The following is a 55,622-nucleotide window of genomic DNA, read 5'->3' on the forward strand; positions in this document are numbered from 1 at the left end:
CGCATTAACTCCGCAGGCTTCGCGGATAGCGGGTGCCACAATCTCCGCCCCTCCACCGACAACCATCACCCGCCCGTAACCCGAAAAAACCGCCAGCGCGCGGATCACGCGTTGTTTCAGTGTTTCTTCCTTTTCACGAATAACCGCCATCAGGCTGGCGTAATGCGCGTCATTGTGGATGTGCTGGCGCAGCCAGGCTTCATCATGGCGATGTTCGATAATGGTATTGGCGATGTGGTGACTGGTGCGCATACCGTTAGTGGCCATCACCGACAGTACGGCATCGGCCATCAGAGAAACGCCTACGTGTGGATCGCAAAACACCTGGCTGATACCTGCCAGTTGCCCCTGAACCTTTGCCACATCCAGCGTGGTTCCGCCCAAATCCACAATCAGCAGGGATTCAAACGGACTCATGTCAGCCAGTGCCTTAAAGCCAGCCGGAATGGATTCAGGCATAACCCGCACGTTACGGATAGTGAATGCTTCGCCGTTCTGGTACTCCACCGGGCGCATAACGTTCGCTTTTTTGCGGTTGATGTTGGCCATGTCCGGCTGTGCGTTTGTGTCGAAATACTCGCTCAGTGGCAGGGTGACAACCACATCCACCTCCTGTGGTGTGATGCCTGATTTGACCAGCGCGTGATGAATGGCAATGACATTCACATCGCTGTATTGGTATTGCGTGTCGGTCGTCTGGACAAAGCGATCGCTGACCGGATCAAAACCATAGCGCACGCCATCAAGCATGTAGTTCGCGGGCTGCGTGCCACCGAACGGCGCAGACCATTCCGACTTGAAGCTGTTCGGGCTGATGGCGTTGCGGCGTTCGCCGTTCTCAGTCCATGCCAGCTTGATGTTGGTGGAGCCGTCGTCGATACAAATTTTCATGTCGCTTTTCCTTATGTTGATTAATTAATCGTTTACGGGATTCTGAAATCCCGTTTTTGCCTGTTTTGTGCGCGCTTCATATATCGCTGCGCGTTTTTTGCTCATTTACGGGATTCGTGAGTCCCGTTTCTGTCTGTTTTTTGTTTCCACTGGTCAGGCCACCCCGCAGCAGGTCTGCTTTGCGGCGGGCGCGTTCAGTGGTTTCACTGATTCTCTGTGCGTGCTCTGCGTCGCGGATGGCGCGCAGCATGTCAGAAAGCACGGTAACGGGTGTTTTCATGGTGTTCTGGTCCTGCTGAAGTGTGGATGCCAGGCGTGCGGCGGCTTCGGGGTCTGATGCCCCCAGCTGTTCCAGATAGCTGGCGACAGGGTTATGGCGGATCTCCGTGCTGCTTACGCCGTGATTACGGCTCAGGCGTTGCCAGAGCTGCGTGATTCGGCTGTCCGGGCGGGTATCCGGTTTGCGTACAATTTCAAATCCCTGCGGTGCAATGATGCTGCCGTCAACGTACAGACTGCCGCCCCGTAACAGGTGCTGCATCTGTTGTTCACCGATATGCAGGCCGAGAGATTCAGCAGACTCCCGCCATTCTTTAGCGAGTAATTCGTGGTTATCAGGCAAAGGCCGCTGCTGTTTGCGGCTCTGTGTCCAGCTCTGCATTTCATCACTGCTGTTTTTTGCCTGTTTGTCACGAAGCGAACGCATCAGCGCCCGGCGTTCGTGCCGTTTCAGTGAGCGCATCCATTCGTTCACTTCAACGCCGTCAGGGAGCTGCGGCCACGGTGCTGGCCGTTCTTCCGGCTGTTCTGTCCCGTTGTTGTCCGTTTCCTGTACACGGGGACAGTTATTGCCACGAGTCCAAGGGGCGGCAGGGCCGCCCTGAAGGTCAAAACCATTTTCGCGGGCGCTGTCTTCCGCTTCCGGTTTGCGTCTTACCAGCTTCCAGTTATCCGGATGTGTACATACGCGGGAAGACTCCCCGATGAGTGGCGACCAGATCCCGTAAATCTGTACGCTCTGTTCACCGTAATCGTTCAGCTCATCTGCGAGGTCGTAGGCGGTGCGAATCAGGTAGTCTTTGCGTGGAACAAGTACGCCGCCCTGTTTCTCAATGTAGGTGGCAAAACATCCGGCATCAGCGGCAGCAAGAACCGCGTCCATTGCGTCATCCTTCAGCCGTTGCGGGCCTTCCGGGTTGCGTGCCATCTGGCTGGCAAGGCGGCGGAGTTCACGCCACACCTGACGGGAGGGAATGCCAAAGAACTGGAACTGGCGGACCCGGTGAAGGCGCGCCCAGCCGATGGCGCGCTCCACGCTCTCGGCCATTGATTTTCCTGTTTCGTGGTCAACGCGTGGCTTGCCCGTTTTCGGGTCGATGCCATCCACGGCGCGGCTGTCCAGGTTCTTTCCGATGTAGGTGGCGATGTAGCTGGTTGGCGTGCCTTTTGAGCCGTCTACATACTCCGCCTTAAAGCGCGGAGTAATATCATCGCCCAGCTCGTGACGATCTTCCTGAATGGCAATATCGCGGGTGTGGGACACAATGGTGTCGATTTCTTCCGGATGGGCAAAGACCATCATATGCCAGTGCACGGTGCCGTCATGGTGAGGCTCCACCGTGCGGATGCCATACCAGCGCAGGCCGTCGCGGTTCAGTTTCTTGCGGACCGCCGCAAAAAACGTGTTAACCAGGTAATCGCTGGAGTCGCGCATGGTGGCCCCGTTCCATTTGGGATTCGGATGACCGTTCTCCGTTGTTGCGTGGTATTTTGACGGGCAGGTGACAGTCAGAAACACCGCTTTGTCACCACGGGCTTCGGCCAGAAGTTCCAGCCCCTTCATGGTGGCCATCATTTCTGCCTTACGGTGAACCGGGTTACTTACTCCCGCGTAATACACTGTCTCGAGATCAATCGTGAACCCGTCTTCGTTTTCCAGCATGAAACTTTTCAGGAAATCGCGTGTTTTCTCGCGCTGTGCGCGAAACTCGCTTAACGCGTCCTGGCTCAGATAAGGCGATGTTTTTCTGGAAACCAGACAGGCGGCGCGGAGTTGTTCTTCTCTCCACTCGCAACGTAACAGCCACAGTTTGCGTTTCCACCAGTCCGCACAGGTCAGGCGAAGGATTGCACCCGGCAGCAGTTCCGTATCCGGTTCGCTCTTGTTCAGGGCTTCGTAATGTGGCGGCATGATGTGCAGGCGTAATGCGATACGAGCCAGCATCCGGTAAGCCTTCAACATTACATCCATGGTCAGCTCGCCATCTCTGGCACCAAAGCCATCGCAGAGTGTTTCGAAGGTGCTGCTGAACATCGCCGCGGTCATGGTGGCCAGCGTCTGTATCTGGTGCTTGTTGAGCTGCGGCAGGTAAAGCAAATCGTCCAGGCGTTCGCGCCCGGCAAGGGAGCGATAACCCGGTGTCAGCCAGCGTCCGTCAGTGCGATCCAGACGTTCGAATATTTTGCGCAGGGTTCCGCGTGCATAGCGTTCAGCCTGCCAGCTCTTTTTGCCTTTCTGGCGATCGGCTTCCTGTTTTTTGCGCAGGAAAGAGAGGTGGCGGCTCAGTGGTTCACGCAGATAAACAGGTAGTGCCTTTAGTGTGGCAAAGGCACGGGCTACTGGGTCTTGTTCTGTTGCCCGGCGCTTACTGATGATGCTCTGTGCCAGCTTTTCACGCTGTCCGGCTTCCTCAAGGGATGCCATGAGTTTTTTACCCATGGCGGATTGTGCGAAAAAGGCTTCTTCCTTCGCTTCCTGTTCTTCCTGTGCCCTTTTGTCTGCCTCAAGGTAGTAACGGATGGCGCGTTGCAGGTCGGTTTCAGTTTCCTGCCTGCGCTCCGTAAACCTGGCCGGATCAATGGCTGGCCGTGGTTCATTCCAGCTCCATGCAAACTCGCTCATGGCTGGTATCCCGTCACGCGCTGCCACTCCTGCGAGAAGATGGCGGAAAGGCGGTTAAATTCAGCGGTGTATTCACTCAGCGAGGCACACCCGCCAGCAGTGCGATGCGCCAGCATTGCCGCGAATACGGAGGCCGGGGAGTCGTAATACGCCAGCAGTGATTCGCCGTGTGGTGTCAGGCAGTGCAACGCCAGCCCGTGTGGTGTGAAGTCCACGCGGTAGCAGTCGTCTACTGTGAAATAAAGGGTGTCCGCATTCTCCGGTTTTGTAGTGCGTGCTCTGTTGTCACGACCACGGATGTAAAGATCAAATAATCCCTGAAGAACGGGAGCCAGACGGGTGTCCTGTGTGCGCACCCATCTTGTGAAGTCATGAGCGTCAATCATGCTGCAATTCTCTTTACTACAGATGTGCGAAGGCCTCCCGCCGCAAGGTGCAGGAAAGGCCCGGAACAGGAATTAATGGAGTTTGTTTTGCTGCTGGATGAGCTGCTGAAGCTCGCGCAGATCATCCGCCAGATAGCTGAAAACAGCGGATGAGTAGAGGTTTGAAAGTTCGCAGCTACGCTCATGCAGCATATTGATGTGCATGATTTTAGCGACGCGGAATGCGCGGGAAAGTCTGCGGTTGATTTCAGTCTGGATGTGACGACGCTCCGCGATAGCGCGGTGCTGTTTGCGGTTTGCCATGATATGTGGCCTCTTGTAGTAAGTTGTGAAAACTCACCATCCAGAGGTTCCAAGCTCGGGGTGGTGAGACGTACAGGGTTGGAACTACCGGCTACAAGAGATCCCGGCCCGACCGAAATCGGCCCCGTACGCCCCACCATAATTCGTGTGCGAAAAAGACGTGGCAATACAGTACGCACAAAAAAACCGCTGGCGCGGTTGTGCGCTCTTGTAGTCTGCGGGGTTCCAATCCCGGCACCCGTTTTATGAGGTGCAGCGGAAATGTAACCTGACTGATTGCGGCATGGCAAGCGGTTTTTTTGTGAGAACGGCATACTAAAAAATCCTGATGCTGCTCCGGCCAGCGGTTTCCACTGGCCGGGTTTAATTACTTCACCGGAACAAACGGAACAGCGGTATTACTGGTCATGTATTGCGGCAGCGTGCCGTTCCATTTGTTGATAGCTTCCAGCTCCATAACGCCGGGGTTCTGGCGCAGAGCTTCACCGCGCAAACGAATGGCGTCGGCTTCAGCCTGGGCTTTTGTGCGAATGGCATCAGCCTGTCCGGCTGCTTCTGCGCGTAGCATGTTGGCTTCTGCTTCGCGCTGCTTGACTTCCTGTTCGCGTTGCAGAGTTTTCTGGTTTGCCGTGACTTTGGCATTAATGCTGTCGATAACGGTTGGTGGGTATTCCGGTTTACCGACATAAGAGAGGCTCATTACCTGAATGCCGATAGGTGTCATTTCTGCCTGAATGTCTTTAAGTGCTGAATCCAGCAGTTCAGACTTGCCACCGTCGATAAATTTATCGGTGGTCATTTTGCTGGCCAGTCGGTTGAGTGCGTCGGCGATCTTCTGGCGCAGGTCAGTGTCGGTAATGTCATCCACGCCTTTGCGGTAGGTCTGAAACACTGTAGTAACTTTGGATGGATCAACCTTGTAGGCCACACCGATGTGATAGCCGATGGTTGTGCCGTCACTCATCTGAAAGCTGAACGGCTCATCGTAGGTCTTCATTTGTTTGAAGGTTGGGAAGATGTAAACCTCTGTATTCCAGCCTGTCCAGTAGCGGCCAACGCCAACCACTTCACCGACGCCTTTGTCGTCGCCCAGTTTGTTGACTTTGATGCCCACATTACCTGGCTCAACGCGATCGCAACCAACCAGCAGGATGGCAGCAAAAAGCGGGAGAATCTGAAAGAGTTTGAATTTCTTCATTGTTTGATTTCCTTGATGTACTTACTGAAAAGGCGAACAACGCCTGCCGGGTACAGCATGGCAATGAAAATGCCCAGCAATACCAGGAAGGAGCTGTCTGATGAAATCATTCGGGGGAGTAGTCCTGCATACAGAATGAGAGAAACGAGGACGCATACCAGCGCCCACATGTATGCGCGAAACCAGGTCTTTTTGTTCATATCGAGGTCCTTTACTGGTTAAGGAAGAAATCAAAAACCTTGTCGATGCGTTGCAGTAGCTCTCGTTGCATTGCTTCCGGCGTTTCTGGTTCACCGGGCGAACCCAGTGGTGCGCAGAAATCAGCGATTTCATGATGGAGCGCCAGGCGAATGGCTGGAGACATGGTTCTGGCGTGCTCCAGCTCATCCAGCAGTGCCAGCACGGCAGACGGCGAGAGCATTGCACGAAACGCCAGTAATTTTTGATGCGTTGCCATTCGTTGCAGGTCAATCGCCAGTTCGCGTAATTCCTGGTGGTTGATGGCGCTCATGCTCTGGCTTCCTTCAGTAGCTGGTTAAACATGTTGGTAAGTGGATTGCCGCACCCGAACGGCATCGGGTTTATCTGGTAAGAAAAGCGACCGCCTGTTTTGCGTTCTTTTCTTATGACTGAACCGCTGCGCCAGAGTCGGCGTAACTCCGCATTAATGGCTGTGGTTGGGGTATTCAGTGCTGCGGCGATTTCTCCACCGCTACACCCCGGATTGGCGGCGATATAGTCCAGAATGGTCATCTGCGTGACTCCTGTACCTGTCGGATAAGGTTCACCCGCACCACATTCGTGGCGCAGAAGTAAGTGCCGTCAGTGAGATAGATGTGATGTGCATCCTTTTCTGAACGGTGTTTGTCGATTGTGGTAATCAGGCGTTCGTCGACTTCGTATTCACGTCCTCTGGAGGTAAAACGAACGACAGGAAAATGCTTAATTGCCATTACGCCTCCTTGGCGTGTGCGAATACCTCCGCGAATGCGGATTGTTTTTACATTTTCTTATTTAACCTGTGGTTTTATTTGCTCTGTTATTCGCCAGTGAAAAAGCGTTCAATCTTTTTTACTGAATGAATAATTCGCATAATCCCAATGGCGCAGGCCACCGAAATAATCAGAACAAGCCATGAGATAAATATACTCATGCAATATTCCCCAGCTTATACGGTTCAATATGTTCCCCGCATTCTGCGGCACAGATCAGCTCGGAAAGTTCGTTAAGTGCATCCAGATCATCAGCGTAAAAAGCCACGTCATACAGACTCCGGATTGCCCTGGTCAATGAGTCACGGGCTGCACGTTCAGCATGAGCGCCTGATGCGCTTAAGCGAAAATAAAAACGCTCAAGTGCTTTGTTAATGAGAGTTTTATATTCTTTGCCCATCACAACGCCCTTTAATCTGCTTTTTTAATTTCAGCTTCTGAATCCATACAAATAATTTCGATATAGGGTTCATCGCTATTAGCCTGGCGCGCTTTTTCAGCTTCGTTAATGGCTTCGCGAACGGTCTGGTACGGAAGCTCCACGATCAGTTGTGCGTTGTTCGCATAAACGTGAGTAACTGCTTTTTTTTCTGCCTGGGCTACAGCATCAATAGCTGATGCACGTAATAACAGTTCACCGCGAAAATCAATAAAACGGATAAATACACCTTGTGCATACTCTTTGGTCATAAATCACCTGTTATAAATCAACCTGTTTAATAAAACTTTGTCCGCGAAGCAGACGATCAACCGTGCGAAGTGCTTCGTATAATGTGAAATCCTGCCCGAACTGATTGTCGCCGCTGCTCAGTGCAAAAATGCGGTTTCCGGTAAACGGATTGCGTGGGCATTTGTGGACCACGATTCCAGCTTTCTCAATCAACCAGGCGTGCTCGCCGATTTGTTTTACTGGGTAGCCATCCGGCGTTGCGTGTGTTTCGCTCAGGCTGTAGCGGATGTTGCTGCGTGATGCACTGGTAGCGAAACGATTAGCGTGGCGTTCAGCACCATTACGAAAGCGTGAATTACGTTGCTGTTTCATATCAAAACTCCCTGCATCTCATGCAGCAAAATTAAGAAAGCCTAATCCCAAATCTTCCGCCAGCTTCTTGGCTTTCTTAAGCCAGTGATTGCGCCAATCTTTACGCTCAGGAGGAAGCTGTTTCGTTGCGTCATAGACCATTTCGAGCCACTCATTCCAAAGGATGAGAAGACGGCGCGAACTCCCTTCCTCGCCTAAAACCTCGCGCTCAGTAGTTAGAGGGATGAGTCGACGCTCTACCAACTTTCTTACGGCTGATTCGGTCTTACCTGTGCGGCGGGAAAACTCATCGACGGTGATGGGGTCTGGGATCTTAAACAATGCCCTCAATAGTTCTTCATTCATGTGATAATCTCCCTGTTTGGGGTATTTCTTGCGACGGATGCCCCAAATCAAACTCATTTGTATAAACATTAATACAGACGTTGGAGAATTGCAACATGCGTATGACTATTGGAGAGCGCATAAAAATCATGCGTGAAAGCGAGAGACTTACTAGCCTCCCGGATACAGCAAAAATGCTTGGTTTAAACCGTGATGCTCTGTGGAGATATGAAAGCGGTAAAACTATCCCTAATGCTGAAGTAATTGAGCAAATACTAAACAACCCCAGATTTGAGAAATATGCGTTGTGGTTTATGACTGGAAAAATTGCGCCTGAATCCGGGCAGATAGCTCCGGCTCTCGCACACTATGGGCAAGAACCAACGGATTTACCCCCATCCGAAAGGAAAATTGGTTAACCCTTTATTATTCTTACGTTTTACAAACTGGAAATGTCTTTCCTCGTTTCACCGGAGGGCTTGCCAATGGCAATTAAAGCACTCGATGGTGGACGGTATAAAGTGGATGTTAGACCGCGTGGCCGAAGTGGACGTCGGATTCAGCGGATTTTTAAGAAAAAGGCAGATGCAGTGGCCTTTGAGCGCTATGTTCTCAGCCACATGCACGATAAGGAATGGCTTGAAAAGCCAACAGAGCAACGTCATCTCTCAGATCTGCTTCCGTTATGGTGGGAATTGGGTGGACGCAATAAGCCATATGCTAACGGCGTTCTAACCAGATTGAAAAAAATCATCAAAGAAATGAATGATCCAAGGGTTAGCCAGATTAATGCTCGTTTCATGGCAGCTTATCGAAGCTCCCGTTTATCCTTGGGAGTAAAAGAGTCTACTGTTCGGCGTGATGAGTCGGATCTCGGAGGAATGTTTACACTCCTGGCAAATGCCGGAGAATTTCACGGAGAAAATCCACTCCGCGCCCTCCCCTCTTTGAAACGAAAATCACCCGAAATGACGTACCTCACTACGGAAGAAATCGCCAAATTGCTGGATGCAGTAAGCGGTGATGCTCGGCGGATTACGCTACTTTGTCTCAGTACTGGGGCGAGATGGGGAGAAGCGAAAAATCTGCGCGCGGAACACATCATCAATAATCGCGTGACGTTTAACAAAACTAAAAACGGAAAAGTTCGAATTATTCCTGTCTCTGATGAAGTTGTTAGTGAGATCAAAACAAAGAAATCCGGCCTTTTGTTTGACGTCAATTATGAGGAATATCGCAAGGTGCTTCGCAGTGTTAAGCCAGACCTACCAAAAGGACAGGCTGTACATGTTCTACGCCATACCTTTGCTGCTCACTTTATGATTAATGGAGGAAATATACTTACGCTCCAGCGAATTATGGGGCACGCCACGATCCAGCAAACTATGACCTATGCGCACCTCGCTCCTGATTTCCTCCAGGATGCAATTTCACTTAATCCGTTAAAAGGAGGCATCCACATTTCATCCACATAAGTGGGTTTTATAGGGTAATCAGTAACCCCCACCAATAACAAAACCCACTGAAAACAAAGGGAAAACATTGAATTCAGTGGGTTTTACAACGCACCTTCGGGCGCGTTTTTTGTTGACAGCGTGAAAACAGTACGGGTACTGTACTGAAGTCACTTAAGGAAACAAACATGAAACACACACCGTTTTTCTTCGCATTCTTTTTTACCTTCCCCTGAATGGGAGGCGTTTCGTCGTGTGAAACAGAATGCGAAGACGAACAATAAGGCCTCCCAAACCGGGGGGCCTTTTTTATTGATAACAAAAAGGCAACACTATGACATCGGAAAACCCGTTACTGGCGCTGCGAGAGAAAATCAGCGCGCTGGATGAAAAATTATTAGCATTACTGGCAGAGCGGCGCGAACTGGCCGTCGAGGTGGGAAAAGCCAAACTGCTCTCTCATCGCCCGGTACGTGATATTGATCGCGAACGCGATTTGCTGGAAAGATTAATTACGCTCGGTAAAGCGCACCATCTGGACGCCCATTACATTACTCGCCTGTTCCAGCTCATCATTGAAGATTCCGTATTAACTCAGCAGGCACTGCTCCAGCAACATCTCAATCAAATTAATCCGCACTCAGCACGCATCGCTTTTCTCGGCCCCAAAGGCTCCTATTCACATCTTGCCGCTCGTCAGTACGCTGCGCGTCACTTTGAGCAATTCATTGAAAGTGGCTGCGCCAAATTTGCCGATATTTTTAATCAGGTGGAAACCGGCCAGGCCGACTATGCCGTCGTACCGATTGAAAATACCAGCTCCGGTGCCATAAACGACGTTTACGATCTGCTGCAACATACCAGTTTGTCGATTGTTGGCGAGATGACGTTAACTATCGATCATTGTTTGTTGGTCTCCGGCACTACTGATTTATCCGCCATCAATACGGTCTACAGCCATCCGCAGCCATTCCAGCAATGCAGCAAATTCCTTAATCGTTATCCGCACTGGAAGATTGAATATACCGAAAGTACGTCTGCGGCAATGGAAAAGGTTGCACAGGCAAAATCACCGCATGTTGCTGCGTTGGGAAGCGAAGCTGGCGGCACTTTGTACGGTTTGCAGGTACTGGAGCGTATTGAAGCGAATCAGCGACAAAACTTCACCCGATTTGTGGTGTTGGCACGTAAAGCCATTAACGTTTCTGACCAGGTTCCGGCGAAAACGACGTTGTTAATGGCGACCGGACAACATGCTGGTGCACTGGTTGAAGCGTTGCTGGTACTGCGCAATCACAGTCTGATTATGACCCGTCTGGAATCACGCCCGATTCACGGAAACCCGTGGGAAGAGATGTTTTATCTGGATATTCAGGCCAATCTGGAATCAGCGGAAATGCAACAGGCGTTGAAAGAGCTAGGTGAAATCACTCGCTCGATGAAAGTCCTGGGCTGTTACCCAAGCGAGAATGTGGTACCAGTCGATCCGGCATAATGAAATCGTGCCGGGTGAAACACGCCACCCGGCACTGGATTATTACTGGCGACTGTCATTCGCCTGACGCAATAACACGCGGCTTTCACTCTGAAAACGCTGTGCGTAATCGCCGAACCAGTGCTCCACCTTGCGGAAACTGTCAATAAACGCCTGCTTATCGCCCTGCTCCAGCAACTCAATCGCCTCGCCGAAACGCTTATAGTAACGTTTGATTAACGCCAGATTACGCTCTGACGACATAATAATGTCGGCATACAGTTGCGGATCCTGGGCAAACAGTCGCCCAACCATCGCCAGCTCAAGGCGGTAAATCGGCGAAGAAAGCGCCAGAAGTTGCTCAAGCTGAACATTTTCTTCTGCCAGGTGCAGCCCATAAGCAAAAGTAGCAAAGTGGCGCAGTGCCTGAATAAACGCCATATTCTGATCGTGCTCGACAGCGCTAATACGATGCAGCCGAGCGCCCCAGACCTGAATTTGCTCCAGAAACCATTGGTATGCTTCCGGCTTACGTCCATCACACCAGACCACAACTTGCTTTGCCAGGCTACCGCTGTCCGGGCCGAACATCGGGTGTAACCCCAGCACCGGACCATCATGCGCCGCCAGCATGGCCTGTAATGGTCCATTTTTCACCGATGCCAGATCGACCAGAATACAATCTTTCGGTAAAGGCGGTAATTTGCCAATAACTTGTTCAGTAACGTGAATGGGCACACTAACAATCACCATTCCGGCATCGGCAACAATATCAGCCGCTCGATCCCAGTCATGTTGCTCCAGAATCCGCACCTGATAACCCGAGAGCGTCAGCATCTTCTCGAACAGACGTCCCATCTGACCGCCACCACCGACGATAACCACCGGACGCAGAGACGGACAAAGCGTTTTAAATCCTTTGTCGTTTTCACTGGAGTAAGATTCACGCATCACCCGACGCAAAACATCCTCAATCAGATCTGGCGGTACACCCAGAGCTTCCGCCTCTGCACGCCGCGAGGCCAGCATAGATGCCTCGCGCTCCGGAACATAAATAGGCAGTCCAAAGCGGCTTTTCACCTCGCCAACTTCAGCAACCAGTTCCAGACGCTTCGCTAATAAATTCAGTAGCGCTTTATCGACTTCATCAATTTGATCGCGTAATGCGGTCAATTCAGCAACCATAATAAACCTCTTAAGCCACGCGAGCCGTCAGCTGCCCGTTCAGATCCTGATGAATTTCACGCAGCAAGGCATCGGTCATTTCCCAACTAATGCAGGCATCGGTTACGGATACACCGTATTTCATTTCACTGCGCGGTTGCTCGGAAGACTGATTGCCCTCGTGGATATTACTTTCGATCATCAGACCAATAATTGAGCGATTGCCATCTTTGATTTGAGCAACCACGGATTCTGCCACCGCAGGCTGACGGCGATAATCTTTATTGGAATTACCGTGGCTGCAATCTACCATCAGAGACGGGCGCAGTCCCGCCTGTTCCATCTCTTTTTCACATTGCGCAACATCCGCAGGGCTATAGTTTGGCGCTTTACCACCGCGCAGGATCACATGCCCGTCCGGATTCCCCTGAGTTTGTAGCAACGCAACCTGCCCTGCCTGGTTAATGCCAACAAAACGGTGCGGCTGGGCGGCGGCGCGCATAGCGTTAATAGCCGTTGCAAGGCTGCCGTCGGTGCCGTTTTTAAAACCAACCGGCATGGAAAGCCCGGAGGCCATTTCACGGTGTGTTTGCGATTCCGTTGTACGAGCACCAATTGCTGACCAGCTAAACAGATCGCCCAGGTATTGCGGGCTATTTGGATCTAACGCTTCCGTCGCCAGTGGCAGTCCCATATTCACCAGCTCAAGCAGCAATTTACGCGCGATCTGCAGCCCGGCTTCTACATCAAAAGAGCCATCCATATGGGGATCGTTAATTAACCCTTTCCAGCCGACAGTGGTACGGGGTTTTTCAAAATAGACGCGCATTACCAGATAGAGGCTATCGCTGACCTCTGCGGCAAGGGCTTTAAATCGACGAGCATATTCCAGAGCAGTTTCCGGATCATGAATGGAACAAGGACCACATACTACCAACAGACGAGGATCGCGCCCGGCGATAATATCTGAAATGGTTTTACGCGAGTCAGCAATCTGGGCTTCCTGTTGCAGGCTTAATGGAAAAGCGGCCTTCAGTTGTTCCGGAGTCATTAAAACTTGTTCGTCGGTAATATGTACGTTATTCAGCGCGTCTTTTTGCATGATGGCGATCCTGTTTATGCTCGTTTGCGATAGTTGATCCTCAGCGAGGATGACGTAACGATAACACATAAAGTAAAGTTTTCAATCCATATATCGTACATTTTTCTTTACACAGGCAATTTATTCGCGCTTTTAACCCTTGTTTATGTATAAATAAATTTACACCTCCTTTGAAAACAATCCGCTATGCTTTGAAAAAGGAGAAAGAAATGATGAAAAAGTTTATCGCCCCCTTGTTGGCTTTACTGGTTAGCGGATGTCAGATTGATCCTTATACTCACGCGCCAACCTTGACCAGCACCGACTGGTATGATGTTGGTATGGAAGATGCGATATCGGGCAACGCCATAAAAGATGACGATGCATTTAGCGATTCACAGGCGGATCGCGGTCTATACCTTAAAGGATATGCCGAAGGACAAAAGAAAACTTGCCAGACCGATTTTACTTATGCCCGAGGACTTTCCGGTAAAAGCTTTCCTGCCAGCTGCAACAATGTTGAAAATGCCAGCCAACTGCATGAAGTATGGCAAAAAGGGGCTGATGAGAATGCCAGCACAATACGATTAAATTAATTAACCCCCCCAACAATAAATTAAACATGAGATTTTACTTATTATTTTTTATTTCCCACTCTGATGACGACTGCATAAAAAAATGATATTTTAATGAGCATTCTGAAAAATTATCGATGCATTGCAAGCGAAGATGGTGAGGATCCCTGAATGCGTTTTTCTCATCGTCTGTTCTTACTGCTGATTCTCCTCCTGACGGGAGCACCAATACTCGCTCAGGAACCTTCAGACGTTGCGAAAAACGTGCGTACGATGGTTTCCGGTATTGTCAGTTACACTCGCTGGCCTGCGCTATCAGGCCTACCAAAGTTATGTATCTTTTCATCTTCACGTTTTAGTACCGCCCTACAAGAGAATGGCGCGACATCTTTGCCTTATCTGCCTGTCATCATTCACTCTCAACAAGAGGCGATGATATCAGGCTGCAATGGTTTTTATTTTGGCAACGAGTCACCAACATTCCAGATGGAATTAACCGAACAATATCCGTCAAAGGCGTTATTATTAATTGCCGAACAAAATGCCGAGTGCATTATTGGCAGCGCCTTTTGTCTGATCATCCACAATAATGACGTCAGATTTGCCGTAAACCTGGATGCCTTATCGCGTAGCGGTGTAAAGGTGAACCCAGATGTCTTAATGCTCGCACGGAAGAAAAATGATGGATAACGATAATTCTCTTAATAAGCGCCCCACGTTTAAAAGAGCATTACGCAACATCAGTATGACCAGCATATTTATCACTATGATGCTGATCTGGTTGCTGCTTTCCGTGACCTCGGTGCTGACCCTGAAACAGTACGCGCAAAAAAACCTGGCACTGACAGCAGCAACAATGACTTACAGTCTGGAAGCAGCGGTCGTTTTTGCCGATGGCCCTGCAGCAACTCAAACACTGGCAGCGCTGGGGAAGCAAGGGCAATTTTCAACTGCAGAAGTGCGTGATAAGCAGCAAAATATTCTGGCATCCTGGCATTACACCCGTAAGGATCCAGGCGATACTTTCAGCAATTTCATAAGCCACTGGCTCTTCCCTGCCCCCATCACTCAGCCGATTCGTCACAATGGTGAAACCATTGGCGAAGTACGCTTAACCGCTCGCGACAGTTCAATCAGCCATTTTATCTGGTTTTCGCTCGCTGTCCTGACCGGTTGTATTCTGCTGGCATCAGGCATCGCAATTACCCTCACCCGCCATTTGCACAATGGCCTGGTGGAAGCGCTGAAAAATATCACCGATGTCGTACATGATGTGCGTTCCAACCGCAATTTTTCCCGACGAGTTTCGGAAGAACGTATCGCTGAGTTTCACCGCTTCGCTCTCGACTTCAACAGTCTGCTGGATGAAATGGAAGAGTGGCAGCTTCGCTTACAGGCTAAAAATGCGCAGCTGCTACGTACCGCGCTACATGACCCATTAACCGGGCTGGCGAACCGGGCTGCGTTTCGTAGCGGCATCAACACGTTGATGAGCAGTTCCGACGCCAGAAAAACGTCGGCGTTACTGTTTCTTGATGGCGATAATTTTAAATATATCAACGATACCTGGGGTCATGCGACGGGCGATCGGGTCTTGATTGAGGTAGCAAAACGGTTAGCAGAATTTGGCGGGCTGCAACATAAAGCATACCGCATAGGCGGCGATGAATTCGCGATGGTGCTCTATGGTGTACAGTCGGAATCTGAAGTGCAGCGGATATGCTCAGCACTGACACAAATCTTTAATCGCCCGTTTGATCTTCATAATGGTCATCAGACCACCATGACATTAAGCATTGGTTACGCGATGACCATTGAGCATGCCTCTGCGGAAAAATTACAAGAGCTGGCCGATCACAATATGTATCAGGCCAAACACCAGCGTGCCGAAAAGCTGGTGAGATAACAAGGATATATCGATATGATAAAGCACCTGGTAGCACCCCTGATTTTCACCTCGCTAGTACTGACTGGCTGCCAGTCCCCTCAGGGAAAGTTTACTCCTGAGCAAGTTGCCGCTATGCAATCTTATGGATTTACTGAATCCGCCGGCGACTGGTCGCTGGGATTATCAGATGCCATTCTGTTCGCAAAAAATGACTACAAATTGCTCCCGGAAAGCCAGCAACAGATCCAAACCATGGCAGCCAAATTGGCCTCGACAGGGCTAACGCATGCCCGTATGGATGGACACACCGACAACTATGGTGAAGACAGTTACAACGAAGCCTTATCATTGAAACGGGCGAATGTTGTGGCCGATGCATGGGCTATAGGTGGACAAATTTCGCGCAGCAACCTCACCACACAGGGTTTAGGAAAAAAATATCCCATAGCCAGTAACAAGACCGCCCAGGGCCGCGCCGAGAACCGCCGCGTCGCAGTAGTGATTACTACCCCTTAAAACACGAGCAAACAGATAAAAAAAGGGCCAGCCAATTGGCCAGCCCTTCTTAACAGGATGTCGCTTAAGCGAAATCTTAGTTAAGACGCTCTTTGATACGAGCAGCCTTACCAGTACGCTCACGCAGGTAGTACAGTTTAGCTTTACGAACAGCACCACGACGTTTGACAGAAATGCTGTCAACTACCGGAGAGTGAGTCTGGAAGACACGCTCAACGCCTTCGCCGTTGGAAATTTTACGAACAGTGAATGCAGAGTGCAGACCGCGGTTACGAATAGCGATAACCACGCCCTCGAATGCCTGCAGACGTTTTTTGGAACCTTCAACAACCCATACTTTCACTTCCACGGTATCGCCCGGACGGAAGGAAGGTACGTCCTGCTTCATCTGCTCTTGTTCAAGTTGCTTAATAATGTTGCTCATAATTTAATCTCTTATCCTGGGTAAACTGATATCTCGGGGGCTTACGCCATCCCATCATGTTTATGTTGCTGTTGTGCGTGTTCCGTTTTGAACTCCGCCAGCAACCTTGCTTGCTCTTCAGTCAGAGCCAGGTTTTCCAGAAGTTCAGGTCTTCTAAGCCAGGTACGGCCCAGCGACTGTTTCAAACGCCAGCGACGTATCTCGGCATGGTTGCCCGACAGTAACACTGGCGGAACTTCCATCCCTTCTAACACCTCAGGCCGCGTATAGTGCGGGCAATCCAGCAATCCTTCAGCAAAGGAATCTTCCGTTGCCGAGGCTTCATGTCCCAGTACTCCCGGAATAAACCGGGAAACGGAGTCAATCAGCGTCATTGCTGGTAACTCACCACCACTGAGAACGTAATCGCCGATTGACCATTCTTCGTCAATTTCGGTTTGGATCACGCGCTCATCTATACCTTCGTAGCGACCGCACACCAGAATCAATTTTTGATTCGTTGCCAGTTCGCTGACGCCTGCTTGATCAAGCTTGCGCCCCTGCGGTGACAGATAAATCACCTTTGCGCCTTCACCCGCCGCGGCTTTTGCTGCATGAATGGCGTCCCGTAAAGGTTGCACCATCATTAACATCCCCGGTCCGCCGCCGTAAGGACGATCGTCCACGGTACGGTGCCGGTCATGCGTGAAGTCACGAGGACTCCAGCTCTGGATGCTCAGCAGGCCATTTTTAACTGCCCGGCCAGTTACCCCGTAATCGGTAATTGCGCGGAACATTTCAGGAAACAGGCTAATTATGCCAATCCACATAGCGCCGTCTTTTACCGTTTATCCGGTGGTTTAAAAACCAGGATCCCAATCTACTTCGATTGAACGAGTAGTGAGATCGACTTTCTTGATAACCTGCCCATCGAGGAACGGTACGAGACGTTCCTTGATACCAAACGCATCTTTCAGGTTTGCCTTAATGACGAGAACGTCATTAGATCCGGTTTCCATCATATCGACGACTTTACCGAGATCGTAGCCTTCAGTGGTTACTACCTGGCAGCCCATCAGGTCTTTCCAGTAGTAGTCACCCTCTTCAAGCTGAGGCAACTGCGATGAATCCACGACAATTTCACAATTCGTCAGCAGGTTCGCCGCATCACGATCGTCAACGCCTTTCAGCTTGATGATCATGTCCTGATTGTGGTGCTTCCAGCTTTCCAGCTGGACTTGCTGCCACTGACCCGCCTTCTGGATAAACCAGGGCTGATAGTCAAAAATGCTTTCGGCGTCTTCGGTGGAAGAAAACACTCTGAGCCACCCACGAATACCGTAAGACGAACCCATTTTTCCCAAAACGATGGGATCAACAGGTGCTTGCGCGGTGAGTTGTTTGCTCATCATGACCACCGTGACAGATTAAGCTGCTTTGTTTACTTCTTTGATCAGCGCAGCAACGCGATCAGAAATAGTTGCGCCCTGGCCAACCCAGTGAGCGATGCGATCCAGATCCAGGCGAGTGCCTTCTTCTTTTTCGCTAGCGATTGGGTTGAAGAAACCAACGCGCTCGATGAAGCGACCGTTGCGTGCATTACGGCTGTCAGCGACAACAACCTGGTAGAACGGACGCTTTTTAGCGCCGTGACGTGCTAAACGAATAGTTACCATAACATCCTCTTGTGTGAATAAAACAACCGGACCCCATCGAGGAACGGAGTCCGGTGTCATATTAAAAGCCCGAAAATTTTACTGATTTCTGGAGAAAATGCAATCAGCAGTTAATAACTCTGTCGCATAAGGTCATTTAGCGACCAGGAAATCCCGGCGGCATCATCCCCTTCATACTTCTCATCATCTTCGCCATCCCGCCCTTCTTCATTTTCTTCATCATGCGCTGCATGTCGTCGAACTGTTTCAGAAGACGGTTAACGTCCTGCACCTGCATACCGCAACCGGCAGAGATACGGCGTTTACGCGAACCTTTGATGATTTCTGGCTTAGCGCGCTCTTTCATCGTCATCGAGTTGATGATGGCTTCCATACGCACCAGCACTTTATCGTCCATCTGCGACTTGACGTTATCCGGGATCTGCCCCATGCCCGGCAGTTTGCCCATCAGGCTAGCCATGCCGCCCATATTTTTCATCTGGCGCAGTTGCTCAAGGAAGTCGTTGAGATCGAAGCCGTCACCTTTTTTCAGCTTGCTGGCTAATTTCTCTGCCTGCGCGCGGTCAACTTTGCTTTCGATATCTTCGATCAGCGACAGTACGTCGCCCATGCCGAGAATACGGGAAGCGATGCGGTCCGGATGGAACGGCTCCAGCGCCTCGGTTTTCTCGCCAACACCGAGGAATTTGATCGGTTTGCCAGTGATGTGACGAATCGAGAGCGCCGCACCGCCACGAGCATCGCCGTCGACTTTAGTCAGTACCACACCGGTCAGCGGTAACGCTTCATTGAATGCTTTTGCCGTATTGGCCGCATCCTGACCAGTCATGGCATCAACCACAAACAGGGTTTCAACCGGATTAATCGATGCATGGACCTGTTTGATCTCGTCCATCATCGCTTCGTCAACGTGCAGACGACCGGCGGTATCCACCAGCAGCACGTCGTAGAATTTCAGTTTGGCTTCTTTCAGCGCCGCGTTAACGATATCAACCGGCTTCTGACCAACATCAGAAGGGAAGAAATCAACGCCCACCTGCTCTGCCAGCGTCTCCAGCTGTTTGATTGCCGCCGGACGATAAACGTCGGCAGAAACCACCAGCACTTTTTTCTTGTGCTTCTCACGCAGGAACTTACCGAGCTTGCCCACGCTGGTTGTTTTACCGGCACCTTGCAGGCCCGCCATCAGTACCACCGCTGGCGGTTGCGCAGCCAGATTCAGGGTCTGGTTCTCTTCGCCCATCGCCGCAACCAGTTCGTTACGGACGATTTTGACGAACTCCTGCCCCGGCGTCAGGCTCTTATTAACTTCATGACCAACCGCTTTCTCTTTTACGCGATTGATAAACTCACGCACTACCGGCAGGGCGACGTCCGCCTCCAGCAGCGCCATGCGCACTTCGCGCAGCGTATCTTTTACGTTGTCTTCAGTGAGGCGTCCACGGCCACTGATATTGCGCAGCGTGCGCGACAAACGATCGGTTAAATTATCAAACATTGTCTCTCGCCTGGGGTGGAAACGGTTGGCCGCAATCGCGACACATCATCAGTATTTTGCCGCAGTATAACATGAAGGCGTCTTTGTTGTTATGCAACGGTTGGAGCAGCGTTCACCTGACGCTATACTGCTTCTCTTTCTTATTGCTCAAACTGTCGACATTACTATGCCCGTTTTTGCTCTGCTCGCGCTTGTCGCCTACTCCGTCAGTCTTGCGCTGATTGTTCCCGGTCTGCTGCAAAAAAACGGCGGCTGGCGGCGCATGGCTATTATTTCTGCGGTCATCGCGCTGGTCTGCCACGCAATCGCTCTGGAAGCCCGTATCTTGCCCGACGGTGATAACGGACAAAACCTCAGCTTACTGAACGTTGGTTCGCTGGTCAGTTTGATGATCTGTACGGTAATGACCATCGTGGCTTCCCGCAATCGTGGCTGGTTACTGCTACCCATTGTCTATGCCTTTGCGCTTATCAACCTGGCGCTGGCCACCTTTATGCCCAATGAATACATCACCCATCTGGAAGCAACGCCTGGGATGCTGGTTCACATTGGCTTATCGCTCTTTTCCTATGCCACGCTGATTATCGCCGCTCTGTATGCATTACAACTGGCGTGGATTGATTACCAACTGAAGAACAAGAAGCTGGCGTTTAACCAAGAAATGCCGCCGTTGATGAGTATCGAGCGTAAAATGTTCCACATCACGCAGATTGGCGTGGTGCTGTTAACGCTCACTCTTTGCACTGGTCTCTTCTACATGCACAACTTATTTAGCATGGAAAATATCGACAAGGCCGTGCTCTCTATCGTGGCGTGGTTTGTCTATATTGTGCTGCTGTGGGGACATTATCATGAAGGATGGCGTGGACGCCGCGTCGTCTGGTTTAACGTTGCGGGAGCGGTCATTCTGACACTGGCCTACTTCGGTAGCCGAATTGTCCAGCAGTTAATCAGCTAACCCCAGAAAAGGAGTTTCCCCTGGAACACATATCTACTACCACGTTGATCATTATTCTGATCATCATGGTGGTCATTTCAGCCTATTTTTCCGGGTCCGAAACCGGAATGATGACCCTCAACCGCTATCGTCTGCGGCATATGGCGAAACAGGGTAATCGCTCGGCCAAACGTGTCGAAAAATTGCTGCGTAAGCCAGACCGCCTGATAAGCCTGGTGTTAATCGGCAATAACCTGGTCAATATTCTTGCCTCCGCGCTCGGCACTATTGTGGGGATGCGTTTGTACGGGGATGCGGGCGTGGCAATTGCGACTGGTGTGCTTACTTTTGTCGTACTGGTTTTTGCTGAAGTATTGCCGAAAACCATTGCCGCGCTGTACCCGGAAAAAGTCGCCTATCCAAGTAGTTTTCTGCTGGCACCGCTGCAAATTTTGATGATGCCGCTGGTCTGGTTGCTAAACGCTATTACCCGCATGTTAATGCGCATGATGGGCATCAAAACCGATATCGTGGTCAGTGGCTCTTTAAGCAAAGAAGAATTACGCACCATTGTGCACGAATCGCGGTCACAAATTTCCCGTCGCAATCAGGATATGCTGTTGTCGGTACTCGATCTGGAAAAAATGACCGTCGATGACATCATGGTGCCACGTAGTGAAATTATCGGTATTGATATCAACGATGACTGGAAATCGATTCTCCGCCAACTCTCCCACTCACCTCACGGACGCATCGTGCTCTACCGTGACTCGCTGGACGACGCCATCAGTATGCTGCGTGTGCGTGAAGCCTGGCGACTCATGTCGGAGAAAAAAGAGTTCACCAAAGAAACCATGCTACGCGCCGCGGACGAGATCTATTTTGTCCCGGAGGGTACGCCGCTCAGCACACAGTTGGTGAAGTTTCAGCGTAACAAAAAGAAAGTCGGCCTGGTCGTCAACGAGTATGGAGACATTCAGGGGCTGGTGACGGTCGAAGATATTCTCGAAGAGATTGTTGGTGATTTCACCACGTCGATGTCGCCAACGCTCGCCGAAGAGGTCACGCCGCAAAACGACGGTTCGGTGATTATCGATGGCACTGCCAACGTGCGGGAAATCAACAAAGCCTTTAACTGGCATCTACCGGAAGATGATGCCCGCACGGTTAATGGCGTCATTCTTGAAGTACTGGAAGAAATTCCTGTCGCAGGAACTCGCGTGCGTATTGGCGAGTACGATATCGATATTCTCGATGTACAGGACAATATGATTAAGCAGGTAAAAGTTTTTCCTGTGAAACCGCTGCGTGAGAGTGTGGCGGAGTAACGAAAACGGCCCGGCATTCGCATGCTGGGCCGTGATTTATTACGAAAGCAGAAATTAAGCTTTTGCTTTCGCTACAGTAACCATCGCAGCACGAATCGTACGACCATTCAGCGTATAACCCTTCTGCATAATACCCAGTACGTTACCTGGCGCAACGTCATCAGATTCCACCATTGCGATGGCCTGATGCACGTTCGGGTCCAGCGGCACGTTAGTTTCGGCGATCACTTCAACGCCAAACTTACGCACAACATCCAGCATCGACTTCAGCGTCAGCTCAATACCTTCAACCATCGCGGACATATCCGGGTTAGCTTTATCAGCCACTTCCAGCGCACGATCCAGGCTATCAATCACCGGCAGCAATTCGTTGATGAATTTCTCCAGCGCGAATTTATGGGCTTTTTCGATATCCAGTTCAGTGCGGCGACGCAGGTTTTCCATTTCGGCTTTTACGCGCAAAATGCCGTCACGTTCACGGGTCTGGGCTTCAGCCAGCTGAGCTTCGAGATTCGCAATTTTTTCATCGCGCGGATCCACCTGCTCAGCAGAAGCTTCTGGCTCAACTGCCTCAATCTCTTCGTGCTGATCCATGATAATTTCTTCTGGGGCTTGCCCCTCAGGCGTTTTCTGTTCTTTACTACTCATGAATTTCTCCGCGTTTTTTTTCGCATTCATCTCGCTAACTTCGCTTATTATGGGGATCAGTTTCAGGGTTTCAAGGGAAGCACTCACATTGTCATCAATCTTCGCAACAAGGACCTCGGAAAAATGAATAATCATTTCAAGTGTATTGGCATTGTGGGACACCCACGGCACCCTACTGCACTGACAACACATGAAATGCTCTACCGCTGGCTGTGCACAAAAGGTTACGAGGTCATCGTCGAGCAACAAATCGCTCACGAACTGCAACTGAAGAATGTGAAAACTGGCACGCTCGCGGAGATTGGGCAACTGGCTGATCTCGCGGTAGTCGTTGGTGGCGACGGTAATATGCTGGGCGCGGCGCGCACGCTCGCCCGTTACGATATTAAAGTTATTGGAATCAACCGTGGCAACCTGGGTTTCCTGACCGACCTTGATCCCGATAACGCTCAGCAACAATTAGCCGATGTGCTGGAAGGTCACTACATCAGCGAGAAACGTTTTTTGCTGGAAGCGCAAGTCTGTCAGCAAGATTGCCAAAAGCGCATCAGCACCGCGATAAATGAAGTGGTGCTTCACCCAGGAAAAGTGGCGCATATGATTGAATTCGAAGTATATATCGACGAGATCTTTGCGTTTTCGCAGCGTTCCGATGGACTGATTATTTCGACGCCAACAGGCTCCACCGCATATTCCCTCTCGGCAGGCGGTCCAATCCTGACGCCTTCTCTGGATGCAATTACCTTGGTGCCCATGTTCCCGCATACGTTGTCAGCACGACCACTGGTCATAAACAGCAGCAGCACGATCCGTCTGCGTTTTTCACATCGCCGTAACGACCTGGAAATCAGTTGCGACAGCCAGATAGCACTGCCGATTCAGGAAGGAGAAGATGTCCTGATTCGTCGCTGTGATTACCATCTGAATCTGATTCATCCGAAAGATTACAGCTATTTCAATACATTAAGCACCAAGCTCGGCTGGTCAAAAAAATTATTCTAATTTTACGCCAGCCTCTTTACTGTATATAAAACCAGTTTATACTGTACACAATAACAGTAATGGTTTTTCATACAGGAAAACAACTATGTTGGCACAACTGACCATCAGCAACTTTGCTATCGTTCGTGAGCTTGAGATTGATTTTCACAGCGGCATGACCGTAATCACCGGCGAGACTGGCGCGGGTAAATCTATTGCAATAGATGCCCTGGGCCTTTGTCTCGGCGGTCGCGCTGAAGCCGACATGGTGCGTACCGGAGCTGCTCGCGCAGATCTGTGCGCCCGTTTTTCTCTGAAAGATACACCCGCAGCACTGCGCTGGCTGGAAGAAAACCAACTGGAAGATGGCCGTGAATGCCTGCTTCGTCGCGTAATCAGTAGCGATGGTCGCTCTCGTGGTTTTATCAACGGTACAGCTGTTCCACTGTCACAACTGCGCGAACTGGGCCAGTTGCTCATTCAGATCCATGGTCAGCACGCCCATCAATTACTCACCAAACCCGAGCACCAAAAATTCCTGCTTGATGGCTATGCTAATGAAACCTCTCTGCTTCAGGAAATGACCGCACGTTATCAGTTGTGGCATCAAAGCTGCCGCGACCTCGCTCATCATCAACAGTTAAGTCAGGAACGCGCCGCTCGTGCGGAGCTGCTGCAATACCAATTAAAAGAACTTAACGAATTTAATCCGCAGCCCGGAGAGTTTGAGCAAATCGACGAAGAGTACAAACGTCTGGCGAACAGCGGTCAATTACTGACCACCAGCCAGAATGCATTGGCATTAATGGCCGACGGCGAAGACGCAAACCTGCAAAGCCAGCTTTACACGGCTAAACAACTGGTGAGCGAATTGATTGGCATGGACAGCAAACTGTCCGGCGTACTTGATATGCTGGAAGAAGCTACCATCCAGATTGTTGAAGCCAGCGACGAACTGCGCCACTACTGCGATCGTCTGGATCTCGATCCCAACCGACTGTTTGAACTTGAACAGCGCATCTCAAAACAGATTTCGCTGGCACGTAAACATCACGTCAGCCCTGAGGTATTGCCACAGTATTACCAGTCGCTACTGGAAGAGCAGCAGCAACTGGACGATCAGGCCGACTCACAAGAAACGCTCGCGCTGGCGGTAACGAAACATCATCAGCAGGCACTGGAAACGGCGCGCGCGTTACACCAGCAACGCCAGCATTATGCAAATGAGTTGGCACAGCTGATCACCGACAGTATGCATGCACTCTCTATGCCGCATGGGCAGTTTACGATTGATGTTAAATTTGACGAGCATCACCTGGGCGCTGACGGCGCTGATCGTATTGAGTTTCGGGTAACCACCAACCCAGGTCAGCCAATGCAGCCTATTGCCAAAGTCGCATCTGGTGGTGAATTGTCCCGCATCGCATTGGCAATTCAGGTCATCACAGCGCGTAAAATGGAAACCCCGGCACTGATTTTTGATGAAGTGGATGTAGGGATTAGCGGTCCAACAGCGGCAGTTGTCGGCAAACTGCTGCGTCAACTCGGCGAATCAACTCAGGTGATGTGTGTTACCCACCTGCCACAAGTCGCGGGATGTGGTCATCAACACTATTTTGTCAGCAAAGAAACCGATGGTGCGATGACAGAAACGCATATGGAGTCGCTGGACAAAAAAGCGCGGTTACAAGAGCTGGCGCGCCTGCTTGGTGGCAGTGAAGTCACACGTAACACACTGGCGAATGCGAAAGAACTGCTTGCGGCGTAAACTTTTTTCCTGCTTCACGGTCAGAGTAAACAGCAAAACGCCGTAAGACCGGAAAGCAAAAGGTTTTAAAGTGATGAAAGGTCTATTATCATCGGCATATTACAGATGAGCCACGTACTGCTCGGGCCCGAAAAGGAATCAAATCACTATGCGCTGTAAAACGCTGACTGCTGCAGCAGCAGTACTATTGATGTTGACCGCAGGCTGTTCCACTCTGGAGCGAGTGGTTTACCGTCCTGACATCAACCAGGGGAACTATCTGACCGCTAACGACGTATCCAAAATACGTGTTGGCATGACGCAACAACAAGTTGCGTACGCATTGGGTACACCGCTGATGTCCGATCCATTTGGTACGAATACCTGGTTCTATGTCTTCCGCCAGCAACCAGGTCATGAAGGTGTAACGCAGCAAACGCTGACGCTGACCTTTAACAGTAGCGGGGTGTTGACCAACATTGATAACAAACCTGCGCTGAGTGGTAACTAATAATAAAGTTGCTCTCAAAGACGTTAAAAAAGGTGCTCAATGAGCACCTTTTTTCTGTCTGTTATTTATTCGCTGATTTTTCTGCTCGTTGCCTGCGAAGCTCTTTCGGATCGGCAATGAGAGGACGATAAATCTCCACCCGATCGCCATCATGCACGGTATCGCTCAGTTTTGCCGGACGGCTGTAAATGCCGACTTTGTTTTTAGTTAAATCGATATCGGTACGCAATTCCAGCAAGCCACTGGTGCGAATAGCTTCTTCAACCGTCGCGCCCTCCTGCAGCGTCACGCGCTGCAGGTACTGCTTCTCAGGTAGAGCATAAGCCACCTCAACGGCAATTTTACCTGGCACTGTAAACCTCTTTCGCACGAACCGTAAAAGCCTGGACCATATTAGCCGCCAGCTCTTTAAACACGCGGCCAAAGGCGAGTTCAATCAACTTATTGGTAAACTCAAAGTCGAGATGAAACTCGATACGACACGCCTCCTGGCTCAGCGGCGTAAACTTCCATCCACCGATCAATTTCTTGAACGGCCCATCCACCAGATTCATAAGAATACTTTGGTTACTGGTCAACTGGTTGCGGGTAGTAAACGTTTTGCTGATCCCAGCCTTAGAGACATCTACCGCCGCGGTCATCTGCCCAGGAGTGGACTCCAGAATCCGACTTCCGGTACAACCCGGCAAAAACTGAGGATAAGACTGAACGTCATTCACTAACTGATACATTTGCTCCGCGCTGTAGGGTACCAGTGCGGTCCGGCTAATCTGAGGCATAACAATTTCCATCAACAAAAATCCAACAAATAATATCATTTATCCTGCTGTAAAAAAAACGCTATCCCGGCGCTGGGTAACATCGGGTTCATGCTAAGATAGAGCCTTGTCCCCCGCAGGATTGATATGGGGTGTTTTCGATTTCAGATTACCGATGATTCACGACGCTTATGACGAAGAAAAAAGCACATAAACCTGGTTCAGCGACCATCGCGCTTAACAAGCGCGCCCGTCACGAATACTTTATCGAAGAAGAGTTCGAAGCGGGACTTGCCCTGCAAGGCTGGGAGGTTAAATCCCTGCGCGCAGGAAAAGCCAATATCAGCGACAGCTACGTCCTTCTACGTGATGGAGAAGCATTTCTGTTTGGCGCTAACATCACGCCAATGGCTGTGGCATCCACGCATGTGGTGTGCGATCCTACCCGTACCCGCAAGTTACTTCTCAACCAGCGCGAACTGGACTCATTGTACGGTCGCGTCAATCGAGAAGGCTATACCGTAGTGGCGCTCTCCCTGTACTGGAAAAATGCCTGGTGCAAAGTGAAAATCGGCGTCGCTAAAGGTAAGAAACAGCACGATAAACGTTCAGACATCAAAGAACGCGAATGGCAGGTGGATAAAGCGCGTATCATGAAAAACGCCCACCGTTAAATCTGCACTCCAATTATTGACCAGTTCCTCACCGCGCCACCCTCTCCGGCGGCGCGAATGAACATCTTATTGGCTATCACATCCGGCACAAATGTTGCCATCCCATTGCTTAATCGAATAAAAATCAGGCTACATGGGTGCTAAATCTTTAACGATAACGCCATTGAGGCTGGTCATGGCACTCATAAATCTGGTATACTTGCCGTTACACATTGGGGCTGATTCTGGATTCGACGGGATTTGCGAAACCCAAGGTGCATGCCGAGGGGCGGTTGGCCTCGTAAAAAGCCGCAAAAAATAGTCGCAAACGACGAAAACTACGCTTTAGCAGCTTAATAACCTGCTTAGAGCCCTCTCTCCCTAGCCTCCGCTCTTAGGACGGGGATCAAGAGAGGTCAAACCCAAAAGAGATCGCGTGGAAGCCCTGCCTGGGGTTGAAGCGTTAAAACTTAATCAGGCTAGTTTGTTAGTGGCGTGTCCGTCCGCAGCTGGCAAGCGAATGTAAAGACTGACTAAGCATGTAGTACCGAGGATGTAGGAATTTCGGACGCGGGTTCAACTCCCGCCAGCTCCACCAATCATGATTGGACGGTGCAAGGACAACACCAACAAAAACAGGAAGTTAGAAGTATCAGCAAGACACCGACCAGACGGTGAGGAGACATAAAAGGATACGCAAAGGAGCCGCGGCTCTTGGTGATATGAAAGCCCACAGATGTGGGCTTTTTCGTTGATGGTCAGAACGACCAGTTCGCACCAGCCACCGCGTTCCATGGCGATTCCACACCGGCACCATGGCTATACCCCACCCCGAGATGCCCGCTTAACGAACTGCTGAATGAGGCTTTAATACCTGCCTGGTATATTCCACGTCTGCCCGACAAATCATTGACAAAATTACCGTCATTATTCACTTTCACCCGGTTATCATCGACAAATTCTTTGCGCACAGCCGCCTTCAGCCACGGCTCAACTTCCATGCCGTTCCCCAGACGCATGTTGTAACTCAGCGTTGCGCCCAGTTCACGATATATACTGCGGGTATCGACTGATTTCGATTCCATACCATTGGATAAATGATATTCGGGGTTGTCAGCGGTGAACCCCGTTAACGATGCATACGGCGTCAGGTTCCAGTTACCATCGGTAAATCGCATCCCGGTTTCAATGTGACCGCCCAGCCCGTTGCTGCGATAACTGCCGTTGGCGGCTCCACCGCTGCTCATTTTACCGGCTACGTTACTTTCAAAGCGGTTCAGCTTCACGATACCGTCCAGATAGAAACCACTTTCATGTTCCCAGCTGACATAGCCCCCCAGAGAATAACTGCCCACACTGCCATGTCCTCCACGATCAAAACCGATATGTGAATGGGAATAACCCATAAAAGCGCCCAGCGTCGCAATCCCCTCAGGAATACCATTACGGCTATCGATCCCCACCGTCATTCCGGTCAGCGTCTGCTCAAACCCGGCACCCGCATCGGTGGTGACATTATTACGGGTGTTATACGTCGTCCCCCAGACATTATTGTTGTGTGGACTCGCTTTCATTATGTTCAACCGCTCGCGAATACTGTTTAGCTCAGCATCAAAGACCAACGGTAATGTTGCTGCCATATTGAGTACGGCTGCCGTAGAAGGCGTGATGCGTTTCTCCGGGACGGGTGTCGGCGTTGGATCGGGAGTCGGGTCTGGTTTCGGATCCGGTTTTGGGTCTGGTTTTGGATCCGGTTTCGGATTTGGGTTGGGGTCCGGGTTGGGTTTGACATCATTGGTCAGGTTCCAGTTGCTGTTGCCGTCGCTTTTCAGGACATACTCATAGGTCCCAAGATCAACGAAACCGCCGGTATTACCCAGCGTAAACGAAGCATCCCCTCCCCCTGTTTTCACCAGCGTCATCGCGTCGTCAGACTGAGGGCTGACGCCGGTATCCTGAACAAAGATTTTAAAATTGCCAGTGGCGTTGTTGTTGACGACCAGTTGATCGCCCCGGGAGCCTGCAACGTTGGTATGCAGGTAGAAATTACCGCTGCCGGAAAGTTCACTGGTGGTCAGCGTATTGTAGATACCGTTAGTTGTGGCAGGCGCTGCTGTTTGTGCTGATAAATAAACATCACCGTCGTTGAGGAGCAAACTGTTTACTCTATATTCGCAGTTGCTGGTGCCTGCACAGGAATTATTGCTGTTAAGCCAGACATTGCCCCGGCTGGCAGCCGTCAGGTCGGCAAGCGTCGTATCGACGCCATTTCCGATAGTTAATGTCGCGCTATCGGTAATCCGGACCACCCCTTCAAGTTTAACTGGCGTAACATTATCCCGTGGCGTCATTAACGACAGGCTTCCTGTCGCGCCACTGACCGATGCATCCGCCAGCGTACCTGCGTAGACGATTGCCGTCCCGCCAGCGACCTGTAGATCTTCTGCCCGGGCCAGAGCCTGAAACTCATCTTTTGACCGACCAAGGGTATATTGCCCACCGGAATTAACCTTTGTGGCGAAGTCCTGACCCAGGTTTTGCATTGCCCCACCGTTGCCAACCGTGGAATCGCGAGCTTCGGTACCTGCTAATACCAATAAATTACCGCCATTTTCCAGCAGCACATTGGTCGCTAAATTTCCGGCAATGGAAAAGGTGCCGTACTGGTGAGTACCGCTGATTTCAATACCGTTAGCCGTGCTCGTCTGGAGAGCGGCACCGCTGTTCTGGATGATATCTGTCGCTTTGCCATTATCGTTGACTGTCAGCGTACCGCCTTCATTAATCGTTGTTTTTACTGCCTCACCGTTAGCCGAAACTGTTTGTATTCCGCCGTCGTTAATCGTTGTCTCATTCGCCACACCCTCGACGATTTGTTCACCGCCGGTAAGCATCGTGCCAGTCGCAGTGGCTTTTGTTTTGACGATCTCCCGTCCGCCCGCATTGACCTGTGTTTTGGCGGAAGTGGTGTCTGACTCCACGGTTAACACGCCGCCATTTGCCAGCAGGATATTGTTCGCCGCATCCTGCTCGATGCTGAACGCGACGCCATCAGCGCGTGTCCCTGTGACCCGCGTCGCCCTGGTGGTTGCCACCAACGCGCCCTGGCTACTCTGCTGTATCCCCGTAGCGCTGCCTTTCTCCCGCACATCGAGTGTGCCGCCGTCATTAAGTACCGAGTTTTCAGCCAGACCGCCCTCATTAACTACCTGTGAACCGCCATTAATAATGGAACCTTCCGCTGTCCCGTTTGCCATAATTTGTTGTAGGCCAGAGACGATATCGGTATTGATCGCCTTACCATAATTCTGAACGGTTTGCGTGCCGCCTTTGATGTGCGTTTTATCTGTTGACCCACCATCAACAATTTGTTCACCACTTTCGATATTTGCCTCAGTGGCTAAACCATATACCGTTTGCTTGCCACCTTTGATATTTGCTTTATCAGAAGTGGCACTGGCATATATTGTTTGGGTGCCCGCACTATTGAGTACAGTGCCAACATCTTTTCCATAAACATCCATTTTGCCGTTGGCATTAATAATCGTATCAACTGCCCGGGAACCAGTAACGACTGTTAATGAGCCAGCGTTTTCCAGCACTACATTTTTAGCTTCTGAATTCCTGATGTAGAAAGCATCACCATAACTGTTGGTTCCTTCGATAAGTGTTCCGGAAGTCGTGGAAGCAATCAATGCGCCGCCGGATTGTTGCTCAACATGCTTAGCCTCACCACCGTCCTGAACCTCCAGAACGCCACCATTATTAAGTCTGGTGGTATCTGTTTTAGCCTCCTTCTGGACAATCAGCTTACCGCCAGCATCAACGGTAGTATTTTTCGCCGTGGTTTTAGCCACTACCGTCAGTTCGCCGGTATTTTCCAGCACAACATAATTAGCCTCCCCTCCGGTAATAGTGAAGTGAGAGAGCTTGTTGTATCCTTCAATATCAGTCCCTGCGCCCGTGTTGGCAACTAAAGCACTGCCCGTCTCCTGGTTAACCCCATGTGCGATACCACCGGTATAGACAATCAGCGAGCCTCCGGTGCTAATATTGCTGCCAGTTGCCGTACCATCTTTCTCAACAACCTGCCGGCTCCCGGAGGAGATATTTGTCGTGTCAGCTTTCCCGCCGCTCTTGATATTTTGTGTTCCGCTGTTGATATTGGTTCCCGTGGCAATACCATGATTATTTATATTCTGTGTGCCACCATTAATTATGGTATTGGTCGCGTTTCCGGCAACATCCATAACCCCGCCATTATCTATTCGGGTCGCATCAGCTTTAGCATTCGCTAAAACTGACATTGTTCCTTTATCTTTAATAATCGTCTTGTTTGCCGAACCATATACGTCTAAATGGCCACCGTTTTCCAGCAACACATTGTCTGCCACGTTATTGTGAATAGAGAATGCACCTTCACTATTCGTACCGCTCACCGTCGACCAGTCAGTCATTGCTTTTAAAGCCGCGCCATCGTGCTGAGTAACATTTGTTGCCATACCACCTCTAACATCAAGCACGCCACCGGAATAAATTTCAATAACATCCGAGGTGCTGGTGTTATCAACAATTTGCGTACCACCAGAATAGATCTGAGTATTTTTTGCCGTTGACTTACTATTCATAGACTGAGTTCCGCCTTCAATCGTGGTGAACATAGCCTGGCTGTTATTTAATTGTTGCGTTCCTCCACTCTTAATGGTGGTTATTTCTGCGGTACTTGAATCGACAACCTGTAGACCACCATCTATTGTGGTGTTCAGCGCATGGCTCTTAACTTTTCTTTGCTCGCCTCCATTCTTAATGGTAGTATTTTCTACACTGCTTGAGTCCACATACTGCCACCCCCCATCTATTGTTGTGTTCGTTGCCAGACTTCCTTGCGTAATCTCCTGATGCCCGGACATATTTATCGTCGTACCGTCAACACGCCCCTGACTCGATACTGACTGGCTCCCACCATTAATTATTGTTCCATTCGCAGTTCCCCCCATTACTGTTGAACGACCGCTTATTATCGTTGTTGCATTACTGGTACCACCTGCATAAACATACTGACTGCCACTCTGGATTATCGTCCCTGTGGAAATTCCCCCGTCCAGAATTGTCTGGCTGCCACCGTTAATGACTGTATTATTGGCCTGCCCCTGATGAGTACCATTGGCTGATACATATTGACGGCCACCAGATTCAATAATACTTCCATTAGATACCCCGCCATAAACATCCTGATAACCGTGGTTGATAATATGAGTGTTATTTGTTGTACCTCGTTCATCTACTTTTTGGCTACCATCTACAGTCTCATCGTTTACCACACCAATAACATTAGAGGTAAAGGCCGCCATCCCGGGCGGAGCATATATCAAGGCAGATATCAGTAAGGAAAGTACTGAGCGACGACAATAATGGGGACTGGTCCTGTTCATAAATTTCATCCTCTGAAAAGTGAATACTGAGTAGCGTTTAAGCAACCTTAGCTCTGCTGCAACATCAGCCCACAGGCACCAGACCAGGGGATTAATCCTGAAGAGACAGCGCAAGTGTATTGTGTTCACCGCTCATCAAAGACATCATGATGAAATGATGATATTCCGCATAAGAAAGAGGCATTTTTTAAACGCAGTGCGCTGAAGTGTGGTTGGATAAAAAAGTCAATCTATTCAGGAAATACGGGCGTATTCTTTTCTTTCGACATTGAAGCCGTCGGAAAAATAAAATGATTTACATAATCGTTTCTGATGAATATCTTCTGCTCACATAAAAATCACACAATAATATTGAGATTGCAGATTGTTTTACTTTTACAGCTTTCGTCCCCCCATTGTTGGGCAAATATTGGTAGAGTCAGAGCACGAAAGTTAATACCACGTTCTCACAGCTCCTCCAACAGCACGGCAAGATGCCGCATACTGCGCCCCAGTCGGTTTAGTTTACAGACTACCAGTACGTCCCCTACCGATAATGTCCTGAGCCGTTTGTTCTGTCCGGGCCTGCTGCCACGGTTATGCGCTGAAGTGGTAACTCTGAGCACGCAGTTCATCAGTCAGGCGTGGTACACCGTCACCCTATTATTGATGGGTAATATCAAAAAAACTTTCAGGCAGCTAAGGAAAGTTGAACCAGACATTAGATGAAATATTTCAACCAATTACAGCACCAGTTCAGACACCGCAAACTTATCAAATAAATCAAGGGGTTACGTGAAAGCGTAGCCCCTTTTACTTTGGTAGTGACAGCAAAATGGATGCAGTGTGAAGAATAATCCCGTTTACTCAATCAATAATACATATTATTTCAATCTACGTTATTATCTCTTTGTAAAAATCGCCATTTATTTATCATTGAAAACTGCTTTTAGAACTTTATACAAGGGGCCTAGTCACAACAGGACTATTCTCAACGGGCTCATCCTCAGAGGAACTATCATCAAAGTCATCATCCATAGATGAAATACCATCGAATGGTGCCACGCCCGTGATCATTTTTATTTTTTTATTACGATCAGATAAGACTCCATTTAAACCGTTTTCGCTCACAGGCTTTAATGATTTTTCATAACTCTCATTGTTAGCAGGCGTATTAAAAATACACGGAGTATCAACATCAAACAATGACGTCCCCCAGTTCACATATTTAATATCATAGTTACTGAAGTTCTGTCCAGAAAAGAAGCACCCCTTAAAGTCCAATCCACCTAAATTATATAAACCACCCTCTTCTTTTGGGAGAGTAATTTTAATTCTGGCTATCTCCCAGACAAAATTGCCATTTTTGTATTTGAATACCGTTTCAAGATCTCCTCCAGACAGCTTGACTTCTGGAAATAATTTGAAATTAAACCCTACATTATTATGTGTCAACGTAGATGAACAAAAGATGGAAAAAGCTTGCAGTGCTGAATTATAGCTATCGATTTTATCTTGAGGCTGCGCTCTTGGTAAAAACTTATAGCAACACTCATAAAAATTAAGTAGAAACTCTGATGACCTTCCATTTTTATCAAATAATACCCGCTGAAAATGCTGCACAAACTTATTCGTTTTTTCTTGAATATCTATGGTGTGTTCCTTTGACTCTAACAAAGATGAATCCTGTTGAAGTGCATTGCTCATCTGGTTGAGGAACAACTGCATTTCTTTCAACTTATCTCCATAGTGACCTTTAACTTGCTGAGAATTTTTAGTTACAGTTGAAACCTTATCTGTGTGGTTTTCATATAAATTAGGTGATTCCATACAGTCATTTGGCGGCGTTTCTGAAATAACACTACGCGTTCTACCTGGCTGAAGTGAAGCAACATGAAAATCACTTTTTCTTATATTGTCGAATAGGGTCTGTTCATTTCTCTTAGCGCATTCAATAAACTGATCAACATTATTTTTATTAGATGACAGGTTAATTTCAGAAACCGCATTTTCTTTGTTCTCCAGCTTTAGTTTAACGAGAAGGTCTTCCCACACCGTTTTTTTTAAAAATACTACGTCAGGCTCACCATCAGCAACTAACTCTTGATTATTATCAAAGTGTACGTTGTTTACTTTTAATTTATTTTCATTAGCATCATATTTAATACGTTTTAATTGTTCTCCGGCTCCCATAATGACAAAAGCATTGCCTTCATGATATTTACATTCAGACATCATTTTTTGTAAAATTTCAAGAGCACCGTTATACGTCCCTGAGGCAGCTTCTTTACAAATTAATTTTATAATACTATAAGCTAGTAACTCCATGGATTTAGAAGATTTTCTTTCATTACAATTTCCACTATTTATAAATGTGCTAGTGTTAATTACTAACTAACATTGTCTTTTCCTCAGTTAATGTCTACATGACTATTTTTAATGTTATTATTGTTTGTCACTATAAAAAATCGCTCATTTGAGACAATTGCTGGCATTAACAGCTTCATATGCTACACATGGTACTTTTAATTAATTTAGCACAGGAATGTTAAATTTAATAAACAAAAGGTTATTTCGCTGTATGATAAAAACCACCCGTTATAATTTATTTGTGAAAATCGTTTTTCGAGTATTAGAAATTTATATCTAAATAGCGTTGATTAATGAGCAAAGCCAGACTCCTGTAACGCTCACAAGACTCTTCTGCATGCGACGGCGGTTCTAGTCAGTAGTAGATGTTTAAGGCGTGGCAGAGACATTTCATCCTTACTCTACGGCATTGTTCTACATACATTGGTCGTGGTACTCACTCAGCATAAGTGAGCGAACAGAGAATAGTTCAGTGATTTGAGTAATTAACCTGATTAAATGAATGGGTATAATAAATGATAATACTCTGGCTTTATCGTTAATTACTTAATTCCACATGTAAGCAATTTGCCCGCTTGGCATAGCGGGCATTTTTTCCAGGTACTTTTGAATGAGTACTGATGGATAAATACATTGCAGTGGCGTGCCACGTACCAAAACACCAGCCCTCATTCGAAACCACCCACCACACTTCTTCCTTGAAATGGCGTTAGTCGTGAAATATAGACCGCCATCGAGTACCCCTTGTACCCTTAACTCTTCCTGATACGTGAATGCTGATTTGGTGGCCCTTGCTGGACTTGAACCAGCGACCAGGCGATTATGAGTCGTCTGCTCTAACCACTGAGCTAAAGGGCCTTGAGTATGCAATAACAATACTTATAAACCACGCAATAAACATGATGATCTTATGATGTAAATAACAGATTTTTATGCGTTCTCATTCATCCTGGGTCGTCATTACCTGCGACATAAAACCCGACACCGCTTCCATTCACAAAGTCGATACTCTCAGTCAACAAGCAAATGCTAATACTTAGCACTATTTATAGTTACCATCGATTCAATGATAGTTTGTAATGATTTTGTATCTAATAATATAACTTTATTACATTAGCTGAAGAGTTTTCGCATCATTATGATATCTGTTACTTTTCACCCCATAAAAATAAACTTCATATAGCAATATATTCTTTCATAGATCTTATTCTGCTAATCATTAGTTTCGTATGAGCGATTTTTGACAGTTGCCTCTCCAGACCACATCGATAATTAAAAAAACAGATTTAAGCATTATCCTTTTCCATATAAATATTGGATAAAAGTAGGACATCTGTTTGCAATTACTTTCACAACAATTAAACATTTTTATGTTTCCGTATACACCATATTACTCTACCATTAGAGGAACTTTATTATGTTTTCTATAAAACCAGGACCAAGAAATTTACCTATCGACAACCCCACATTGTTATCATGGAACATTACTGACGGGGATCTAAATTCCAAATTAAATACATTAGAATATCTGAACTGTATAACAAATATTATTAATTCTTGTGGAGTTTATCCTCAGGATTTAAAAGACAGAGAAATTATATCAACTTTTCACGCAGAAAAAGTCATTAATGATCTGTTAAAAAACGATTATAAAATTTCCCTTTTTCCAGATACAACTTACCGAGAGTTGAATAAAGCAGCACAGCGTAGCATTACAGCGCCAGACAGGATAGGAGAAGGAAAAACATGGGTTTATCAACGAGATACAATGATTGAAAGAGGTGATAACAGCGGTGTTCATCAGTATGGTCCAGCTGAACATTTCACTCACATTATATCTGACAAACCGTCTCCAAAAGATAAGTATGTTGCATATGCTATTAACATTCCTGACTATGAACTGGCAGCTGATGTATATAATATTAACGTAACGTCACCTTCCGGCCAGCAAGAAACATTTAAAATATTAATCAATCCAGAACATCTACGGCAAACACTTGAGCGTAAATCTCTTACTGCTGATCAGAAATCACAATGTGAAATCATCACACCCAAAAAACCTGGCGAGGCGATTCTTCATGCTTTTAATGCCACCTACCAGCAAATCAGGAAAAATATGGCCGAGTTTGCACGTTGCCATTATGGTTATATACAAATCCCTCCCGTAACAACTTTCCGCGCCGACGGACCAGAAACACCTGAAGAAGAAAAAGGTTACTGGTATCACGCTTATCAACCCGAAGATCTTTGTACCATCCATAATCCAATGGGAGATTTGCAGGATTTTATCGCATTGGTTAAAGATGCCAAAAAATTTGGCATCGATATCATTCCTGATTATACATTTAACTTTATGGGAATCGGGGGTAGTGGTAAAAATGATCTGGATTATCCCTCTGCCGATATACGAGCGAAGATTAGTAAAGATATAGAAAGTGGTATCCCTGGCTATTGGCAAGGTCAGGTCTTGATTCCCTTTATTATAGATCCAGTAACAAAAGAACGTGACCAAATCCATCCAGAAGATATACATCTCACTGCAAAAGACTTCGAAGCAAGTAAAGATAATATTTCTAAGGATGAATGGGAAAACCTCCATGCATTAAAAGAAAAGCGTTTAAATGGAATGCCTAAAACAACACCCAAAAGTGACCAGGTTATTATGTTGCAAAATCAATACGTTCGTGAAATGCGAAAATATGGCGTACGAGGTTTACGTTATGATGCAGCAAAACACTCAAAACATGAACAAATAGAGAGGTCGATAACCCCACCGCTTAAAAATTATAATGAGCGGTTGCACAATACAAATTTATTTAATCCAAAATATCAAAAAAAAGCTGTTATGAATTACATGGAATACCTGGTAACTTGTCCGTTAGATGAACAACAAATGTCATCGCTGCTTTATGAAAGAGATGATTTAAGCGCCATTGATTTTTCATTGCTCATGAAGACGATACAAGCCTTTTCATTCGGTGGAGATCTCCAAACCCTTGCATCAAAACCGGGTTCCGCAATCTCAAGCATCCCATCAGAAAGACGGATATTGATTAACATCAACCACGATTTCCCTAACAATGGTAATCTTTTCAATGACTTTTTATTTAACCATCAGCAAGATGAACAATTAGCAATGGCATATATGGCCGCTCTCCCGTTCAGCAGGCCTTTAGTTTACTGGGATGGTCAGGTATTAAAATCAACGACTGAGATTAAAAATGATGATGGGTCCACTCGTGTCGGCGGTGAGGCGTGGCTTAATAAAGGTTGCTCTACCTATCAGCAGCTCTACAATGAATTCCACGCATTATATATAGATAAAGAAGGAATATGGAGCGCATTTGAGGGTGTATTTGCAACTAAAAATGTTCTGGCCTTTAGTCGTGGGGATTCTGTGAACATTAATCACTCTCCTCATGATGGACTAGTTATAATAAATAAAGGAAACGAAGAAGTTGAAGGTACCTGGCCTAACAAATTGCAACCAGGAATATATAAAAACATGGGGAGTAATAGCGTTACCATTAATAATAATAATACACGCAAAAGTATTCCCCCTGGTAAAGTATTTACGCTTAGAGGCGGAGCTCTAAATATCAATATTCCTGGGCGCAGCGCTCTTCTTTTAGGGAAAACAGGAGAACCGCCGAACTATTTCTATTTGTAATTTAATGTTATATCTGCCCCGCTAAAACGGGGCAGATGATATGTTTAGTTTACTAACGGTCATTTTGCAGTGAAGCCATTTACTGTTTTTTATCGACCAGATAATCTGTTCTCTGATGGTAGCTCTCCCTAACCTGTTGCTTTAGTTATTCATTTCCTGTCTCCTTTGCCTTAATACCCTTCATTAAATGTTACTAATTTGTTGCTTTTGATCACAATAAGAAAACAATATGTCGCTTTTGTGCGCATTTTTCAGAAATGTAGATATTTTTAGATTATGGCTACGAAATGAGCATCGCCATGTCACCCTACATCTCATAAGAGGATCGCTTCTGATGAATGCACTGACCGCCGTACAAAATAACGCTGTCGATTCAGGCCAGGACTATAGCGGATTCACTCTCATCCCGTCGGCGCAATCCCCGCGTCTGCTGGAACTCACCTTCACCGAACAGACGACCAAACAGTTTCTCGAGCAGGTTGCCGAATGGCCCGTGCAGGCACTGGAGTACAAATCGTTTCTGCGCTTTCGGGTAGGCAAAATTCTTGATGATTTGTGTGCGAATCAGCTGCAACCGTTGCTGTTGAAGACGCTGCTAAACCGTGCTGAAGGTGCGCTGTTAATTAATGCGGTAGGTGTCGATGATGTCGCGCAGGCAGATGAGATGGTGAAGCTGGCAACGGCGGTGGCGCATCTGATTGGTCGCTCAAATTTCGACGCCATGAGTGGTCAGTATTACGCGCGTTTTGTGGTGAAAAATGTCGATAACTCAGACAGCTATCTGCGTCAGCCGCATCGCGTAATGGAGTTGCACAACGACGGCACCTACGTCGAAGAGATCACTGATTACGTGCTGATGATGAAAATCGACGAGCAAAACATGCAGGGGGGTAACTCGCTGCTGCTGCATCTCGATGACTGGGAACATCTGGAGCACTATTTCCGCCATCCGCTGGCGCGCCGTCCGATGCGCTTTGCTGCGCCGCCGAGCAAAAACGTCAGCAAAGATGTTTTCCATCCGGTGTTCGACGTCGATCAGCAGGGGCGCCCGGTGATGCGCTATATCGACCAGTTCGTCCAGCCGAAGGATTTCGAGGAAGGCGTGTGGTTGAGCGAGCTTTCAGACGCCATTGAAACCAGCAAAGGCATTCTGTCTGTACCCGTTCCCGTTGGCAAATTCCTTTTGATAAACAATCTGTTCTGGCTACATGGACGCGACCGCTTTACTCCACATCCGGATCTGCGTCGTGAACTGATGCGCCAGCGTGGCTATTTCGCTTACGCCACTCACCACTACCAGACGCATCAGTAAGCGCAAAGGAATCGAGCGGATGTATGATTTTGTGATTATTGGCGGCGGCATCATTGGCATGTCGACCGCCATGCAACTGATTGATGTCTATCCGGACGCCCGCATTGCGTTGCTGGAAAAAGAGTCCGGCCCGGCCTGTCACCAGACGGGCCACAACAGCGGCGTGATCCATGCTGGGGTCTATTACACGCCCGGCAGCCTGAAGGCGCAGTTTTGCCTGGCGGGAAACCGCGCCACTAAAGCCTTTTGCGATCAAAACGGCATTCGCTACGACAACTGCGGCAAGATGCTGGTCGCCACGTCTGAACTCGAAATGGAACGGATGCGCGCTTTATGGGAACGCACGGCGGCGAACGGGATCGAGCGCGAGTGGTTAAACGCCGAGGAACTGCGCGAGCGCGAACCGAATATCACCGGGCTTGGCGGCATTTTTGTGCCGTCCAGCGGCATCGTCAGCTACCGCGAAGTAACGGCGGCGATGGCAAAAATCTTCCAGGCCAGAGGCGGTGAGATTATTTATAACGCCGAAGTCAGCGCCCTCAGTGAGCATAAAAACGGCGTGGTGATACGGACCCGTCAGGGCGGTGAATATGAAGCATCGACGCTGATTAGCTGTTCCGGGCTGATGGCTGACCGGCTGGTGAAAATGCTCGGCCTCGAGCCGGGCTTTATCATTTGCCCGTTCCGTGGCGAATATTTCCGCCTTGCCCCGGCGCATAACCAGATTGTTAACCATCTGATTTACCCCATCCCCGACCCGGCAATGCCGTTTTTGGGCGTGCATCTCACTCGTATGATCGAGGGCAGCGTGACCGTTGGGCCAAACGCAGTGCTGGCGTTCAAACGCGAAGGCTATCGCAAGCGCGACTTCTCATTTAGCGACACGCTGGAGATTTTGGGCTCGTCGGGGATTCGCCGGGTGCTGCAAAACCATCTACGCTCAGGACTGGGCGAGATGAAAAACTCGCTGTGCAAAAGCGGCTATCTGCGGCTGGTGCAAAAGTATTGTCCCGGGCTTTCGTTAAGCGATCTCCAGCCCTGGCCCGCCGGTGTGCGGGCGCAGGCAGTATCGCCGGACGGCAAGCTGATTGACGATTTTCTGTTTGTCACCACCCCGCGCACGATCCACACCTGCAATGCGCCCTCCCCGGCAGCGACATCAGCAATTCCTATTGGTGCGCATATTGTCAGCAAGGTACAAACGCTGTTGGCAAGCCAGAGTAACCCCGGACGCACGCTGCGAGCGGCACGTAGTGTGGATGCCTTACACGCCGCCTTTAATCAATAACCTTTGAAAACAGGATGTAGCGATGAAACTGAACGACAATAACTTATTCCGCCAGCAGGCGTTAATTAACGGGGAATGGCTGGACGCCAACAATGGCGAAGTCATCGAGGTCACTAATCCGGCGAATGGCGACAAGCTGGGTAGCGTACCCAAAATGGGCGCAGATGAAACCCGCGCCGCTATCGACGCCGCCAACCGCGCCCTGCCCGCCTGGCGTGCCCTTACCGCCAAAGAACGCGCCAACATTCTGCGTAACTGGTTCAATTTGATGATGGAGCATCAGGACGATTTAGCGCGCCTGATGACCCTCGAACAGGGCAAACCGCTGGCGGAAGCGAAAGGCGAAATCAGCTACGCCGCCTCATTTATTGAGTGGTTTGCCGAAGAAGGCAAGCGTATTTATGGCGACACCATTCCCGGTCATCAGGCCGATAAACGCCTGATTGTTATCAAGCAGCCGATTGGCGTTACCGCCGCTATCACGCCGTGGAACTTCCCGGCGGCGATGATTACCCGCAAAGCCGGTCCGGCGCTGGCGGCAGGCTGCACGATGGTGCTGAAGCCCGCCAGTCAGACGCCGTTCTCTGCGCTGGCGCTGGCAGAGCTGGCGATTCGCGCGGGCATTCCGGCTGGCGTATTTAACGTGGTGACCGGTTCGGCGGGCGCGGTCGGTAACGAACTGACCAGCAACCCGCTGGTGCGCAAGCTGTCGTTTACCGGCTCGACCGAAATTGGCCGTCAGTTAATGGAACAGTGCGCGAAAGACATCAAAAAAGTGTCGCTGGAGCTGGGTGGCAACGCACCGTTTATTGTCTTTGACGATGCCGATCTCGATAAAGCCGTGGAAGGCGCGCTGGCCTCGAAATTCCGTAACGCCGGGCAAACCTGCGTCTGCGCCAACCGCCTGTATGTGCAGGACGGCGTGTATGACCGCTTTGCCGAAAAATTGCAGCAGGCGGTGAGCAAACTGCACATCGGTGATGGGCTGGAAAAAGGCGTCACCATTGGGCCACTGATCGATGAAAAAGCGGTAGCAAAAGTGGAAGAGCATATCGCCGATGCGCTGGAGAAAGGCGCGCGCGTGGTTTGCGGAGGCAAAGCACGTGAACGCGGCGGCAACTTCTTCCAGCCGACCATTCTGGTGGATGTTCCGGTCAACGCCAAAGTGTCGAAAGAAGAGACGTTCGGCCCCCTCGCCCCGCTATTCCGTTTTAAAGATGAAGCCGATGTGATTGCGCAGGCCAATGACACCGAGTTTGGCCTTGCCGCCTATTTTTACGCCCGTGATTTAAGCCGCGTCTTCCGCGTGGGCGAGGCGCTGGAATACGGCATCGTCGGTATCAATACCGGCATTATTTCCAATGAAGTGGCCCCGTTCGGCGGCATAAAAGCCTCGGGGCTGGGTCGTGAAGGTTCGAAGTATGGCATCGAAGATTATTTAGAAATCAAATACATGTGCATCGGTCTTTAACTGGAGAACGCGAATGAGCAGCAATAAAGAGTTAATGCAACGCCGCAGTCAGGCGATTCCCCGTGGCGTTGGGCAAATTCACCCGATTTTCGCTGACCGCGCGGAAAACTGCCGGGTGTGGGACGTTGAAGGCCGTGAGTATCTTGATTTCGCGGGCGGGATTGCGGTGCTCAATACCGGGCACCTGCATCCGAAAGTGGTTGCGGCGGTGGAAGCGCAGTTGAAAAAACTGTCGCACACCTGCTTCCAGGTGCTGGCCTACGAGCCGTATCTGGAGCTGTGCGAGATTATGAATCAGAAGGTGCCAGGCGATTTTGCCAAAAAAACGCTGCTGGTGACGACTGGTTCCGAAGCGGTGGAAAACGCGGTGAAAATCGCCCGCGCCGCCACCAAACGCAGCGGCACTATCGCCTTTAGCGGTGCATATCACGGGCGTACGCACTACACGCTGGCGCTGACCGGCAAGGTGAATCCGTACTCTGCGGGTATGGGCCTGATGCCGGGCCATGTTTATCGCGCGCTTTATCCTTGCCCACTGCACGGCATCAGTGAAGATGATGCTATCGCCAGTATTCATCGGATCTTCAAAAATGACGCTGCGCCGGAAGATATCGCCGCCATCGTGATTGAGCCGGTTCAGGGTGAAGGCGGTTTCTACGCCGCGACACCAGCCTTTATGCAGCGTTTACGCGCGCTGTGTGACGAGCACGGGATCATGTTGATTGCCGATGAAGTGCAAAGCGGTGCGGGGCGTACCGGCACACTGTTTGCGATGGAACAGATGGGCGTGGCGCCGGATCTCACCACCTTTGCGAAATCGATCGCAGGCGGCTTCCCGCTGGCGGGCGTCACCGGGCGCGCCGAAGTGATGGATGCCGTCGCTCCAGGCGGTCTGGGCGGTACCTATGCGGGTAACCCGATTGCCTGCGTGGCAGCGCTGGAAGTGTTAAAGGTATTCGAGCAGGAAAATCTGCTGCAAAAAGCCAACGATCTGGGGCAAAAGCTGAAAGACGGATTGCTGGCGATCGCCGAAAAACACACCGAGATCGGCGACGTTCGCGGGCTGGGGGCGATGATCGCTATCGAGCTGTTTGAAGGTGGCGATCACAGTAAACCGGACGCCAAACTCACCGCCGACATCGTGGCGCGCGCCCGCGATAAAGGCCTGATTCTTCTCTCCTGCGGCCCGTATTACAACGTGCTGCGCATCCTTGTCCCGCTCACCATTGAAGAGGCTCAGATCCGTCAGGGTCTGGAGATCATCAGCCAGTGTTTTGATGAGGCGAAGCAGTAGCTCCGCACCCATGCCGGAGGCGACGCTTCGCGTCTTGTCCGGCCTACGAGAATCCAGGTCGGATAAGGCGTTTACGCCGCATCCGACAATCTGTACGTGAACAGGAATAAATCTATGTCGGCCGGATAAGGCGGAGCCGCTCTCCGGTAAAAAGAACCAATAACAATTACACGCGTGACCCGACGCGGGAAATGTCGGGGCGCTCTCCCAAGTGACACACTTTCGAGAGGATTCAGGATGGGGCAATCATCGCAACCACATGAGTTAGGCGGCGGGCTGAAGTCACGCCACGTCACCATGTTGTCTATTGCCGGTGTTATCGGCGCAAGTCTGTTTGTCGGTTCCAGCGTCGCTATCGCCGAAGCGGGCCCGGCGGTATTACTGGCCTATCTGTTCGCCGGATTACTGGTGGTTATGATTATGCGGATGTTGGCGGAAATGGCGGTTGCCACGCCCGACACGGGTTCGTTTTCCACCTATGCCGATAAAGCTATTGGTCGTTGGGCGGGTTATACCATCGGCTGGCTGTACTGGTGGTTTTGGGTACTGGTTATCCCGCTGGAAGCCAACATCGCCGCCATGATCCTGCACTCGTGGGTTCCAGGCATTCCCATCTGGTTATTTTCCCTCGTCATTACCCTCGCCTTAACTGGCAGTAATTTATTAAGCGTTAAAAACTACGGCGAATTTGAGTTCTGGCTGGCGCTGTGCAAAGTCATCGCTATCCTGGCCTTTATTTTCCTTGGTGCAGTCGCAATTAGCGGTTTTTACCCTTATGCCGAAGTGAGCGGGATCTCAAGATTGTGGGATAGCGGCGGCTTTATGCCCAATGGCTTCGGTGCGGTATTAAGCGCGATGTTGATCACCATGTTCTCGTTTATGGGCGCAGAAATTGTCACCATTGCCGCCGCGGAATCCGACACGCCGGAAAAACATATTGTCCGCGCCACCAACTCGGTTATCTGGCGTATTTCTATCTTCTATTTGTGCTCTATTTTTGTCGTCGTGGCATTAATACCGTGGAATATGCCGGGGCTGAAAGCCGTTGGATCTTATCGCTCGGTTCTGGAATTGCTCAATATTCCCCATGCGAAATTAATCATGGACTGCGTGATATTACTTTCCGTAACCAGTTGCCTGAACTCGGCTCTGTATACCGCTTCCAGAATGCTCTACTCCTTAAGCCGTCGCGGTGATGCTCCCGCGGTAATGGGCAAAATTAACCGCAGTAAAACCCCGTACGTGGCGGTGTTACTCTCCACCGGCGCGGCGTTTTTAACGGTGGTGGTTAACTATTACGCACCGGCGAAAGTGTTTAAATTTCTGATCGACAGCTCCGGCGCTATCGCCCTGCTGGTTTATTTAGTCATCGCCGTTTCGCAATTACGAATGCGCAAAATCCTGCGAGCAGAAGGAAGCGAAATTCGCCTGCGAATGTGGCTTTACCCGTGGCTCACCTGGCTGGTAATCGGCTTTATTACCTTTGTGTTGGTAGTGATGCTATTCCGCCCGGCGCAACAGTTAGAAGTGATCTCCACCGGTTTATTAGCGATAGGGATAATCTGTACCGTGCCGATTATGGCGCGCTGGAAAAAACTGGTATTGTGGCAAAAAACACCCGTTCATAATACGCGCTAATAATGATCAGGAGTCACACCATGACCATTACGTCTCTGGATGGCTATCGCTGGCTGAAGAACGATATTATTCGCGGTAATTTTCAACCGGATGAAAAATTACGGATGAGTTTGCTGACATCGCGTTATGCACTTGGCGTTGGGCCGTTGCGGGAAGCGCTTTCGCAACTGGTAGCAGAACGACTGGTCACGGTGGTGAATCAAAAAGGGTATCGGGTGGCGTCTATGTCAGAGCAGGAGCTGCTCGATATTTTCGACGCCCGCGCCAATATGGAAGCGATGCTGGTCAGTCTGGCGATTGCCCGCGGTGGCGATGAATGGGAGGCAGACGTTCTCGCAAAAGCGCATCTGCTGAGTAAGCTGGAGGCCTGTGACGCCAGTGAGAAAATGCTTGATGAGTGGGATCTGCGTCATCAGGCGTTTCATACTGCAATTGTGGCGGGCTGTGGTTCTCACTATTTGCTGCAAATGCGTGAACGGTTGTTTGATCTGGCGGCGCGCTATCGATTTATCTGGCTGCGGCGAACAGTGCTTTCGGTGGAAATGCTTGAGGATAAACGCGATCAGCACCAGACCCTGACTGCGGCGGTACTGGCGCGAGATACCGCGCGCGCCAGTGAGTTAATGCGCCAGCATTTACTGACGCCAATTCCCATTATCCAGCAGGCAATGGCTGGCAATTAACTACTCTTCAGGAATACGCAACACTTGCCCCGGGTAAATTTTATCCGGGCTTTTTAGCATCGGTTTATTCGCTTCGAAGATTTTATTGTACAGATTGGCGTTACCGTAGACCTGTTTGGAAATGGCACTCAGAGTGTCGCCAGACTTAACGGTATAAAACTGGCTGGCAGTGGCTGGTGTCGCCGTTTTCACCTGATCATCGACACTGGCAATACCGGAAATATTCCCCACCGCAACAAGGATTTTCTCCTTCGCCTCCTGACTTAAGCCGTCACCAGTGACCGTCGCTTTGCCGTCGGCAATTTGAATATTCACTTTATCGGCATCAGGTATACCGGTTTTGTTCAAATGCTCCTGCACCTTCTTCGCCTGATCGTCTTTATCGTGCTGACCTGTAACCGCGTCCCAGAGTTTTTCTCCGGCATCTTTCACAAAATTGAACAGACCCATAGCTACCTCATTCGTTAACGGAAACACTCAGAAAGTGTAGCAGAGGAACGCGGCGCGTTAACGCCGCGGGGGTGAGGACAGGTTTAATCGCGGGTTTGCACCCAGAACGCGTGAATCAAACCGGGGATATACCCAAGCAGTGTCAGCAGAATATTAATAATGAACGCCCAACCGAACCCTTTACCGAGCAGCACGCCGAGCGGCGGCAGAATGATGGTGATGACGATTCTCCAGAAACCCATATGTACTCCCTATAAGAAAATTACTCATTGTTTAAAAAGAGATTTTATCTCTTAAGCGTAGTAATTTTAGCGGAGCCTGCCAGTTTCAGCTTACGCTTTTACTCTCATTTACGCTGCTGATGCTGGCATATGTTGTATTTTTAGTTTAGAGTTTACTTAATTTAGTAAACACTTAAATGACTATGACTGAACTCGCGCAATTACAGGCCAGTGCCGAACAGGCAGCGGCCTTATTGAAAGCAATGAGCCACCCTAAACGGTTGCTGATTCTGTGCATGCTTAGCGGTTCCCCCGGTACCAGCGCGGGAGAGCTGACGCGCATTACCGGATTGAGTGCCTCTGCGACATCACAGCATCTCGCTCGTATGCGAGACGAAGGGCTTATCGACAGCCAACGGGATGCCCAACGCATTCTATATTCCATTAAAAATGAGGCGGTAAATGCCATTATCGCCACCCTGAAAAATGTCTATTGTCCGTAAGGAGTCACTATGGCTTTGACAACCATTTCGCCGCATGATGCACAAGAATTAATCGCACGCGGCGCAAAGTTAATCGATATTCGTGATGCTGATGAATATCTTCGTGAACATATTCCTGAAGCAGATTTGGCTCCATTATCTGTGCTCGAACAGTCAGGTCTTCCGGCTAAATTACGTCGTGAGCAAATTATCTTCCACTGCCAGGCAGGTAAACGCACCAGTAATAACGCCGATAAATTAGCAGCGATTGCCGCACCCGCAGAAATCTTTTTACTCGAAGATGGGATTGATGGCTGGAAAAAAGCAGGATTGCCAGTTGCGGTAAATAAGTCTCAACCCTTGCCGTTAATGCGCCAGGTGCAGATCGCCGCGGGTGGTTTAATATTAATCGGCGTTGTACTGGGTTATACCGTAAATAGTGGTTTCTTCTTATTAAGTGGCTTTGTTGGTGCCGGGTTACTGTTTGCAGGAATTAGCGGTTTTTGTGGGATGGCAAGGTTGTTAGATAAGATGCCGTGGAACCAACAAGCTTGAGAAGCGACGCCGGACGCGCCATAGCAGCGACATCCGGCCTCAGTAATTAGATCAGGAAATCGTCGAGAGATTTACCTTCTGCCAGCGCCTGAGCGATTGGCTTCGGTGTACGGCCCTGACCGGTCCAGGTTTTAGTTTCACCGTTAACATCGGTGAATTTATATTTTGCCGGACGCGGCTGGCGTTTTTTACCAGCGCGTGGTGCAGCAGCAGAGCTATTACCCAGTAACTCTTCCGGATTAATTCCGTCAGCTTTCATCAGCTCCAGCCAGGTGCTAATTTTTTCCTGGCGCTCTGCCAGTTCACGCTGCTGCTGTTCTTCTTCTTCACGTCTTTCTTTAGTGACAACCCTGAATTTTTCGAGCATTTCTTCAAGAACGTCAATGGAGAATTCGCGAGCCATCGCACGGAGAGTGCGAATGTTATTTAAACTTTGTAACATTACGGACATAATAAAGAAAACCTTTTAACGCCAAAACAAAAAAGTATTTCGTCGCGTAGTGTAAGCGATCACTTATTATATTTCCACAAAATTTAATCTATTTACAGTCCTGCACGAGATTATTTCAGCTGTTATTTTCTGAAACTCTCAGAATAATTTCAAGATTATATATTAGCCAATTTGATGAGTAATTTCGGTTATTGGTGAACAGAGCGGCGCTCTCTGCTCGCTAATCCCGAAAGCCTGATAAAACCAAATCGAATAAAAATGCAATATATACGAATAAAAATAAACATCACTCACTGGTGCTTTCTGCTGTTAATGTACATTGTCTGGCATAAAAAATGCTGAAAATGACCCAGTCACTGCATACACCGAACTCTCTACGCTTATAGCGTTACCTCACCCCCAAACTTTCATTAGTGAAAATAAAGATAAGTGCATATCTAATTGATTTAATTGAAAATAAATCATATCAGCATGTAAAAATCCACAATGTACAAAAAACGCGCCGCTACGGAATATTTTATCTACAAAAACAGATTAAATAAAAATTTTTCACTAATTGATTAGTAATAGCCAGCGATATACGCTATGCGAAAATGCAGATGGCAATGAGATCCACTGCTTTCATCTCTATTAACGTCCCATTACGCTTTTATTAAGGAGCATTAGCATGTTCTCACCGCAGTCACGCTTGCGTCATGCAGTTGCAGATACGTTCGCGATGGTTGTTTACTGTTCTGTCGTGAACATGTGTATTGAAGTTTTCCTCTCCGGAATGAGCTTCGAACAGTCTCTTTATTCCAGATTGGTAGCGATTCCGGTGAACATCTTAATTGCATGGCCATACGGTATGTACCGCGATCTGTTTATGCGCGCGGCACGCAAAGTTAGTCCGTCGGGCTGGGTAAAAAATCTGGCGGATATCCTGGCGTATGTGACGTTCCAGTCACCGGTGTATGTGGCGATCTTGTTAGTGGTGGGCGCAGACTGGCATCAGATTATGGCGGCGGTCAGTTCAAACATCGTTGTTTCGATGTTGATGGGGGCGGTTTATGGCTACTTCCTCGATTATTGCCGCCGACTGTTTAAAGTCAGCCGTTACCAGCAGGTAAAAGCCTGACCCTTCCTTTCGCGACTGGCATCGCCAGTCGCGTCTTTAACTGGCTTCGCCAAATAAACCATTCAAATAACGTTCAAGCGCAACACGCGAACTAAAGCCATGTGGGATACCGTAATGCTCATGACGTTCACCCGCTAAATAGAGCGGAAATTGCTGGTAATGATCGCAAGTTTTAATATCGGAAGCGGGTTCAGCCAGTGTTGAACTGCGTTCTTTTAATGTTGGATGAATTACCAGAGCGGTACGTCCCATTCGTGCTTCGCGATTAACATAGACATAATTTTCCCCACGGCGGTAACCATAAGCTTTCTGAGTTACCACATCGACAGTAAAACCGACTTTTTCAAGTACGCGCGCCACCTCGTCTGGTCGTAAATACATATTTGATCCTCGTTATTATCAACCGCGGGCCTACCTTACCTGATTGCGCATTCACAACGCTTTCAGAAAAGTCCATAAAGCCGCGATGAACCTCAGTTAAGAAAATTATGGTCTACACTAAAAATTACATCGAATTCTAATGGGGGATCATATGTTTAACCGACCGAACCGCAACGACGTCGATGATGGCGTGCAGGATATCCAGAATGATGTCAATCAATTGGCTGACAGTCTCGAATCTGTATTGAAGTCCTGGGGCAGCGACGCCAAAGGGGAAGCCGAAGCCGCTCGTAGTAAAGCGCAGGCTCTACTGAAAGAAACCAGAGCGCGAATGCATGGTCGTACTCGCGTCCAGCAAGCCGCGCGCGATGCCGTTGGCTGCGCGGATTCTTTTGTTCGTGAAAGACCCTGGTGTAGCGTGGGTACAGCAGCTGCGGTAGGTATTTTTATCGGCGCACTGTTAAGCATGCGCAAATCGTAGTGCAACAATGATAATAAATACGCGTCTTTGACCCCGAAGCCTGATTTCGGGGTTTTTTAGCTTAAGGCTTTACGTAATTGTTGTGCTACCTGTCGCGCCATACCTTCGTTAACGATATTGGTAAAAGAGAGAAGTAATCCACCTTCCCCACTTGAGCGGATACGCCAGTCGCTAAGTGCCTGCACCGCAAGGCCTGCAGCATTGGCTTTACGCGCATGGGCAATATCATCGCCCATCATTCTGATCACCATCTGGATACCACCTTTCTGCGGCACAACCTGAAATCCCTGCTGCGTCAACGCTTGCTCAATCCATTGCCGACGTTGAGCATAATGCTGACGCATTTTCTTCAGATGCCGCCAGAAATGCCCCTCGCGAAGAAAGTCTGCCAGTGTGTTCTGCCATAGAACAGGTACCGCACATGGAGCCAGTGACGCCTGGTGGCGGAATTGTGCAATTTGCTTCACCGGCACCACCAGCCACGCACAGCGCAATGCAGGAAATAGTGCTTTGCTGAATGTTCCGGCATAAATTACCCGCTGCGGTGCATCGAGACTTTTTAACGCCGGTAACGGTTTACCGTGATAGCGAAACTCACTGTCATAATCATCTTCAATAATCCATGCCTGACTACGCTCTGCCCATTCCAGTATCTGATGCCTGCGCGCTAAAGAGAGCGCCACACCCAGCGGGCTTTGGTGTGCTGGTGTTATCAGGGCAAAACACGCATCAGGATAATTTTGTATTCCGCTTGTGATATCCAGTCCGTTGTCATCAACCGGCACAGGCAAAATTTCCACACCGTGGCGAGTGACAATCGGGCGAATCAGTGGAAAGCCGGGATCTTCCATCCACATCCCGTTTCCCGGTTTCGCCAGCGCGTGCAGAATTAAAGCCATTGAGGCCGCATAACCGTGAGTGATAAAGACCTGCTCTGGCTGACAATCAATCCCACGTGAAACGCGTAAGTAATCAACTATTGCCTCACGCAACGCCGCCTCACCGCAGACATCGCCTAAAGCCAAATCAAAGCGCGTCTGGGTACGAAGGCGACGCCCCATCACCCGCGCCCACAGCTCTCGCGGAAAGAGATCGAGTGCGGGTAATCCCATTTGAAATGGCAACGGTTGCTGACTTTCACCGGCAAAAGCCACAACTTGTACAGTAGATTGTTGTGGATATATCTGCTCACTGACAAATGTGCCAGCCTGTCCCCGCCTGATCAGCCATCCTTGCGCCACCAGCTCAGCATACGCATTTTCGACAGTGGATCGAGACATCCCCAGTTCCTGCGACCAGGTACGACTTGAAGGTAGCCTTGCGCCGGGTTTCAGTTCCCCTTGCTCAATAGCCGTTTTTAACTGACGGGCGATATCCTGATAGCGCGGCATATGGTCTGCTTTTTTAGGTAATTTATGGCTCTCTTTAGCAGTCCATTATAGTGCTACATTGCGGGCGTTAATAAGAGGAGAAACTGTATGACTACATTACGTCAGCCTTACTACGAACTTAGCCCAACGGTATATAACGCGCTGGTGCAGGCCAAAACGGCGCTGGAAAATAGCACGCTGGAAACTACGCTGATGGAGTTAGTTTATTTGCGCGTCTCGCAAATCAATGGTTGCGCATTTTGTCTGGAGATGCACAGCAAAGCATTACGCAAATCCGGTGTGCCGCAGCATAAGCTGGATGCCCTGGCAGGCTGGCGCGTAAGCCATCATTTTGACGATCGCGAGCGGGCGGCGCTGGCATGGGCGGAATCGGTGACCGATATTGCCCGAACCCATGCGGAAGACGACGTTTATCAGCCTTTGCTTGAGCATTTCAGCGCAGCAGAAATCAGCGACTTAACATTTGCCATCGGGCTGATGAATTGCTTTAACCGCCTGGCCGTTTCCATGCGGATGTAACTTCCTGATGCCGGGCAATCACCCGGCAAAAAAACACAAAATCCCCTACCCCGTTGAGCCATTCATCGGTGGTGTAATCAATCTAAAATTCCCATATCTTGTATGGTTGAATCTTTTTTCAACTACATCTAGTATCTCTGTATCAACAGAGAGACAACCCGACGCGTATCATCGCGCCGTATCTTCATTTTAAACGGAAATACGAATCATGCGCATTACTATTTACACTCGTAACGATTGCGTTCAGTGCCACGCCACCAAACGGGCGATGGAAAACCGGGGCTTTGATTTTGAAATGATTAATGTCGATCGCGTTCCTGAAGCGGCGGAAGCGTTACGTGCTCAGGGCTTTCGTCAGTTGCCGGTAGTGATTGCAGGCGATCTTAGCTGGTCTGGTTTCCGCCCGGACATGATCAATCGTCTGCATCCAGCGCCACACGCGGCCAGTGCATGAGCCAACTCGTCAACTTTTCCAGCAGCTCCGAAAATACGCAGCGTTTTATCGAACGTTTAGGACTGCCCGCGGTGCGCATCCCGCTCAATGAGCGGGAACGGATTCAGGTAGACGAGCCTTACATCCTGATCGTGCCCTCTTACGGCGGCGGCGGTACGGCTGGCGCGGTGCCACGACAGGTAATTCGCTTTTTAAACGACGAGCACAACCGGGCGTTGCTTCGCGGCGTTATTGCTTCGGGTAATCGCAACTTTGGTGAGGCGTATGGCCGCGCCGGAGATGTGATAGCCCGGAAATGCGGCGTGCCGTGGCTGTACCGCTTTGAACTCATGGGTACGCAAAGCGATATCGAAAACGTTCGTAAAGGAGTAACCGAATTTTGGCAACGACAACCGCAGAACGCCTGACGCAGGAAACGATGGATTACCACGCTCTGAATGCGATGCTTAACCTTTACGATAGCGCAGGTCGCATTCAGTTCGATAAAGATCGCCAGGCCGTTGACGCCTTTATGGCGACGCATGTACGCCCGAACAGTGTGACCTTCAGTAGCCAGCAGCAGCGCCTGAACTGGCTGGTCAACGAAGGTTACTATGATGAAAACGTCCTCAACCGCTACTCTCGCGATTTTGTCATTACACTGTTTGCCCACGCACACGCCAGCGGTTTTCGTTTTCAGACATTCCTCGGAGCATGGAAGTTTTACACCAGCTATACGTTGAAGACATTCGACGGTAAGCGTTATCTGGAAGATTTTGCCGATCGAGTCACGATGGTGGCGCTGACGCTGGCACAAGGCGATGAAACACTGGCGACGCAACTGACCGATGAGATGCTGTCAGGACGCTTTCAGCCTGCAACACCGACATTCCTCAACTGCGGTAAACAGCAGCGTGGCGAACTGGTTTCCTGTTTTTTGCTGCGTATTGAAGACAATATGGAGTCGATTGGCCGGGCAGTAAATTCCGCACTACAACTGTCGAAACGCGGCGGCGGCGTGGCATTTTTGCTGTCGAATCTGCGGGAAGCGGGCGCACCAATTAAACGTATTGAAAATCAATCCTCTGGCGTGATTCCGGTGATGAAAATGCTGGAGGACGCATTTTCTTATGCCAACCAGCTCGGCGCTCGTCAGGGTGCTGGCGCAGTCTATTTACATGCTCATCATCCCGATATTCTGCGTTTTCTCGATACAAAGCGGGAAAATGCCGACGAGAAAATCCGCATTAAAACACTGTCGCTGGGCGTGGTTATCCCGGATATCACCTTCCATCTGGCAAAAGAGAATGCGAAGATGGCGCTGTTTTCGCCCTATGACGTTGAGCGAGTTTATGGCAAGCCGTTTGCCGATATCGCCATCAGCGAACACTATGACGAACTGGTTGCCGATGAACGCATCCGCAAAAAATACATCAACGCCCGTGATTTCTTCCAGCGGCTGGCGGAGATCCAGTTTGAATCCGGCTATCCCTACATCATGTATGAAGACACGGTTAACCGTGCTAACCCTATTGCCGGGCGTATAAATATGAGCAATCTCTGCTCAGAAATTTTGCAGGTTAACAGCGCCTCAGAGTATGACGAGAATCTCGACTATGCCCGCACAGGCCATGATATTTCCTGCAATTTAGGTTCGTTGAATATTGCCCACACCATGGATTCCCCCGACTTTGCCCGCACGGTAGAGATCGCCGTACGCGGTTTAACTGCGGTGTCAGATATGAGTCATATTCGCAGCGTGCCGTCCATCGAAGCCGGAAATGCCGCCTCACACGCCATCGGGCTGGGGCAGATGAATTTACACGGTTACCTGGCGCGAGAAGGCATCGCCTATGGTTCGCCGGAAGCACTGGATTTCACCAATCTCTATTTCTACACCATCACCTGGCACGCGCTGCGTACCTCAATGTTGCTGGCGCGCGAACGCGGTGAAACCTTCGCCGGGTTCAAACAGTCACGCTATGCCAGCGGTGAATATTTTAGCCAATATCTGCAAGGTAACTGGCAACCGAAAACGGCGAAAGTTGGCGAGTTGTTTGCTCGTAGCAGTATCACGTTACCTACCCGCGAAATGTGGGCGCAACTGCGCGACGACGTGATGCGCTATGGCATTTACAACCAGAATCTCCAGGCAGTGCCGCCAACCGGCTCCATCTCTTATATCAACCATGCCACGTCGAGTATTCATCCGATTGTGGCGAAAGTAGAGATACGCAAAGAAGGCAAAACAGGACGCGTTTACTACCCTGCCCCATTTATGACTAACGAGAATCTGGCGCTGTATCAGGACGCTTACGAAATCGGCGCAGAAAAGATCATCGACACCTACGCCGAAGCGACTCGCCATGTCGATCAGGGACTGTCGCTGACGCTGTTTTTCCCTGATACCGCCACCACTCGCGATATCAACAAAGCGCAGATTTATGCCTGGCGTAAAGGTATCAAAACGCTCTACTACATCCGCCTGCGTCAGATGGCGCTGGAAGGTACTGAAATTGAAGGCTGCGTCTCCTGCGCGCTTTAAGGAATATCTATGAAACTCTCACGTATCAGCGCCATCAACTGGAATAAGATATCTGACGATAAAGATCTGGAGGTGTGGAACCGCCTGACCAGCAATTTCTGGCTACCAGAAAAGGTGCCACTATCGAAC

62 protein-coding genes, 1 tRNA gene, 1 other RNA gene, 2 pseudogenes and 1 other annotated feature (2 of these 67 only partly in view) are annotated in these 55,622 nt (G+C 49.3%); of the genes and pseudogenes, 31 read left to right on the forward strand and 35 right to left on the reverse strand.

Annotated features, from left to right (window positions below; all coding sequences use genetic code 11):
* From QUE34_RS16070 to QUE34_RS16140, 15 genes and pseudogenes are all read right to left on the reverse strand, one after another.
* Positions 1–891, reverse strand: partial view of a plasmid segregation protein ParM gene (locus QUE34_RS16070; protein ID WP_000686521.1) — the 5' portion only. The gene continues 69 nt to the left of window position 1, outside the view; the window shows 891 of its 960 coding nt (coding positions 1–891); its start codon is at positions 889–891; its stop codon lies beyond the left edge, outside the window.
* A 76-nt stretch (positions 892–967) separates the two neighbouring features.
* Complete coding sequence (locus QUE34_RS16075; RefSeq protein WP_286338858.1) at positions 968–3,793, reverse strand: replication endonuclease; 2,826 nt, start codon at positions 3,791–3,793, stop codon at positions 968–970.
* Entirely contained in the window at positions 3,790–4,179 is a 390-nt protein-coding gene (locus QUE34_RS16080) for a hypothetical protein (RefSeq protein WP_000564227.1), read from the reverse strand. The genes QUE34_RS16075 and QUE34_RS16080 overlap by 4 nt, the downstream gene beginning before the upstream one ends.
* Positions 4,180–4,251: 72 nt before the next feature.
* Positions 4,252–4,482 (reverse strand): derepression protein, encoded by a 231-nt coding sequence (locus QUE34_RS16085; protein WP_000013452.1) that lies wholly within the window; start codon positions 4,480–4,482, stop codon positions 4,252–4,254.
* A gap of 26 nt (positions 4,483–4,508) precedes the next feature.
* Positions 4,509–4,796, reverse strand: a pseudogene (locus QUE34_RS16090) (ash family protein); the annotation flags it as partial.
* Positions 4,797–4,849: 53 nt separating this feature from the next.
* Positions 4,850–5,680 carry an SPFH domain-containing protein gene (locus tag QUE34_RS16095; protein WP_023140813.1) on the reverse strand — a complete coding sequence of 277 codons (831 nt, stop codon included), beginning with the start codon at positions 5,678–5,680 and terminating at the stop codon, positions 4,850–4,852.
* Positions 5,677–5,880 carry a hypothetical protein gene (locus tag QUE34_RS16100; RefSeq protein WP_001036813.1) on the reverse strand — a complete coding sequence of 68 codons (204 nt, stop codon included), beginning with the start codon at positions 5,878–5,880 and terminating at the stop codon, positions 5,677–5,679. Before QUE34_RS16100 ends, QUE34_RS16095 begins: the two co-directional genes overlap by 4 nt.
* 11 nt (positions 5,881–5,891) lie before the next feature.
* Positions 5,892–6,191 (reverse strand): hypothetical protein, encoded by a 300-nt coding sequence (locus QUE34_RS16105; RefSeq protein ID WP_001696649.1) that lies wholly within the window; start codon positions 6,189–6,191, stop codon positions 5,892–5,894.
* Positions 6,188–6,433 carry a MarR family transcriptional regulator gene (locus QUE34_RS16110; RefSeq protein ID WP_000153674.1) on the reverse strand — a complete coding sequence of 82 codons (246 nt, stop codon included), beginning with the start codon at positions 6,431–6,433 and terminating at the stop codon, positions 6,188–6,190. Before QUE34_RS16110 ends, QUE34_RS16105 begins: the two co-directional genes overlap by 4 nt.
* Entirely contained in the window at positions 6,430–6,633 is a 204-nt protein-coding gene (locus QUE34_RS16115; RefSeq protein ID WP_000985161.1) for a hypothetical protein, read from the reverse strand. Before QUE34_RS16115 ends, QUE34_RS16110 begins: the two co-directional genes overlap by 4 nt.
* Positions 6,634–6,719: 86 nt before the next feature.
* Complete coding sequence (locus tag QUE34_RS16120) at positions 6,720–6,833, reverse strand: hypothetical protein (RefSeq protein WP_000021656.1); 114 nt, start codon at positions 6,831–6,833, stop codon at positions 6,720–6,722.
* Complete coding sequence (locus tag QUE34_RS16125) at positions 6,830–7,072, reverse strand: DUF4754 family protein (protein ID WP_000514277.1); 243 nt, start codon at positions 7,070–7,072, stop codon at positions 6,830–6,832. Before QUE34_RS16125 ends, QUE34_RS16120 begins: the two co-directional genes overlap by 4 nt.
* Positions 7,073–7,083: 11 nt before the next feature.
* Positions 7,084–7,362 carry a hypothetical protein gene (locus QUE34_RS16130; RefSeq protein ID WP_081178290.1) on the reverse strand — a complete coding sequence of 93 codons (279 nt, stop codon included), beginning with the start codon at positions 7,360–7,362 and terminating at the stop codon, positions 7,084–7,086.
* Positions 7,363–7,372: 10 nt separating this feature from the next.
* Positions 7,373–7,714 carry a DUF4761 family protein gene (locus tag QUE34_RS16135; protein ID WP_130261278.1) on the reverse strand — a complete coding sequence of 114 codons (342 nt, stop codon included), beginning with the start codon at positions 7,712–7,714 and terminating at the stop codon, positions 7,373–7,375.
* An 18-nt stretch (positions 7,715–7,732) separates the two neighbouring features.
* Positions 7,733–8,059 carry a Cox family DNA-binding protein gene (locus QUE34_RS16140; protein ID WP_001001394.1) on the reverse strand — a complete coding sequence of 109 codons (327 nt, stop codon included), beginning with the start codon at positions 8,057–8,059 and terminating at the stop codon, positions 7,733–7,735.
* Positions 8,060–8,154: 95 nt separating this feature from the next.
* Between QUE34_RS16140 and QUE34_RS16145 the strand changes: the two genes are divergently transcribed.
* The 4 genes from QUE34_RS16145 to pheA all read left to right on the forward strand — a co-directional run bounded on the left by QUE34_RS16145 (position 8,155) and on the right by pheA (position 10,987).
* Entirely contained in the window at positions 8,155–8,457 is a 303-nt protein-coding gene (locus QUE34_RS16145; protein WP_001242988.1) for a helix-turn-helix domain-containing protein, read from the forward strand.
* A 66-nt stretch (positions 8,458–8,523) separates the two neighbouring features.
* Positions 8,524–9,513, forward strand: coding sequence for a phage integrase (locus tag QUE34_RS16150; protein ID WP_000974887.1), 990 nt, complete (start codon positions 8,524–8,526; stop codon positions 9,511–9,513).
* A gap of 166 nt (positions 9,514–9,679) precedes the next feature.
* Positions 9,680–9,805 (forward strand) — a sequence feature (Phe leader region).
* Positions 9,681–9,728, forward strand: a complete 48-nt coding sequence (pheL, locus tag QUE34_RS16155; RefSeq protein ID WP_001386991.1) for a pheA operon leader peptide PheL — start codon at positions 9,681–9,683, stop codon at positions 9,726–9,728. It overlaps the preceding feature by 48 nt.
* 21 nt (positions 9,806–9,826) lie before the next feature.
* Positions 9,827–10,987 (forward strand): bifunctional chorismate mutase/prephenate dehydratase, encoded by a 1,161-nt coding sequence (pheA, locus tag QUE34_RS16160; protein ID WP_032303604.1) that lies wholly within the window; start codon positions 9,827–9,829, stop codon positions 10,985–10,987.
* Between the two features lie 42 nt (positions 10,988–11,029).
* Here the strand turns inward: pheA and tyrA are convergent, their stop codons facing one another.
* Together tyrA and aroF are read right to left on the reverse strand one after the other, a co-directional pair.
* Positions 11,030–12,151, reverse strand: coding sequence for a bifunctional chorismate mutase/prephenate dehydrogenase (gene tyrA, locus QUE34_RS16165; protein WP_000225222.1), 1,122 nt, complete (start codon positions 12,149–12,151; stop codon positions 11,030–11,032).
* A gap of 10 nt (positions 12,152–12,161) precedes the next feature.
* Positions 12,162–13,232, reverse strand: coding sequence for a 3-deoxy-7-phosphoheptulonate synthase AroF (gene aroF / locus QUE34_RS16170; protein WP_001168045.1), 1,071 nt, complete (start codon positions 13,230–13,232; stop codon positions 12,162–12,164).
* A gap of 209 nt (positions 13,233–13,441) precedes the next feature.
* Here aroF and QUE34_RS16175 point away from each other — a divergent pair, with 209 nt between their 5' ends.
* The 4 genes from QUE34_RS16175 (at position 13,442) to QUE34_RS16190 (ending at position 16,190) form a co-directional block, all read left to right on the forward strand.
* On the forward strand, positions 13,442–13,807 hold the full coding sequence (locus QUE34_RS16175; RefSeq protein ID WP_001353010.1) for a DUF2799 domain-containing protein: 366 nt from the start codon (positions 13,442–13,444) through the stop codon (positions 13,805–13,807).
* Positions 13,808–13,957: 150 nt separating this feature from the next.
* Positions 13,958–14,476 (forward strand): regulatory sequestration protein YfiR, encoded by a 519-nt coding sequence (gene yfiR / locus QUE34_RS16180; protein ID WP_001212405.1) that lies wholly within the window; start codon positions 13,958–13,960, stop codon positions 14,474–14,476.
* Complete coding sequence (dgcN, locus tag QUE34_RS16185) at positions 14,466–15,692, forward strand: diguanylate cyclase DgcN/YfiN (RefSeq protein WP_077757002.1); 1,227 nt, start codon at positions 14,466–14,468, stop codon at positions 15,690–15,692. The genes yfiR and dgcN overlap by 11 nt, the downstream gene beginning before the upstream one ends.
* 15 nt (positions 15,693–15,707) lie before the next feature.
* Positions 15,708–16,190 (forward strand): OmpA family protein, encoded by a 483-nt coding sequence (locus QUE34_RS16190; RefSeq protein ID WP_032184937.1) that lies wholly within the window; start codon positions 15,708–15,710, stop codon positions 16,188–16,190.
* Between the two features lie 76 nt (positions 16,191–16,266).
* Here QUE34_RS16190 and rplS read toward each other — a convergent pair whose 3' ends face one another.
* The 5 genes from rplS to ffh all read right to left on the reverse strand — a co-directional run bounded on the left by rplS (position 16,267) and on the right by ffh (position 19,767).
* Positions 16,267–16,614: a 50S ribosomal protein L19 gene (gene rplS / locus QUE34_RS16195; RefSeq protein WP_000065253.1), complete on the reverse strand. Its 348-nt coding sequence runs from the start codon at positions 16,612–16,614 to the stop codon at positions 16,267–16,269.
* A 41-nt stretch (positions 16,615–16,655) separates the two neighbouring features.
* The gene (gene trmD, locus QUE34_RS16200; protein ID WP_000264777.1) at positions 16,656–17,423 is read right to left on the reverse strand and encodes a tRNA (guanosine(37)-N1)-methyltransferase TrmD; all 768 of its coding nucleotides are present in this window, start codon (positions 17,421–17,423) and stop codon (positions 16,656–16,658) included.
* A gap of 30 nt (positions 17,424–17,453) precedes the next feature.
* Positions 17,454–18,002 (reverse strand): ribosome maturation factor RimM, encoded by a 549-nt coding sequence (gene rimM, locus QUE34_RS16205; protein ID WP_000043335.1) that lies wholly within the window; start codon positions 18,000–18,002, stop codon positions 17,454–17,456.
* An 18-nt stretch (positions 18,003–18,020) separates the two neighbouring features.
* Positions 18,021–18,269: a 30S ribosomal protein S16 gene (rpsP, locus tag QUE34_RS16210; RefSeq protein ID WP_000256450.1), complete on the reverse strand. Its 249-nt coding sequence runs from the start codon at positions 18,267–18,269 to the stop codon at positions 18,021–18,023.
* A gap of 136 nt (positions 18,270–18,405) precedes the next feature.
* Entirely contained in the window at positions 18,406–19,767 is a 1,362-nt protein-coding gene (gene ffh / locus QUE34_RS16215) for a signal recognition particle protein (protein WP_105268735.1), read from the reverse strand.
* A gap of 166 nt (positions 19,768–19,933) precedes the next feature.
* On the opposite strand from ffh, the gene QUE34_RS16220 reads away from it, so the two are divergent.
* Both QUE34_RS16220 and QUE34_RS16225 read left to right on the forward strand, forming a co-directional pair.
* The gene (locus tag QUE34_RS16220) at positions 19,934–20,725 is read left to right on the forward strand and encodes a cytochrome C assembly family protein (protein ID WP_286338976.1); all 792 of its coding nucleotides are present in this window, start codon (positions 19,934–19,936) and stop codon (positions 20,723–20,725) included.
* A gap of 20 nt (positions 20,726–20,745) precedes the next feature.
* On the forward strand, positions 20,746–22,032 hold the full coding sequence (locus QUE34_RS16225) for an HlyC/CorC family transporter (protein ID WP_077626305.1): 1,287 nt from the start codon (positions 20,746–20,748) through the stop codon (positions 22,030–22,032).
* A 54-nt stretch (positions 22,033–22,086) separates the two neighbouring features.
* Here the strand turns inward: QUE34_RS16225 and grpE are convergent, their stop codons facing one another.
* The gene (gene grpE / locus QUE34_RS16230) at positions 22,087–22,680 is read right to left on the reverse strand and encodes a nucleotide exchange factor GrpE (RefSeq protein WP_001296310.1); all 594 of its coding nucleotides are present in this window, start codon (positions 22,678–22,680) and stop codon (positions 22,087–22,089) included.
* A gap of 123 nt (positions 22,681–22,803) precedes the next feature.
* On the opposite strand from grpE, the gene nadK reads away from it, so the two are divergent.
* The 3 genes from nadK to bamE all read left to right on the forward strand — a co-directional run bounded on the left by nadK (position 22,804) and on the right by bamE (position 25,919).
* Positions 22,804–23,682 (forward strand): NAD(+) kinase, encoded by an 879-nt coding sequence (gene nadK / locus QUE34_RS16235; protein ID WP_001059169.1) that lies wholly within the window; start codon positions 22,804–22,806, stop codon positions 23,680–23,682.
* 85 nt (positions 23,683–23,767) lie between these two features.
* Positions 23,768–25,429, forward strand: coding sequence for a DNA repair protein RecN (recN, locus tag QUE34_RS16240; RefSeq protein ID WP_000880951.1), 1,662 nt, complete (start codon positions 23,768–23,770; stop codon positions 25,427–25,429).
* Between the two features lie 148 nt (positions 25,430–25,577).
* A complete protein-coding gene (gene bamE / locus QUE34_RS16245; protein ID WP_001203437.1) occupies positions 25,578–25,919 on the forward strand; it encodes an outer membrane protein assembly factor BamE in 342 nt (113 codons plus the stop codon).
* Between the two features lie 61 nt (positions 25,920–25,980).
* Here bamE and QUE34_RS16250 read toward each other — a convergent pair whose 3' ends face one another.
* Both QUE34_RS16250 and ratA read right to left on the reverse strand, forming a co-directional pair.
* On the reverse strand, positions 25,981–26,271 hold the full coding sequence (locus QUE34_RS16250) for an RnfH family protein (protein WP_001117842.1): 291 nt from the start codon (positions 26,269–26,271) through the stop codon (positions 25,981–25,983).
* Positions 26,261–26,698: a type II toxin-antitoxin system toxin RatA gene (gene ratA / locus QUE34_RS16255; RefSeq protein ID WP_001300750.1), complete on the reverse strand. Its 438-nt coding sequence runs from the start codon at positions 26,696–26,698 to the stop codon at positions 26,261–26,263. Before ratA ends, QUE34_RS16250 begins: the two co-directional genes overlap by 11 nt.
* A 170-nt stretch (positions 26,699–26,868) precedes the next feature.
* On the opposite strand from ratA, the gene smpB reads away from it, so the two are divergent.
* Entirely contained in the window at positions 26,869–27,351 is a 483-nt protein-coding gene (smpB, locus tag QUE34_RS16260; RefSeq protein WP_000162574.1) for an SsrA-binding protein SmpB, read from the forward strand.
* Between the two features lie 214 nt (positions 27,352–27,565).
* Positions 27,566–27,928: a transfer-messenger RNA gene (gene ssrA / locus QUE34_RS16265) on the forward strand.
* 160 nt (positions 27,929–28,088) lie between these two features.
* Here ssrA and QUE34_RS16270 read toward each other — a convergent pair.
* From QUE34_RS16270 to QUE34_RS16290, 5 genes and pseudogenes are all read right to left on the reverse strand, one after another.
* Positions 28,089–32,762: an AIDA repeat-containing protein gene (locus tag QUE34_RS16270; RefSeq protein WP_286338859.1), complete on the reverse strand. Its 4,674-nt coding sequence runs from the start codon at positions 32,760–32,762 to the stop codon at positions 28,089–28,091.
* A gap of 91 nt (positions 32,763–32,853) precedes the next feature.
* Complete coding sequence (locus QUE34_RS16275) at positions 32,854–32,946, reverse strand: ATPase (protein WP_072000982.1); 93 nt, start codon at positions 32,944–32,946, stop codon at positions 32,854–32,856.
* A gap of 265 nt (positions 32,947–33,211) precedes the next feature.
* A pseudogene (locus QUE34_RS16280) lies at positions 33,212–33,376 on the reverse strand (recombinase family protein); the annotation flags it as partial.
* A 322-nt stretch (positions 33,377–33,698) separates the two neighbouring features.
* Positions 33,699–35,129: a YpjCB family protein gene (gene ypjCB / locus QUE34_RS16285; protein ID WP_103253796.1), complete on the reverse strand. Its 1,431-nt coding sequence runs from the start codon at positions 35,127–35,129 to the stop codon at positions 33,699–33,701.
* A 764-nt stretch (positions 35,130–35,893) separates the two neighbouring features.
* Positions 35,894–35,969, reverse strand: a tRNA-Ile gene (locus QUE34_RS16290).
* Between the two features lie 559 nt (positions 35,970–36,528).
* Here QUE34_RS16290 and QUE34_RS16295 point away from each other — a divergent pair.
* From QUE34_RS16295 to csiR, 7 genes are all read left to right on the forward strand, one after another.
* Positions 36,529–38,781 carry an alpha amylase C-terminal domain-containing protein gene (locus tag QUE34_RS16295; protein ID WP_105268761.1) on the forward strand — a complete coding sequence of 751 codons (2,253 nt, stop codon included), beginning with the start codon at positions 36,529–36,531 and terminating at the stop codon, positions 38,779–38,781.
* A gap of 334 nt (positions 38,782–39,115) precedes the next feature.
* Positions 39,116–40,093 (forward strand): glutarate dioxygenase GlaH, encoded by a 978-nt coding sequence (glaH, locus tag QUE34_RS16300; RefSeq protein ID WP_000993113.1) that lies wholly within the window; start codon positions 39,116–39,118, stop codon positions 40,091–40,093.
* Positions 40,094–40,112: 19 nt separating this feature from the next.
* Entirely contained in the window at positions 40,113–41,381 is a 1,269-nt protein-coding gene (gene lhgD / locus QUE34_RS16305; protein ID WP_032303618.1) for an L-2-hydroxyglutarate dehydrogenase, read from the forward strand.
* 22 nt (positions 41,382–41,403) lie between these two features.
* Positions 41,404–42,852, forward strand: coding sequence for an NADP-dependent succinate-semialdehyde dehydrogenase (gene gabD / locus QUE34_RS16310; protein WP_032303619.1), 1,449 nt, complete (start codon positions 41,404–41,406; stop codon positions 42,850–42,852).
* 13 nt (positions 42,853–42,865) lie between these two features.
* The gene (gene gabT, locus QUE34_RS16315) at positions 42,866–44,146 is read left to right on the forward strand and encodes a 4-aminobutyrate--2-oxoglutarate transaminase (protein WP_032303620.1); all 1,281 of its coding nucleotides are present in this window, start codon (positions 42,866–42,868) and stop codon (positions 44,144–44,146) included.
* Positions 44,147–44,383: 237 nt separating this feature from the next.
* A complete protein-coding gene (gene gabP, locus QUE34_RS16320; RefSeq protein WP_001295173.1) occupies positions 44,384–45,784 on the forward strand; it encodes a GABA permease in 1,401 nt (466 codons plus the stop codon).
* A gap of 20 nt (positions 45,785–45,804) precedes the next feature.
* Positions 45,805–46,467 (forward strand): DNA-binding transcriptional regulator CsiR, encoded by a 663-nt coding sequence (csiR, locus tag QUE34_RS16325; RefSeq protein WP_000156814.1) that lies wholly within the window; start codon positions 45,805–45,807, stop codon positions 46,465–46,467.
* Here csiR and kbp read toward each other — a convergent pair whose 3' ends face one another.
* Complete coding sequence (gene kbp / locus QUE34_RS16330; protein ID WP_000522415.1) at positions 46,468–46,917, reverse strand: potassium binding protein Kbp; 450 nt, start codon at positions 46,915–46,917, stop codon at positions 46,468–46,470.
* Positions 46,918–47,000: 83 nt separating this feature from the next.
* The gene (locus QUE34_RS16335; protein ID WP_000508177.1) at positions 47,001–47,159 is read right to left on the reverse strand and encodes a YqaE/Pmp3 family membrane protein; all 159 of its coding nucleotides are present in this window, start codon (positions 47,157–47,159) and stop codon (positions 47,001–47,003) included.
* A 182-nt stretch (positions 47,160–47,341) separates the two neighbouring features.
* Here QUE34_RS16335 and QUE34_RS16340 point away from each other — a divergent pair, with 182 nt between their 5' ends.
* On the forward strand, positions 47,342–47,641 hold the full coding sequence (locus tag QUE34_RS16340) for an ArsR/SmtB family transcription factor (protein WP_000137280.1): 300 nt from the start codon (positions 47,342–47,344) through the stop codon (positions 47,639–47,641).
* A gap of 9 nt (positions 47,642–47,650) precedes the next feature.
* On the forward strand, positions 47,651–48,175 hold the full coding sequence (gene ygaP, locus QUE34_RS16345; protein WP_001229453.1) for a thiosulfate sulfurtransferase YgaP: 525 nt from the start codon (positions 47,651–47,653) through the stop codon (positions 48,173–48,175).
* Between the two features lie 46 nt (positions 48,176–48,221).
* On the opposite strand, the gene stpA is transcribed toward ygaP, so the two are convergent.
* On the reverse strand, positions 48,222–48,626 hold the full coding sequence (gene stpA, locus QUE34_RS16350; protein WP_000115383.1) for a DNA-binding protein StpA: 405 nt from the start codon (positions 48,624–48,626) through the stop codon (positions 48,222–48,224).
* Between the two features lie 667 nt (positions 48,627–49,293).
* On the opposite strand from stpA, the gene alaE reads away from it, so the two are divergent.
* Positions 49,294–49,743: an L-alanine exporter AlaE gene (gene alaE, locus QUE34_RS16355; protein WP_000492661.1), complete on the forward strand. Its 450-nt coding sequence runs from the start codon at positions 49,294–49,296 to the stop codon at positions 49,741–49,743.
* A gap of 36 nt (positions 49,744–49,779) precedes the next feature.
* Here the strand turns inward: alaE and QUE34_RS16360 are convergent, their stop codons facing one another.
* Entirely contained in the window at positions 49,780–50,124 is a 345-nt protein-coding gene (locus tag QUE34_RS16360; RefSeq protein WP_000281320.1) for a DUF2002 family protein, read from the reverse strand.
* Positions 50,125–50,275: 151 nt separating this feature from the next.
* On the opposite strand from QUE34_RS16360, the gene QUE34_RS16365 reads away from it, so the two are divergent.
* On the forward strand, positions 50,276–50,605 hold the full coding sequence (locus QUE34_RS16365; protein ID WP_001295174.1) for an ElaB/YgaM/YqjD family protein: 330 nt from the start codon (positions 50,276–50,278) through the stop codon (positions 50,603–50,605).
* A gap of 56 nt (positions 50,606–50,661) precedes the next feature.
* Here the strand turns inward: QUE34_RS16365 and pdxR are convergent, their stop codons facing one another.
* Positions 50,662–51,996, reverse strand: a complete 1,335-nt coding sequence (pdxR, locus tag QUE34_RS16370) for a MocR-like pyridoxine biosynthesis transcription factor PdxR (RefSeq protein ID WP_032303622.1) — start codon at positions 51,994–51,996, stop codon at positions 50,662–50,664.
* A gap of 87 nt (positions 51,997–52,083) precedes the next feature.
* Here pdxR and QUE34_RS16375 point away from each other — a divergent pair, with 87 nt between their 5' ends.
* The 5 genes from QUE34_RS16375 to nrdF all read left to right on the forward strand — a co-directional run.
* Positions 52,084–52,515, forward strand: coding sequence for a carboxymuconolactone decarboxylase family protein (locus tag QUE34_RS16375; RefSeq protein WP_000209820.1), 432 nt, complete (start codon positions 52,084–52,086; stop codon positions 52,513–52,515).
* 208 nt (positions 52,516–52,723) lie between these two features.
* Positions 52,724–52,969 carry a glutaredoxin-like protein NrdH gene (nrdH, locus tag QUE34_RS16380; protein ID WP_001223227.1) on the forward strand — a complete coding sequence of 82 codons (246 nt, stop codon included), beginning with the start codon at positions 52,724–52,726 and terminating at the stop codon, positions 52,967–52,969.
* A complete protein-coding gene (nrdI, locus tag QUE34_RS16385) occupies positions 52,966–53,376 on the forward strand; it encodes a class Ib ribonucleoside-diphosphate reductase assembly flavoprotein NrdI (RefSeq protein ID WP_105268759.1) in 411 nt (136 codons plus the stop codon). Before nrdH ends, nrdI begins: the two co-directional genes overlap by 4 nt.
* A complete protein-coding gene (gene nrdE / locus QUE34_RS16390; protein ID WP_032303623.1) occupies positions 53,349–55,493 on the forward strand; it encodes a class 1b ribonucleoside-diphosphate reductase subunit alpha in 2,145 nt (714 codons plus the stop codon). The genes nrdI and nrdE overlap by 28 nt, the downstream gene beginning before the upstream one ends.
* A gap of 9 nt (positions 55,494–55,502) precedes the next feature.
* A protein-coding gene (nrdF, locus tag QUE34_RS16395) for a class 1b ribonucleoside-diphosphate reductase subunit beta (RefSeq protein ID WP_032303624.1) crosses the window boundary here: on the forward strand, positions 55,503–55,622 show its start. It continues 840 nt past the right edge of the window; the window shows 120 of its 960 coding nt (coding positions 1–120); the start codon lies at positions 55,503–55,505; its stop codon lies off the right edge, out of view.

This window comes from Escherichia sp. KS167_9B, assembly GCF_030295215.1.
Lineage (GTDB): Bacteria > Pseudomonadota > Gammaproteobacteria > Enterobacterales > Enterobacteriaceae > Escherichia > Escherichia coli_F.

What these genes read in the sequence shown, in the direction of transcription:
- QUE34_RS16075 (WP_286338858.1), bottom strand. Translation starts at nt 3,793, where the DNA reads ATGAGCGAGTTTGCATGGAGCTGGAATGAACCACGGCCAGCCATTGAT.
- QUE34_RS16080 (WP_000564227.1), bottom strand. Translation starts at nt 4,179, where the DNA reads ATGATTGACGCTCATGACTTCACAAGATGGGTGCGCACACAGGACACC.
- QUE34_RS16085 (WP_000013452.1), bottom strand. Translation starts at nt 4,482, where the DNA reads ATGGCAAACCGCAAACAGCACCGCGCTATCGCGGAGCGTCGTCACATC.
- QUE34_RS16095 (WP_023140813.1), bottom strand. Translation starts at nt 5,680, where the DNA reads ATGAAGAAATTCAAACTCTTTCAGATTCTCCCGCTTTTTGCTGCCATC.
- QUE34_RS16100 (WP_001036813.1), bottom strand. Translation starts at nt 5,880, where the DNA reads ATGAACAAAAAGACCTGGTTTCGCGCATACATGTGGGCGCTGGTATGC.
- QUE34_RS16105 (WP_001696649.1), bottom strand. Translation starts at nt 6,191, where the DNA reads ATGAGCGCCATCAACCACCAGGAATTACGCGAACTGGCGATTGACCTG.
- QUE34_RS16110 (WP_000153674.1), bottom strand. Translation starts at nt 6,433, where the DNA reads ATGACCATTCTGGACTATATCGCCGCCAATCCGGGGTGTAGCGGTGGA.
- QUE34_RS16115 (WP_000985161.1), bottom strand. Translation starts at nt 6,633, where the DNA reads ATGGCAATTAAGCATTTTCCTGTCGTTCGTTTTACCTCCAGAGGACGT.
- QUE34_RS16120 (WP_000021656.1), bottom strand. Translation starts at nt 6,833, where the DNA reads ATGAGTATATTTATCTCATGGCTTGTTCTGATTATTTCGGTGGCCTGC.
- QUE34_RS16125 (WP_000514277.1), bottom strand. Translation starts at nt 7,072, where the DNA reads ATGGGCAAAGAATATAAAACTCTCATTAACAAAGCACTTGAGCGTTTT.
- QUE34_RS16130 (WP_081178290.1), bottom strand. Translation starts at nt 7,362, where the DNA reads ATGACCAAAGAGTATGCACAAGGTGTATTTATCCGTTTTATTGATTTT.
- QUE34_RS16135 (WP_130261278.1), bottom strand. Translation starts at nt 7,714, where the DNA reads ATGAAACAGCAACGTAATTCACGCTTTCGTAATGGTGCTGAACGCCAC.
- QUE34_RS16140 (WP_001001394.1), bottom strand. Translation starts at nt 8,059, where the DNA reads ATGAATGAAGAACTATTGAGGGCATTGTTTAAGATCCCAGACCCCATC.
- QUE34_RS16145 (WP_001242988.1), top strand. Translation starts at nt 8,155, where the DNA reads ATGCGTATGACTATTGGAGAGCGCATAAAAATCATGCGTGAAAGCGAG.
- QUE34_RS16150 (WP_000974887.1), top strand. Translation starts at nt 8,524, where the DNA reads ATGGCAATTAAAGCACTCGATGGTGGACGGTATAAAGTGGATGTTAGA.
- pheA (WP_032303604.1), top strand. Translation starts at nt 9,827, where the DNA reads ATGACATCGGAAAACCCGTTACTGGCGCTGCGAGAGAAAATCAGCGCG.
- tyrA (WP_000225222.1), bottom strand. Translation starts at nt 12,151, where the DNA reads ATGGTTGCTGAATTGACCGCATTACGCGATCAAATTGATGAAGTCGAT.
- aroF (WP_001168045.1), bottom strand. Translation starts at nt 13,232, where the DNA reads ATGCAAAAAGACGCGCTGAATAACGTACATATTACCGACGAACAAGTT.
- QUE34_RS16175 (WP_001353010.1), top strand. Translation starts at nt 13,442, where the DNA reads ATGATGAAAAAGTTTATCGCCCCCTTGTTGGCTTTACTGGTTAGCGGA.
- yfiR (WP_001212405.1), top strand. Translation starts at nt 13,958, where the DNA reads ATGCGTTTTTCTCATCGTCTGTTCTTACTGCTGATTCTCCTCCTGACG.
- dgcN (WP_077757002.1), top strand. Translation starts at nt 14,466, where the DNA reads ATGATGGATAACGATAATTCTCTTAATAAGCGCCCCACGTTTAAAAGA.
- QUE34_RS16190 (WP_032184937.1), top strand. Translation starts at nt 15,708, where the DNA reads ATGATAAAGCACCTGGTAGCACCCCTGATTTTCACCTCGCTAGTACTG.
- rplS (WP_000065253.1), bottom strand. Translation starts at nt 16,614, where the DNA reads ATGAGCAACATTATTAAGCAACTTGAACAAGAGCAGATGAAGCAGGAC.
- trmD (WP_000264777.1), bottom strand. Translation starts at nt 17,423, where the DNA reads ATGTGGATTGGCATAATTAGCCTGTTTCCTGAAATGTTCCGCGCAATT.
- rimM (WP_000043335.1), bottom strand. Translation starts at nt 18,002, where the DNA reads ATGAGCAAACAACTCACCGCGCAAGCACCTGTTGATCCCATCGTTTTG.
- rpsP (WP_000256450.1), bottom strand. Translation starts at nt 18,269, where the DNA reads ATGGTAACTATTCGTTTAGCACGTCACGGCGCTAAAAAGCGTCCGTTC.
- ffh (WP_105268735.1), bottom strand. Translation starts at nt 19,767, where the DNA reads ATGTTTGATAATTTAACCGATCGTTTGTCGCGCACGCTGCGCAATATC.
- QUE34_RS16220 (WP_286338976.1), top strand. Translation starts at nt 19,934, where the DNA reads ATGCCCGTTTTTGCTCTGCTCGCGCTTGTCGCCTACTCCGTCAGTCTT.
- grpE (WP_001296310.1), bottom strand. Translation starts at nt 22,680, where the DNA reads ATGAGTAGTAAAGAACAGAAAACGCCTGAGGGGCAAGCCCCAGAAGAA.
- nadK (WP_001059169.1), top strand. Translation starts at nt 22,804, where the DNA reads ATGAATAATCATTTCAAGTGTATTGGCATTGTGGGACACCCACGGCAC.
- recN (WP_000880951.1), top strand. Translation starts at nt 23,768, where the DNA reads ATGTTGGCACAACTGACCATCAGCAACTTTGCTATCGTTCGTGAGCTT.
- bamE (WP_001203437.1), top strand. Translation starts at nt 25,578, where the DNA reads ATGCGCTGTAAAACGCTGACTGCTGCAGCAGCAGTACTATTGATGTTG.
- ratA (WP_001300750.1), bottom strand. Translation starts at nt 26,698, where the DNA reads ATGCCTCAGATTAGCCGGACCGCACTGGTACCCTACAGCGCGGAGCAA.
- smpB (WP_000162574.1), top strand. Translation starts at nt 26,869, where the DNA reads ATGACGAAGAAAAAAGCACATAAACCTGGTTCAGCGACCATCGCGCTT.
- QUE34_RS16270 (WP_286338859.1), bottom strand. Translation starts at nt 32,762, where the DNA reads ATGAACAGGACCAGTCCCCATTATTGTCGTCGCTCAGTACTTTCCTTA.
- QUE34_RS16275 (WP_072000982.1), bottom strand. Translation starts at nt 32,946, where the DNA reads ATGCCTCTTTCTTATGCGGAATATCATCATTTCATCATGATGTCTTTG.
- QUE34_RS16295 (WP_105268761.1), top strand. Translation starts at nt 36,529, where the DNA reads ATGTTTTCTATAAAACCAGGACCAAGAAATTTACCTATCGACAACCCC.
- glaH (WP_000993113.1), top strand. Translation starts at nt 39,116, where the DNA reads ATGAATGCACTGACCGCCGTACAAAATAACGCTGTCGATTCAGGCCAG.
- lhgD (WP_032303618.1), top strand. Translation starts at nt 40,113, where the DNA reads ATGTATGATTTTGTGATTATTGGCGGCGGCATCATTGGCATGTCGACC.
- gabD (WP_032303619.1), top strand. Translation starts at nt 41,404, where the DNA reads ATGAAACTGAACGACAATAACTTATTCCGCCAGCAGGCGTTAATTAAC.
- gabT (WP_032303620.1), top strand. Translation starts at nt 42,866, where the DNA reads ATGAGCAGCAATAAAGAGTTAATGCAACGCCGCAGTCAGGCGATTCCC.
- gabP (WP_001295173.1), top strand. Translation starts at nt 44,384, where the DNA reads ATGGGGCAATCATCGCAACCACATGAGTTAGGCGGCGGGCTGAAGTCA.
- csiR (WP_000156814.1), top strand. Translation starts at nt 45,805, where the DNA reads ATGACCATTACGTCTCTGGATGGCTATCGCTGGCTGAAGAACGATATT.
- kbp (WP_000522415.1), bottom strand. Translation starts at nt 46,917, where the DNA reads ATGGGTCTGTTCAATTTTGTGAAAGATGCCGGAGAAAAACTCTGGGAC.
- QUE34_RS16335 (WP_000508177.1), bottom strand. Translation starts at nt 47,159, where the DNA reads ATGGGTTTCTGGAGAATCGTCATCACCATCATTCTGCCGCCGCTCGGC.
- QUE34_RS16340 (WP_000137280.1), top strand. Translation starts at nt 47,342, where the DNA reads ATGACTGAACTCGCGCAATTACAGGCCAGTGCCGAACAGGCAGCGGCC.
- ygaP (WP_001229453.1), top strand. Translation starts at nt 47,651, where the DNA reads ATGGCTTTGACAACCATTTCGCCGCATGATGCACAAGAATTAATCGCA.
- stpA (WP_000115383.1), bottom strand. Translation starts at nt 48,626, where the DNA reads ATGTCCGTAATGTTACAAAGTTTAAATAACATTCGCACTCTCCGTGCG.
- alaE (WP_000492661.1), top strand. Translation starts at nt 49,294, where the DNA reads ATGTTCTCACCGCAGTCACGCTTGCGTCATGCAGTTGCAGATACGTTC.
- QUE34_RS16360 (WP_000281320.1), bottom strand. Translation starts at nt 50,124, where the DNA reads ATGTATTTACGACCAGACGAGGTGGCGCGCGTACTTGAAAAAGTCGGT.
- QUE34_RS16365 (WP_001295174.1), top strand. Translation starts at nt 50,276, where the DNA reads ATGTTTAACCGACCGAACCGCAACGACGTCGATGATGGCGTGCAGGAT.
- pdxR (WP_032303622.1), bottom strand. Translation starts at nt 51,996, where the DNA reads ATGCCGCGCTATCAGGATATCGCCCGTCAGTTAAAAACGGCTATTGAG.
- QUE34_RS16375 (WP_000209820.1), top strand. Translation starts at nt 52,084, where the DNA reads ATGACTACATTACGTCAGCCTTACTACGAACTTAGCCCAACGGTATAT.
- nrdH (WP_001223227.1), top strand. Translation starts at nt 52,724, where the DNA reads ATGCGCATTACTATTTACACTCGTAACGATTGCGTTCAGTGCCACGCC.
- nrdI (WP_105268759.1), top strand. Translation starts at nt 52,966, where the DNA reads ATGAGCCAACTCGTCAACTTTTCCAGCAGCTCCGAAAATACGCAGCGT.